This window comes from Vagococcus acidifermentans (genome assembly GCF_003987655.1).
Classification (GTDB): Bacteria; Bacillota; Bacilli; order Lactobacillales; family Vagococcaceae; genus Vagococcus_B; species Vagococcus_B acidifermentans.
The window spans coordinates 344,322-401,992 of the sequence record NZ_NGKC01000001.1 but is presented as its reverse complement, the minus strand read 5'-3'; the positions used below and the strand labels follow the sequence as shown (position 1 = coordinate 401,992).

Annotated in this window: 56 protein-coding genes and 2 pseudogenes (2 of these 58 cut by a window edge); 18 read left to right on the top strand and 40 right to left on the bottom strand. The window is 45.7% G+C overall.

Annotation, left to right across the window (positions count from 1 at the left end; all coding sequences use genetic code 11):
• Both CBF27_RS01980 and CBF27_RS01975 read left to right on the top strand, forming a co-directional pair.
• On the top strand, positions 1-258 hold the 3' end of the coding sequence (locus tag CBF27_RS01980) for a PTS sugar transporter subunit IIC (RefSeq protein ID WP_126811850.1). Its footprint begins 1,050 nt before the window's first position; only the last 258 of its 1,308 coding nucleotides appear in the window; its start codon lies beyond the left edge, outside the window; its stop codon occupies positions 256-258.
• Positions 259-271: 13 nt separating this feature from the next.
• Entirely contained in the window at positions 272-1,435 is a 1,164-nt protein-coding gene (locus CBF27_RS01975) for a trans-sulfuration enzyme family protein (RefSeq protein ID WP_126811848.1), read from the top strand.
• A gap of 161 nt (positions 1,436-1,596) precedes the next feature.
• Here CBF27_RS01975 and CBF27_RS01970 read toward each other — a convergent pair whose 3' ends face one another.
• The gene (locus tag CBF27_RS01970) at positions 1,597-2,034 is read right to left on the bottom strand and encodes an OsmC family protein (protein WP_126811846.1); all 438 of its coding nucleotides are present in this window, start codon (positions 2,032-2,034) and stop codon (positions 1,597-1,599) included.
• 171 nt (positions 2,035-2,205) lie between these two features.
• On the opposite strand from CBF27_RS01970, the gene CBF27_RS01965 reads away from it, so the two are divergent.
• Entirely contained in the window at positions 2,206-3,378 is a 1,173-nt protein-coding gene (locus tag CBF27_RS01965; protein ID WP_245985898.1) for an oxidoreductase, read from the top strand.
• A gap of 65 nt (positions 3,379-3,443) precedes the next feature.
• On the opposite strand, the gene CBF27_RS01960 is transcribed toward CBF27_RS01965, so the two are convergent.
• The 12 genes from CBF27_RS01960 to CBF27_RS01905 form a co-directional block, all read right to left on the bottom strand.
• Positions 3,444-4,892 carry a glycoside hydrolase family 1 protein gene (locus CBF27_RS01960; RefSeq protein WP_126811842.1) on the bottom strand — a complete coding sequence of 483 codons (1,449 nt, stop codon included), beginning with the start codon at positions 4,890-4,892 and terminating at the stop codon, positions 3,444-3,446.
• 16 nt (positions 4,893-4,908) lie between these two features.
• Entirely contained in the window at positions 4,909-6,783 is a 1,875-nt protein-coding gene (locus CBF27_RS01955) for a beta-glucoside-specific PTS transporter subunit IIABC (protein WP_126811840.1), read from the bottom strand.
• Between the two features lie 267 nt (positions 6,784-7,050).
• The gene (locus tag CBF27_RS01950; RefSeq protein ID WP_126811838.1) at positions 7,051-8,544 is read right to left on the bottom strand and encodes an AcpB/EbpR/MafR family transcriptional regulator; all 1,494 of its coding nucleotides are present in this window, start codon (positions 8,542-8,544) and stop codon (positions 7,051-7,053) included.
• Positions 8,545-8,664: 120 nt separating this feature from the next.
• A complete protein-coding gene (locus CBF27_RS01945; protein WP_126811836.1) occupies positions 8,665-9,390 on the bottom strand; it encodes a GntR family transcriptional regulator in 726 nt (241 codons plus the stop codon).
• A 98-nt stretch (positions 9,391-9,488) separates the two neighbouring features.
• Entirely contained in the window at positions 9,489-10,523 is a 1,035-nt protein-coding gene (locus CBF27_RS01940) for a PTS system mannose/fructose/sorbose family transporter subunit IID (RefSeq protein WP_126811834.1), read from the bottom strand.
• A complete protein-coding gene (locus CBF27_RS01935) occupies positions 10,513-11,322 on the bottom strand; it encodes a PTS mannose/fructose/sorbose/N-acetylgalactosamine transporter subunit IIC (RefSeq protein ID WP_126811832.1) in 810 nt (269 codons plus the stop codon). Before CBF27_RS01935 ends, CBF27_RS01940 begins: the two co-directional genes overlap by 11 nt.
• 12 nt (positions 11,323-11,334) lie before the next feature.
• Positions 11,335-11,811, bottom strand: coding sequence for a PTS N-acetylgalactosamine transporter subunit IIB (gene agaV / locus CBF27_RS01930; protein WP_126811830.1), 477 nt, complete (start codon positions 11,809-11,811; stop codon positions 11,335-11,337).
• On the bottom strand, positions 11,804-12,112 hold the full coding sequence (locus CBF27_RS01925) for a preprotein translocase subunit YajC (protein WP_126811828.1): 309 nt from the start codon (positions 12,110-12,112) through the stop codon (positions 11,804-11,806). The genes agaV and CBF27_RS01925 overlap by 8 nt, the downstream gene beginning before the upstream one ends.
• On the bottom strand, positions 12,102-12,533 hold the full coding sequence (locus CBF27_RS01920) for a PTS sugar transporter subunit IIA (RefSeq protein ID WP_126811826.1): 432 nt from the start codon (positions 12,531-12,533) through the stop codon (positions 12,102-12,104). Before CBF27_RS01920 ends, CBF27_RS01925 begins: the two co-directional genes overlap by 11 nt.
• Positions 12,534-12,764: 231 nt before the next feature.
• Positions 12,765-14,624 carry an ABC transporter ATP-binding protein gene (locus CBF27_RS01915; protein ID WP_126811824.1) on the bottom strand — a complete coding sequence of 620 codons (1,860 nt, stop codon included), beginning with the start codon at positions 14,622-14,624 and terminating at the stop codon, positions 12,765-12,767.
• Positions 14,617-16,353 (bottom strand): ABC transporter ATP-binding protein, encoded by a 1,737-nt coding sequence (locus CBF27_RS01910; RefSeq protein WP_126811822.1) that lies wholly within the window; start codon positions 16,351-16,353, stop codon positions 14,617-14,619. Before CBF27_RS01910 ends, CBF27_RS01915 begins: the two co-directional genes overlap by 8 nt.
• The gene (locus CBF27_RS01905) at positions 16,343-16,801 is read right to left on the bottom strand and encodes a MarR family winged helix-turn-helix transcriptional regulator (RefSeq protein WP_126811820.1); all 459 of its coding nucleotides are present in this window, start codon (positions 16,799-16,801) and stop codon (positions 16,343-16,345) included. The genes CBF27_RS01910 and CBF27_RS01905 overlap by 11 nt, the downstream gene beginning before the upstream one ends.
• Before the next feature lie 274 nt (positions 16,802-17,075).
• On the opposite strand from CBF27_RS01905, the gene CBF27_RS01900 reads away from it, so the two are divergent.
• From CBF27_RS01900 to CBF27_RS01875, 6 genes and pseudogenes are all read left to right on the top strand, one after another.
• Entirely contained in the window at positions 17,076-18,047 is a 972-nt protein-coding gene (locus tag CBF27_RS01900; protein WP_126811818.1) for a LacI family DNA-binding transcriptional regulator, read from the top strand.
• A 74-nt stretch (positions 18,048-18,121) separates the two neighbouring features.
• A complete protein-coding gene (rbsK, locus tag CBF27_RS01895) occupies positions 18,122-18,994 on the top strand; it encodes a ribokinase (protein WP_126811816.1) in 873 nt (290 codons plus the stop codon).
• Position 18,995: 1 nt separating this feature from the next.
• Entirely contained in the window at positions 18,996-19,385 is a 390-nt protein-coding gene (gene rbsD / locus CBF27_RS01890; RefSeq protein WP_126811814.1) for a D-ribose pyranase, read from the top strand.
• Between the two features lie 16 nt (positions 19,386-19,401).
• Positions 19,402-20,880, top strand: coding sequence for a sugar ABC transporter ATP-binding protein (locus tag CBF27_RS01885; RefSeq protein ID WP_126811812.1), 1,479 nt, complete (start codon positions 19,402-19,404; stop codon positions 20,878-20,880).
• A pseudogene (locus CBF27_RS01880) lies at positions 20,861-21,822 on the top strand (ABC transporter permease subunit). The gene CBF27_RS01885 and the pseudogene CBF27_RS01880 overlap by 20 nt, the downstream one beginning before the upstream one ends.
• 16 nt (positions 21,823-21,838) lie before the next feature.
• Positions 21,839-22,771, top strand: a complete 933-nt coding sequence (locus CBF27_RS01875) for a D-ribose ABC transporter substrate-binding protein (protein ID WP_126811810.1) — start codon at positions 21,839-21,841, stop codon at positions 22,769-22,771.
• Positions 22,772-22,834: 63 nt separating this feature from the next.
• On the opposite strand, the gene CBF27_RS01870 is transcribed toward CBF27_RS01875, so the two are convergent.
• Both CBF27_RS01870 and CBF27_RS01865 read right to left on the bottom strand, forming a co-directional pair.
• Complete coding sequence (locus CBF27_RS01870) at positions 22,835-24,592, bottom strand: carbon starvation CstA family protein (RefSeq protein WP_126811808.1); 1,758 nt, start codon at positions 24,590-24,592, stop codon at positions 22,835-22,837.
• 187 nt (positions 24,593-24,779) lie between these two features.
• Complete coding sequence (locus CBF27_RS01865) at positions 24,780-25,991, bottom strand: M20 metallopeptidase family protein (RefSeq protein WP_170174970.1); 1,212 nt, start codon at positions 25,989-25,991, stop codon at positions 24,780-24,782.
• A gap of 272 nt (positions 25,992-26,263) precedes the next feature.
• Between CBF27_RS01865 and CBF27_RS01860 the strand changes: the two genes are divergently transcribed.
• Positions 26,264-27,475 (top strand): MFS transporter, encoded by a 1,212-nt coding sequence (locus CBF27_RS01860; RefSeq protein ID WP_126811804.1) that lies wholly within the window; start codon positions 26,264-26,266, stop codon positions 27,473-27,475.
• Between the two features lie 53 nt (positions 27,476-27,528).
• Here CBF27_RS01860 and CBF27_RS01855 read toward each other — a convergent pair whose 3' ends face one another.
• Both CBF27_RS01855 and CBF27_RS01850 read right to left on the bottom strand, forming a co-directional pair.
• Positions 27,529-28,740 (bottom strand): glycosyltransferase family 4 protein, encoded by a 1,212-nt coding sequence (locus CBF27_RS01855; protein WP_126811802.1) that lies wholly within the window; start codon positions 28,738-28,740, stop codon positions 27,529-27,531.
• Between the two features lie 64 nt (positions 28,741-28,804).
• Positions 28,805-29,041, bottom strand: a complete 237-nt coding sequence (locus CBF27_RS01850) for a hypothetical protein (RefSeq protein ID WP_126811800.1) — start codon at positions 29,039-29,041, stop codon at positions 28,805-28,807.
• A 319-nt stretch (positions 29,042-29,360) separates the two neighbouring features.
• Here CBF27_RS01850 and CBF27_RS01845 point away from each other — a divergent pair, with 319 nt between their 5' ends.
• Positions 29,361-30,278, top strand: a complete 918-nt coding sequence (locus CBF27_RS01845) for an ABC transporter ATP-binding protein (RefSeq protein WP_126811798.1) — start codon at positions 29,361-29,363, stop codon at positions 30,276-30,278.
• Positions 30,278-31,357 (top strand): ABC transporter permease, encoded by a 1,080-nt coding sequence (locus tag CBF27_RS01840; protein ID WP_126811796.1) that lies wholly within the window; start codon positions 30,278-30,280, stop codon positions 31,355-31,357. The genes CBF27_RS01845 and CBF27_RS01840 overlap by 1 nt, the downstream gene beginning before the upstream one ends.
• 82 nt (positions 31,358-31,439) lie before the next feature.
• On the opposite strand, the gene CBF27_RS01835 is transcribed toward CBF27_RS01840, so the two are convergent.
• Positions 31,440-32,204, bottom strand: coding sequence for a hypothetical protein (locus CBF27_RS01835; protein ID WP_211334584.1), 765 nt, complete (start codon positions 32,202-32,204; stop codon positions 31,440-31,442).
• Positions 32,205-32,339: 135 nt separating this feature from the next.
• A complete protein-coding gene (locus CBF27_RS01830) occupies positions 32,340-33,320 on the bottom strand; it encodes a 1-aminocyclopropane-1-carboxylate deaminase/D-cysteine desulfhydrase (RefSeq protein ID WP_170174969.1) in 981 nt (326 codons plus the stop codon).
• Between the two features lie 536 nt (positions 33,321-33,856).
• Between CBF27_RS01830 and CBF27_RS01825 the strand changes: the two genes are divergently transcribed.
• Both CBF27_RS01825 and CBF27_RS01820 read left to right on the top strand, forming a co-directional pair.
• Complete coding sequence (locus tag CBF27_RS01825; RefSeq protein WP_126811789.1) at positions 33,857-34,186, top strand: DMT family transporter; 330 nt, start codon at positions 33,857-33,859, stop codon at positions 34,184-34,186.
• A 1-nt stretch (position 34,187) separates the two neighbouring features.
• The gene (locus CBF27_RS01820; RefSeq protein WP_126811787.1) at positions 34,188-34,502 is read left to right on the top strand and encodes a DMT family transporter; all 315 of its coding nucleotides are present in this window, start codon (positions 34,188-34,190) and stop codon (positions 34,500-34,502) included.
• Between the two features lie 102 nt (positions 34,503-34,604).
• Here CBF27_RS01820 and CBF27_RS01815 read toward each other — a convergent pair whose 3' ends face one another.
• From CBF27_RS01815 to CBF27_RS01765, 11 genes are all read right to left on the bottom strand, one after another.
• Positions 34,605-36,158: a ClC family H(+)/Cl(-) exchange transporter gene (locus CBF27_RS01815; RefSeq protein WP_126811785.1), complete on the bottom strand. Its 1,554-nt coding sequence runs from the start codon at positions 36,156-36,158 to the stop codon at positions 34,605-34,607.
• Between the two features lie 140 nt (positions 36,159-36,298).
• Positions 36,299-37,693 carry an oxaloacetate decarboxylase subunit alpha gene (locus CBF27_RS01810; RefSeq protein WP_126811783.1) on the bottom strand — a complete coding sequence of 465 codons (1,395 nt, stop codon included), beginning with the start codon at positions 37,691-37,693 and terminating at the stop codon, positions 36,299-36,301.
• Entirely contained in the window at positions 37,686-38,219 is a 534-nt protein-coding gene (gene citX, locus CBF27_RS01805) for a citrate lyase holo-[acyl-carrier protein] synthase (protein ID WP_126811952.1), read from the bottom strand. Before citX ends, CBF27_RS01810 begins: the two co-directional genes overlap by 8 nt.
• On the bottom strand, positions 38,212-39,744 hold the full coding sequence (citF, locus tag CBF27_RS01800; RefSeq protein ID WP_126811781.1) for a citrate lyase subunit alpha: 1,533 nt from the start codon (positions 39,742-39,744) through the stop codon (positions 38,212-38,214). Before citF ends, citX begins: the two co-directional genes overlap by 8 nt.
• A complete protein-coding gene (gene citE / locus CBF27_RS01795) occupies positions 39,735-40,634 on the bottom strand; it encodes a citrate (pro-3S)-lyase subunit beta (protein WP_126811779.1) in 900 nt (299 codons plus the stop codon). The genes citF and citE overlap by 10 nt, the downstream gene beginning before the upstream one ends.
• A complete protein-coding gene (gene citD / locus CBF27_RS01790) occupies positions 40,622-40,930 on the bottom strand; it encodes a citrate lyase acyl carrier protein (protein WP_126811777.1) in 309 nt (102 codons plus the stop codon). Before citD ends, citE begins: the two co-directional genes overlap by 13 nt.
• A 5-nt stretch (positions 40,931-40,935) precedes the next feature.
• On the bottom strand, positions 40,936-41,949 hold the full coding sequence (gene citC, locus CBF27_RS01785; RefSeq protein WP_126811775.1) for a [citrate (pro-3S)-lyase] ligase: 1,014 nt from the start codon (positions 41,947-41,949) through the stop codon (positions 40,936-40,938).
• 15 nt (positions 41,950-41,964) lie between these two features.
• The gene (locus CBF27_RS01780) at positions 41,965-42,102 is read right to left on the bottom strand and encodes an OadG-related small transporter subunit (RefSeq protein WP_126811773.1); all 138 of its coding nucleotides are present in this window, start codon (positions 42,100-42,102) and stop codon (positions 41,965-41,967) included.
• A 19-nt stretch (positions 42,103-42,121) separates the two neighbouring features.
• Entirely contained in the window at positions 42,122-43,237 is a 1,116-nt protein-coding gene (locus CBF27_RS01775; RefSeq protein ID WP_170174968.1) for a sodium ion-translocating decarboxylase subunit beta, read from the bottom strand.
• A gap of 27 nt (positions 43,238-43,264) precedes the next feature.
• Positions 43,265-43,657 carry an acetyl-CoA carboxylase biotin carboxyl carrier protein subunit gene (locus CBF27_RS01770; RefSeq protein WP_126811771.1) on the bottom strand — a complete coding sequence of 131 codons (393 nt, stop codon included), beginning with the start codon at positions 43,655-43,657 and terminating at the stop codon, positions 43,265-43,267.
• Complete coding sequence (locus CBF27_RS01765; protein WP_126811769.1) at positions 43,641-43,988, bottom strand: hypothetical protein; 348 nt, start codon at positions 43,986-43,988, stop codon at positions 43,641-43,643. The genes CBF27_RS01770 and CBF27_RS01765 overlap by 17 nt, the downstream gene beginning before the upstream one ends.
• A 417-nt stretch (positions 43,989-44,405) precedes the next feature.
• On the opposite strand from CBF27_RS01765, the gene CBF27_RS01760 reads away from it, so the two are divergent.
• From CBF27_RS01760 to citG, 3 genes are all read left to right on the top strand, one after another.
• A complete protein-coding gene (locus CBF27_RS01760) occupies positions 44,406-45,797 on the top strand; it encodes a CitMHS family transporter (protein ID WP_126811767.1) in 1,392 nt (463 codons plus the stop codon).
• A gap of 155 nt (positions 45,798-45,952) precedes the next feature.
• On the top strand, positions 45,953-46,648 hold the full coding sequence (locus tag CBF27_RS01755; protein WP_126811765.1) for a GntR family transcriptional regulator: 696 nt from the start codon (positions 45,953-45,955) through the stop codon (positions 46,646-46,648).
• On the top strand, positions 46,641-47,513 hold the full coding sequence (citG, locus tag CBF27_RS01750) for a triphosphoribosyl-dephospho-CoA synthase CitG (RefSeq protein ID WP_245985897.1): 873 nt from the start codon (positions 46,641-46,643) through the stop codon (positions 47,511-47,513). Before CBF27_RS01755 ends, citG begins: the two co-directional genes overlap by 8 nt.
• Here citG and CBF27_RS01745 read toward each other — a convergent pair.
• On the bottom strand, positions 47,494-48,204 hold the full coding sequence (locus CBF27_RS01745; RefSeq protein ID WP_126811763.1) for a response regulator transcription factor: 711 nt from the start codon (positions 48,202-48,204) through the stop codon (positions 47,494-47,496). The genes citG and CBF27_RS01745 overlap by 20 nt on opposite strands.
• 167 nt (positions 48,205-48,371) lie before the next feature.
• On the opposite strand from CBF27_RS01745, the gene CBF27_RS01740 reads away from it, so the two are divergent.
• A complete protein-coding gene (locus tag CBF27_RS01740; RefSeq protein WP_170174967.1) occupies positions 48,372-50,057 on the top strand; it encodes a sensor histidine kinase in 1,686 nt (561 codons plus the stop codon).
• Positions 50,058-50,133: 76 nt separating this feature from the next.
• On the opposite strand, the gene CBF27_RS14020 is transcribed toward CBF27_RS01740, so the two are convergent.
• The 9 genes and pseudogenes from CBF27_RS14020 to CBF27_RS01700 form a co-directional block, all read right to left on the bottom strand.
• Positions 50,134-50,382, bottom strand: a complete 249-nt coding sequence (locus CBF27_RS14020; protein WP_148112272.1) for a transposase domain-containing protein — start codon at positions 50,380-50,382, stop codon at positions 50,134-50,136.
• A gap of 30 nt (positions 50,383-50,412) precedes the next feature.
• Positions 50,413-50,552, bottom strand: a pseudogene (tnpB, locus tag CBF27_RS14560) (IS66 family insertion sequence element accessory protein TnpB); the annotation flags it as partial.
• A complete protein-coding gene (locus tag CBF27_RS01730) occupies positions 50,542-50,736 on the bottom strand; it encodes a hypothetical protein (RefSeq protein WP_126811759.1) in 195 nt (64 codons plus the stop codon). The pseudogene tnpB and the gene CBF27_RS01730, both read right to left, overlap by 11 nt.
• A gap of 81 nt (positions 50,737-50,817) precedes the next feature.
• Complete coding sequence (locus tag CBF27_RS01725; RefSeq protein WP_126811757.1) at positions 50,818-51,735, bottom strand: PfkB family carbohydrate kinase; 918 nt, start codon at positions 51,733-51,735, stop codon at positions 50,818-50,820.
• Positions 51,732-53,090, bottom strand: a complete 1,359-nt coding sequence (locus CBF27_RS01720; RefSeq protein ID WP_126811755.1) for a purine-cytosine permease family protein — start codon at positions 53,088-53,090, stop codon at positions 51,732-51,734. The genes CBF27_RS01725 and CBF27_RS01720 overlap by 4 nt, the downstream gene beginning before the upstream one ends.
• A gap of 6 nt (positions 53,091-53,096) precedes the next feature.
• Positions 53,097-54,089, bottom strand: a complete 993-nt coding sequence (locus CBF27_RS01715) for an ADP-ribosylglycohydrolase family protein (RefSeq protein WP_126811753.1) — start codon at positions 54,087-54,089, stop codon at positions 53,097-53,099.
• Positions 54,090-54,108: 19 nt separating this feature from the next.
• Complete coding sequence (locus tag CBF27_RS01710) at positions 54,109-54,801, bottom strand: GntR family transcriptional regulator (protein WP_126811750.1); 693 nt, start codon at positions 54,799-54,801, stop codon at positions 54,109-54,111.
• 156 nt (positions 54,802-54,957) lie between these two features.
• On the bottom strand, positions 54,958-56,361 hold the full coding sequence (gene lacG, locus CBF27_RS01705; protein ID WP_126811748.1) for a 6-phospho-beta-galactosidase: 1,404 nt from the start codon (positions 56,359-56,361) through the stop codon (positions 54,958-54,960).
• 14 nt (positions 56,362-56,375) lie between these two features.
• On the bottom strand, positions 56,376-57,671 hold the 3' portion of the coding sequence (locus CBF27_RS01700) for a lactose-specific PTS transporter subunit EIIC (RefSeq protein WP_126811746.1). The gene runs 363 nt beyond the window's last position; 1,296 of the gene's 1,659 nt are visible here — the last part of the coding sequence; its start codon lies beyond the right edge, outside the window — the gene reads right to left on this strand; it ends in the stop codon at positions 56,376-56,378.

Sequence of the window (57,671 nt, the reverse complement as noted above, 5' to 3'; positions counted from 1 at the left end):
ATCACACTCGCGCCGATTGCAGCTGTTCTGATTGCCTATTTATCAATGTCAATTGGCTTCATGCCTATGTTCACCGGTGTGCAGGCGCCGTGGGCCACACCTTTCTTGTTTTCCGGATTTCTTGTGTCTCATTGGCAAGGAGCAGTCACTCAGGTCATTGCGGTCATCATTTCAGTACTGATCTATTATCCGTTTGTAAAAGTACTGGACAGACAATACAAAAAAGAAGAACTCAGCGAATCAGTTGATAGTCTCTAGGAATGAGGAAATAATGAAAAAAAAAGAAGATATTTGCTGTGAAATAGTCAAAGATACATCAAAAAAATACGTGCCTATGTCGCCGGAGATTGTACAAACGTCTTCCTTTTATTACCCGACTTACGATGATTTTATCGCGGTCAGCGAAGATGAGAAGAACAACTATGTCTACACAAGGGGGACAAATCCCACCTCTGAAATATTAGAAAAAAAACTGGCTCAATTGGAAAACGGCGAAAAATGCAAGTTGTTTGCCTCCGGGATGGGGGCCATATCAGCGATATTCTTTACCCTGCTTCGCCACGGCGACCACGTACTGATGGCCAACACAGTGTACGGCGAGACAGTAGCACTGGCAAAGTATATGGAAAAGTTCGGCGTCACTTGCGACCGGGTAGACCTTGCTGCAACCGAGGATATCGCGTCACATATCAAAGACAATACCAGATTGATCTATTTTGAGAGCCCGTCATCGCAAAAATTTGAGCTGCTGGATTTAGCTGTAATCAGTGCCATCGCCAAAGCAAACCATATTTATACTGTGATCGACGGCACATGGGCATCGCCCATTTTCCAAAATCCGCTTAATCACGGAATTGATTTAGTTGTACATTCGTTGTCAAAATACATCGGCGGACATTCTGATTTAGTCGGCGGCGCTGTCATTGGGAGTAACGATTTGGTGGATGAGATTTTTGCCCACGGCCACCAATCGCTTGGCGCAGCTATCAGCCCGTTTAATTCCTGGCTTGCTTTGAGAGGGCTCAGAACATTGCCGGTCCGCATGAAGCATTTGGATGAGGCTGTCCGGACTGTGATTGACGGCATAAAAGACGATGACAGAATTGCCGCTATTTTCCACCCTTACTGCGGCAACTCTACACAGCAAGCCTTGTCACAAACCTATTTATCAGGATACGGATCGTTACTGGCTATTGACTTGGCGACAGAGGATTTCGACAAATTATTAAATTTCGTGAATGCTCTTGAGATTGTCTCCATCGGTGTCAGCTGGGGCGGCTTTGAAAGCCTTGCTCTGCCGGCTTTCAAAGGAAACAATTCGGAGAAGTTAGCTGAAAGGGGCCTCTCCCCTTCCCACATTCGACTCTACGTAGGGCTGGAACATCCCGAAAGCATCATTAGCGATATCAAGCAAGCCCTGGACAAAGCTTTTTAACTGGCTCCCGACCGATACGCAAACTAAAACACATGACTGTCACACCTCAAAACTGACAGTCATGTGTTTTTCAAATCTTTTAAAGCCGCGGTCTTCCATTCCAGAGACCCTTTTCGAATCATCTGCACCGGCACATTCAAAAGTGCTGCCTTATCTGCTCATTAATCAATCTGCACTTCCGTCTCAAAGCTTGGGCAGTTGACAAGCGTGTCCTTAACTGGGCAATGATGTTCAATAAAATCGATAAACGCACGGATTTCTTCTTCCGTATTATCCGCCTCGACCTGATAGACTGTACGGATATGCGAAAACCCGACTTTGATTCCCGGTTTGCCGCTCAGGCGGTCAGAATCGATTTCCCCGTGGACACTGACAGCCATGCGTTTCAATTTTATTTGTTTCGTTTGATAAAAAAATCGGCCGACCATCATTTTACACGCGCCAAGCGAGCAGAGCAGTGCCTCCAGCGGATTCATCGCCTCGTTCGTCCCGCCCTTACTGACTGGTTCGTCAATCAAAAATTCGAATTCACGCGCACGGCAAGATAACTTCAAGCCCCCAAGCGATTCAACGTGTGCGCTTAATACCTGCTTTGCCATCTCCATTCTCCCTCCCGTTTTATTGGTTGCTGCTCGTATCTTTACTTTACTATTGATTAATCTGGTTTTCAACAGCTTATCCCGCTATGATTTACAAATTTTTCGTTTATGTCTGAGAGTTCTACATTTTGAAATCGCTTTCTATAAAAGGTATAATGAGCTTATAACAGCATGGAAAGCGAGGTTTTAACAATGAACGACAGCTATCATCGTTTATTTGAGCCACTTGCGTTCAAGCATGGCCCTCAGTTGAAGAATCGATTTGCTATGTGTCCTATGGTCGTTTTTGCCGCTAATGAGGACGGGACACCTTCGCAAGAAGACTTAGATTATTTCCGCCGACGAAATCAGTTTGGCGATCTGTTATTGACCGGGGCAATCACGATTTCAGAACATATCAAAGGACACCCGCAGCAACTCTCTATCGCCTCCGATGCTGCTATTCCGGCGTTTGCTGAGCTGGCGGCTGTCATGAAAGCGCACGGCGGCAAAGCAGTAGCGCAAATTCAGCATCCCGGCCGGGAAGCCGCCCACGGCTACAAACAGACCGGCAAGGCGTATGCCCCCAGCAGCATCCGCTTCCCTTTTCTTCCTTATCAGGTCACAGAACTGAACGACGACGAGATTTGGGGTATTATCGAAGCATTCGGGCTTGCTGCCAGACGGCTGATGCAGGCCGGTTTTGACGGCGTGGAAATACACGGGGCAAACCACTACTTGATACAACAGTTTTTCTCAGCTTACTCGAATAAACGGGAAGACGACTGGGGCGGAACTCTTGCCAAACGCATGAATTTTGCCAAAGAAGTCACCAAAGCCGTGATCAAAGCTGCCCGGGCGGAAAACCCGCAGGCAATCATCGGATACCGCATCTCGCCTGAAGAAATTCACGGTGAAACAGTCGGGTATACGCTGGACGAGGCTTTGCTGCTGATTGACTGGCTGGCAAACATGAATTTGGATTTTCTTGACGTGTCATCCGCCGGCAGCGGCAACTTCAGCTCTAACGCCTATAAAGCTTTCCCCCGGATAAGCGCGCAGCAAGGGGCAATAAACACCATTATCCGCACGCTCCTCAACAACAGGCTGCCGCTGGTCATCTCAGGCACGATTCGTTCGGCTGAAGAAGCGCTGGATGCGCTGAACTACGGGGATATCGTCGCCATGGGGGTTGCCGCTTTATCCGATCCGGATTTCAAAGCAAAAATTGCCGCCGGAAAAGAACAGCAAATCAACATGAATGTTGCCGGACGGCTCGCTGATTTGCGGCTGCCTTCCGGATTAATCGCTGTATACAAACAAGGTGTTGCGCTCCCTCAAGTGGAAGGCTTGCTGACCGACTGAATGTCATTGCTGCAACTAAAAGAGACGCTTTATCCGCGGATAAAGCGTCTCTTTGCGTTGTTGGTTTATTTTTTTTCAGGCATGGTCAAATCTGAACCGTTAGACGCAATCACCTGCTGGTACCAGTAAAACGAATCTTTGCGGTAACGATCATAGGTACCGTTGCCTTCATCGTCTTTATCAACGTAAATGAACCCATATCTTTTAGACATTTCACCAGTCGAGGCACTGACCAAATCAATACAACCCCACGGCGTGTAGCCGATTAAATTCACACCGTCGGCAATCGCCTTGCCCATTTCGGTGATATGCTCTGCCAGATAGTTGATGCGGTAGTCATCATGCACCGTTTTATCCTCAGTCAGCACGTCCACGGCGCCTAGGCCATTTTCGACGACAAAGAGCGGCTTATGGAAACGCTGGTACAGCTCGTTCAAGCCGATGCGCAAGCCCGCGGCATCTGTCTGCCAGCCCCACTCGCTTGTTTCCAAGTAAGGATTTTTAATACCGCCGGTCAAATTACCGGCTACTTTTGCCGCTTCCGGGTCCACTACATCAATAGTGGTCGACATATAATAACTCAACCCGATATAATCCACCGGATACTCTTTCAGCAGTTGCTCATCCTCCGGCGCCATGGTCAGCGGCTGAACGCCGTATTTGTCAAAGAGACGCTGGGTGTACGGCGGATAAGCACCGCCGGCTTGCACCTCGCAGCAAAAACCGTTGACTTCCTGATTTTTTTCCATATTCGCCACTTGATTAGCCGGATGGCAATCAAACGCGTAGCCGGTGGCATAAATAGTCATCATGCCGATTTGCAGCTCCGGATTCAGCTCACGCGCCATTTTCACCACCAGACTTGATGCCACAAACTGATGATGCAGGCCCTGAAAGACCAGCTGCTTATTGCCAGCGCCCGTTTTAGGCACCATCCCGAGACTCAAAGCCGGAAAATGCAGGGCACCGTTGATTTCATTGAATGTCATCCAGTAAGTAACCTTGTCGCCAAAACGTTCAAGCAGCACCCGTGCATACCGCGTATAGTGATCAATTAGCTGTCTGTCTTGCCAGCCGCCAAACTCTTTTGCCAAGTACAGCGGCATTTCATAATGGGAAATCGTCACAACCGGTTCGATGTGATAGTGCAGACATGTGTCGATGACCTTCTCATAAAAGGCCAATCCGCGTTCGTTCGGCTCGGCCTCAGTCCCTTTTGGGAAGATACGCGTCCACGCAATCGAAAAGCGGTAGCACTTGAAGCCCATTTCGGCAAATAGGGCAATGTCCTCCTCATAGCGGTTGTAGTGGTCAATGCCAAAGTGGTTCGGGTAATAGTTGCGCGACTCATCAATCGTCCAGTCAAAGTCTGGCGAAAAAAGCTTTTTAAACCGGTCTTTCCCTCCCGGCATGGCGTCAGCAATCGATAAGCCCTTGCCGTCTGCCAAATAAGCCCCTTCGCACTGATTAGCCGCTGTAGCACCTCCCCACAAAAAGTTATCCGGAAATGTCATTGATATCGTCACCTTTCTATTTTTCCAATTGAAACAACCGCTCGCCTGCTGCGACTTCACCGGGTTCGGCAATAGCTACATGGGACAAATCTGCAGAGTTGGTAATGACCACAGGCGTCACAACCGGTTTGCCTTTGGATACAATCAGTTCCCTGTCAAATTCCACTAACAGCTGACCTCTTGTCACTGTGTCGCCTTGTTTGACATGTGTTTTAAACCCTTCGCCGTTTAATTCGACTGTGTCCATGCCGATGTGCATCAAAATTTCAGTCCCGTCAGACGTTTTTAAGCCGACCGCATGGCCAGTCGGGAACAGCAGCGCAATTTCTCCATCAGCCGGCGCAAGCAGTTTGCCGTCCGAAGGTACGATCGCCACACCTTGACCCATTGTCCCCGAAGCAAAAACAGGGTCCTCGATGGATGCCAACGGAACAATCTCACCGGACAGCGGACTTGTAATCACGTCCTCAGCAAAGTCGGTTGTATCACCGGCAGCAGTTTGTTCTTTTGCTTCCGCTTTATTCACACCGCCGAAGAAATATGTCATAATTGCCGCAAACAAGAAAGCAATACTGCAGGCGATAATCGAGCCAATCACTTTTGATAAATCACCGTCTGGTCCGATAAAGTTCGGGAACGTTAAAATACTTTGGCCGAAAGCGTAGGAAATAACACCGTTGAACGCGGTAATCGCACCGCCGATGGCTCCGCCGATACAGCCGAAGATAAATGGTTTTTTCAAAGGCAATGTGACCCCGTAAACAGTCGGTTCCGTAATGCCGAACAGGGCAGTCAACGCACCTGAGCCGGCCAGACCTTTCAATTTAGCATCTCTGGTTTTCAAAAACACGCCCAGTGCCGCACCTGACTGCGCCAGTACTCCTGCTAGCGACATCGGAATCATCGTATCCATACCAGTTGTCTGCAAGTTGTTGATAGCTATCGGCACCAGGCCCCAGTGCATTCCGAAAATCACGAGCACTTGCCAGAAACCGCCCAATACCGCACCGGCAACAACAGAGCTCATATTATAAATGGCTTTGTAGCCTGCACCCAGCCCTTGACCGACAACCAAACCTAAAGGACCTATCAAAATAAACGTTAACGGCACCATGACCAGTAATGTAATCAGTGCAACGCCAAATACCCGCAAGAAACTCGGTGTGATTTTCCGGGCAAATTTTTCGACATAACTTTGAATCCACACAGCTAAAATAATCGGGATAACAGTCGACGCGTATCCGCCAATATCAGCCGAATAGATAATCGGCAGACCAAAGAACGTCAAACTGCCGCCGGCTGCTGCCACTCCGGCTGCAAAGTTTTGAAAGTTCGGATACAGCATCGCTGTGGCCAGTGCCAGCGCTAAAAATTCATTGGTTTTGAATTTTCGGGCCGCCGTCACAGCCAGCGCCATCGGCATAAAATAAAAAATACCGTCCGCTGCCGCATACAGTAACTGATAGCCGCCTGATTCCACGTTGATCCAGCCGAAGAAGACCGCCAGATTCAACAAACCTTTCAGCACACCTGAACCAGCAATAATCCCAAGAAACGGTGTAAAGATAGATGAAATAATATCAATTGCTTTGCTGACTAGTCCTTTTTTCTCATCACTTGATTCAGACGCATCTGCTTCGCCGGAAAAATTCCCTAACGCCATTAATTCTTCATAGACATCGCTTACATGACTGCCGATGACAATTTGATACTGACCACCGCTTTGCACCACTTGAATAATTCCATCATGATTTTTCAGCGCCTCTGTATCAGCTTTAGCATCGTCCTTCAGTTGAAAGCGGAGACGAGTCGCACAATGCACCACGGATTTGACATTGCTTTGACCACCAACCAGTTTCAGTACATCTGCTGCAATCTCCTTGTGACTCATAATATGAGCTCCCTTCGTTTTTCAATATTACGGTTCAAGCATAACAGAAATACAACAACTGTTCGGCTCATTTTTAAGGAACAAATGATATTTTTTGAGCTGATAGACAGGCATAGACAAACTCATGAAGTATATTTTAATAACATTAATTGAACAACATCCGCGTATTCATTTCTGCGGGTGTCCGATTAAATAGCTTCTTATTCATCCCCCCGGAAACTTTGAAGCTTAACAAAAGCCAGCGGGGCGTTGCCGCCGCTGGCAATTTTACAAGCGCATATTATGATAATATTGCTCATTCACGACCCGCCCGATTTTGCTGACATCGTCTTGACTCAACACGTCAATCACACTGATATAACGGGTCGCAAGCGGCACTCTTGCCGGCAGCACGAAATTGATGACAATCAAATCGAATGCTGCACTAACGTTTGTCAACTCTTCAACCGTCTGCAAATTCAAAATTTCCACCGTGATTTTTTCACCGAATAAAAACTGCAAGTGTGCTTTCATATAAGTCATGTGCTCAACGTCGCTGTTGAAAAACAGCCCCACACGGCAAGGCGGCGTCAGCTGAATCAGATAATGATAAAAATCAGGCCAGTGGGTAACTAGCAAATAAAAAAATTCATAGAAATAAGCCTGGTTGCGCTCGGCGACTGCCGGCAAATAGTGGTTGAACAATTGCCGCGTTTGCTGCTGGACTGCTTCCTGCAAATGGCGGCTCAGCAATAAAAACGATTTGCGATTCGGGAAAAGGATATACGGCGTAATCGTCAGCTTGGCGGTCGTCGAAAGTACATTGTATATTTTCAATACCAGTTCGTTCATTTCCAGCACGGGGATGTCCAGCTGGCGGCTCAGCTCCGAGACAACACGGTAGACGCCGTCGTATAACTGCCGGTTTTGCGGATTTTCGGAAATCCGTTCCGAGTAGTCGCTGGCTGAAAAAGCATAGCCGCTGTTCAAATACTGTCTGAACAGACGCAAATATAATTCCGGTGTCAGCTTTAATTTGAAATAATGTTCAAATTTCTGTTTGCCGACAAAGGACGCCAGTTCATCCGCCAGTCTATGTTTCTGTATTTCCGTCAAATAATTCACCTGCAGCGGGACATGGTGCTGTTTTTCCCTAATCAATGAAACCAGCAAATACAAATTCAGCCGGTTGCGGCTGGCGTAATTTTGTTTATGTTCCGGCAGCCGCCTAATAAACAAATCAGCCAGCTCAGAGACCAGATTTTTTTCAATTTCGGCAAACGGATAGTCATCATCCGGATACCGTTCCTGAAAATAAAAATTAAAAAAAGCGCGGATATTGATTTCATCCCCCTCCAAGCGGACAGGTCTGCTTTTGATACGAATGTCATGGGGGTCAAAACAGCGGTTCGCGAAAGCAATTGCACGTTTTAACGTGGCTTGCGACACAAACAGCTCCGTCGCCAACTTATCGTAATTCTCATACTCATGAAAGAAAATCGCTTCAAGCAGCCGGAAAACCAAACTGTTTTCAAGAAACACACGATACACGTGTTTAATCGACAGCGTCGCAGGAATTTTTAAGAAACACTGCCTGCTGCGGTTGACTTCAATTTCGATAGGGGCCAGCGGATGCTGCAAAAAACCGAGATCGGTCTGCAGCTGAATTGCCGTTAAAAACAGTGTTTCCGACAACTCATCAATCGTAATGCCCGGATTTAAATAGATTTTTTCAACCAGCTCCAACCGGCGCCGGTCTTTTTCGCCTAGCAGTTCGCGCATGCTGTCCGCCTCCTATATGATGTCCTCTTTGTTATTGATAGTTTACTTCAAAGAAAGCGGAAAAGAAAGCAGAATGAAAAAGAGTACGAAGAAAAATTTCTTCGCACTCTTTCATAACGCTCAAAACCGTTTATGTAGAATTTTATAGCGGAACTGGTCGGCTCTAGCAATACTCAACGTGTACTCAATGATTTGATTGTCCATGTTATAGGTTTTGCGAATCAGTCCCAGCGAGGCGGATTCGGCAGGCACCCCCAAATGTGCCGCATCCTCTTCGCGGACCAGTGTGGCATAAAACTCCTCTTCAGCGTACTTGATGATTTCCCCATAAGTATCCAGAAAAATATCATACAATGGCCTGTCTTCCAGCATTTCCTGCGTCAAATCAGCAAACTTTGCAAAGGGCAGATAAGTCCGCTCCAGCATCATCGGCTCACCATCAGCCAGCCGCAGCCGTTTGATTTTCAGTATTTTTTCGCCTATTGGAATATCCAGATTTTCACTAAATACTTTATTGGCCTTGATTACTGACATATCAAGAATTCGTGTCTTTGGTACTTTGCCGAGCGACTTCATCTGCTCGGTAAAACTATATGTCCCGGATAAATTCAAAATACTGTCCGAGACACTGGAAACAAAATTTCCTTTGCCGTGCTTTTTGTAAATGTAGCCGAGATTTTCCAGCTCCTGCAATGCCAGCCGGACAGTCGTGCGGCTGACACCGTAAATCTTTGAAAGCTCTCTTTCAGAAGGCAGCACATCATGCGGCTTTAACACTGTTTCAATCTTTTCCTTTAAGACATCGACCAGCTGACTGTAGAGAGAACTTGTTTGTTTGCTGTCCATTACTATCACCTTCGTTAAAATACTATCCTATTAGGATAATATGCAAAATTAACGATTAAGTCAATGAAAACCTTTGCCAACAGCTGTCACAATGATGTCTACGGCCAAATAGACGGCCAGAAGCCCAAACCTGAACCTAATATGCCGATTATCATGATAAAGCCGATACACTTAAGCGGTGTCCAGCTGTATTTGGACATGAAGAAGAACAAGACCAGGGTGATGATCATCGGTAAGAGCTGCGGCATGATGCCGTCTAAAATCTCCTGAATATTAATAAACACATCTTTTTCTTCATTTTGATTGAATACTACTTCATATTCGCCGCTGGCCAGTTCAGAAACACTTGCCCCTTCCTGCAGTTCGTCAGTCAATTGGCCGTCCAAATCTTTTTTATACAAAAATTCATCGTATTTTGAAACAGCGTCCTCAGATGGAACGATCGTTGTGATTTGACGTGCTTCATTCGTTGTCCCATTCGGAATATTGATGTTCAGACGTGTCCCGCCGCCGGCATTGGTTGTGGCCACTAAAGCACCAACTACAAACACCCCGAGAATGCTGGCTGCTCTAGTAAATTCCTTCGCATTTTCTGTCAAAAGACTGATGGCATTGGTACCGAGTTTATACGACCAGCGCATCAGGAAGAAACGAATCGCAAATTGCGCAACGTTGAACACTAACAGGAAGATAAACGGTGCTGCCACACTGCCGCTGATTGCCATGTTGGCAGTAATCCCGGCTGTAATCGGCACAAGCGTAAACCAGAACAGCGCATCGCCGATACCGCCGAGCGGTCCCATTGCCGCTACTCTGACCGCACGAATCGTCGCAATGTCAGCTTTGTTTTGTTCCAACGAAAGAACAATCCCCATGACGAATGTCACCAGAAACGGGTGTGTGTTGAAAAATTCCATGTTGTGGCTCATCGATGCCGCCAAGTCGTCCTTGTCCTTGTGAATCTTTTTAAGACCGGGCAAAATACCATATAGCCAGCCGGCTGACTGCATCCGCTCGTAGTTGAAAGACGCCTGCAAAAACAATGACCGCCACACCATTTTATTTAGTGTTTTGTCATCCAGCTGTTCTGCCGGCTGTAAATCATGATAGTGCTCAGGAATACTATATGCCATCTTCTTCTCCTCCTATCGAATCACCTTGCTGAACATGAGCGGTCTTGAATTTGGTTTGAATTTGAAAATCCCAAAATGCCAGTGCAAAGCCAATAAACGCACAAATGAGAAGTGCCGGACTGCTTAAGCTTGGTGATGCCATCGCAATCACTGCAATGGAAAAGCCGGCAAACAGGAAACCCCATAGATCTCTTGACAGCATCACTTTCATCAAAATCGCAAAACCGACATATTTCATCATGGCACCAGCAGCACCCAGGCCGCTCATCAGCCAAGACGGGATAGCTGAAACAACTTGATTCCCGAAAGCCGCACCGCCGATGAAGAACAGGGTCACGATAACACCAAATATTGTGCCGAGTGCAGCCATGGAAAGGTAGTTGATGCGTTCAATACCTTTTGTATTGGCTTCATGGGCATAGTTGTCCGCAACAGTCATTACCGGCGACATCAGAGAGAAAAGCAATGTGACACCATACTGACCGAGCAGCGCAAACGGAATCGCTGTTGCAGCAGCTGCGGTCGGCTCAAGTTTCAAAGTGATCGCCAAAATAGCTGCCATGATGCCCCCGATAACAGCATTCGGAGGCTGGGCGCCGCCGATCGGCATATTGCCGATGGTCATCAGCTGATACGTACCGCCAACAACCAGTCCTGTCTGAAGATCCCCTAAAATAATACCAATCACAAACCCTGTGACAATCGGCTGATACAACGATTCGAGAAAGCTGAATTGATCGATCGCTACTATAAATGTCACGATAAATACTAATAATACCTGTATAACTGAATAGTCCATTTTTCATTCCTCCTATTTAAATAGTTTGGAGATATCTTCAACCGATGTTGATGGTACTCTTTGTATTTGCAAATCCACTCCTTTTTCCTGTAATTTTTTAAATGCTTCGATATCACGATCATCCACTGCCACGGTTGTTGCAACTTGCCGTTTTCCTTCGGCCATATGCATGTTTCCGATGTTCACCTTGGTAATCGGAACGCCTCCTTCAACCAGCGCCAGAACATCTTCCGGTGTTTCAACAATGATAAAAATCTTTTGTCTGTCAGCCGCTTTATGGATGATATCAATTGTTTTTTGCAGCGAGAAATAGCGTGTCGCCACTCCCGCAGGTGCAGCCATGTCCATTAGTCCTTGTCTCACCTTATCTTCTGAAACCTTGTCATTTGCCACAAGAATCAAATTTGCCCCCAGCGTTCCGCTCCACTGCGTTGCTACTTGTCCGTGTATCAAACGGTTGTCAATTCTAGTCAATAAAATATTAGGCATGTGTGTTCTTCCTTTCATCTATGATTTCTGAAATTGCATAACGCGAGACTTCAATAATCGTTCCTGATTTCACGCGGATATCAGCAATATCGCCTTTCAGCTTCACCACTGTGCCGTATAGCCCATTTGCAAACATGACGTTGCTTCCCGGCGACAGTTTTTGGTGGATTTGCTTAAAATGCGCCTTTTTGGCGGCTACGAGTTTGTGGTTCTTGATATAGTAAATGCCCGCCACAACTACTACCATGACGACGATGACCAGTGATGTCACCAGGACATTTAGCCAAATACTAGATGCCATCGTCATCACCCTGCTCTTCGCGAACGGTGATTTCACCGAGTGTGATGCCGGCTTGTCCGGTTTCAATCAGCACACCCGCACATTCGCTGGCTGTTTTCCCTTGAAGTTTTTGACCAACAAATTCCAGCAGCATCGGCAGATTGGTGCCAGTGACAACTTCCAGCCACGGCCGCTCGTTCTTAAGCATCATTGCAATATTAAACGGTGTGCCTCCCAATAAATCCGCAAACAAGACAACGCTTCCATTACTCTTATACAAAGACGCAGCTGCTTCTTTCACGTTCCGCTCGTAATCTTCCAAAGAATCCGTCTCATGAAACGGCACGGCAACGACATCTTGCTGCTCTCCGGCAATCATTTCCAGTGCTTTCTTCATTCCTATCGGAAAGTCATTGTGACCTGTCACGATACATCCGACCATTCAAATATCCCCCTTTTTACCCGTCTGGTAGTAACCACTTAAAGTATACACTCTGATTTTCCCAGCGTCAACTACGTTTGTTAAAAAATGATCGTTTTTTAATATGCTGCGCGCATGCGTGTGACAGCTGATATAATAGACAGCTTTCCTTGCAGATAAGGGACTGCAAACAAAAACAGTGATAAACACAATTGTGTTTATCACTGTTTTAAAATATACCGCTGTTTCAAGTTATTCCAGTTCAAACGCACCCGTATACAACTGGTAATACTTGCCTTTTTGGGCTACCAGTTCATCGTGTGAGCCGCGCTCAATGATCTCACCATCTGCCAGTACCATGATGACATCTGAATTTTGTACAGTCGACAGACGGTGGGCAATAACAAAGGTTGTCCGGTTGCTCATCAAAGAGTCCATGCCGTCTTGAACAATTCTTTCTGTCCGCGTATCAATGCTTGACGTTGCCTCGTCAAGTATCATGACCGGCGGATTTGCCACTTCCGCGCGGGCAATTGACAACAGCTGCCGCTGACCTTGTGATAAATTAGATTCCGAACCGCCCAGAACTGTATGATAGCCTTGCGGCAGTCGACGGATAAATCCGTCGGCATTGACGCGCTCAGCTGCCTTGATACATTCTTCATCAGTCGCATCCAATCGCCCGTACCGGATATTTTCCAGCACCGTACCTGTAAACAAGTTCACATCTTGAAGAACAATCCCGACAGCTTTGCGCAAATCATTCTTTTTGATGTGATTGATGTCGATGCCGTCGTAGGTAATGTGGCCTTTCTGAATATCATAAAACCGGTTGATTAAATTGATAATCGTCGTTTTACCAGCCCCGGTCGCGCCGACTAACGCTACTTTCTGTCCGGGATGCGCGTACAAGTTGATGTCCTTCAGAATCAGTTCATCTGCTGTGTAGCCAAAGTCCACGCGGTCAAACACGATATCCCCATGGCACGGTGTATAGACATCGGTTTTTGTATCATACCAGACAAAAGGCGTCTGGACTTTTGCCGCCGCTGCCGCCGGCACATCGCTGGTCTGGCGCAAGACCACGCTGCCAGAATCCTGCTCGGGTTTTTTATTCAACACTTCGAAGATTCTTTCTGCTCCGGCCAGCGCCAGAATAATCGCATTTGCCTGTTGGGAAACTTGGGAAATCGGCTGATTGAAGTTTTTGCTCAACTGCAAAAACGTGGCGACAACTCCCAGCGTCAGTCCGCCGAAGTCCCGTGAAATCAATACACCGCCAATAATCGCCAAAACAATGTACTGCAAGTTGCCGATATTGAAGTTGATCGGCATCAGCGTCATGGAAATTTCATTTGCTGCAGAGGTGTTTTTCCTTAACTCTTCATTCAATGCGCCGAACCGTTCTTTGGAACGCTCCTCATAATTAAACACCTGAACGACTTTCTGCCCGCTGATCATTTCCTCAACATAACCGTTCAGTTCCCCCAGTGCCGCCTGCTGTTGTTTGAAAAAGACACTGCTTTTTTGCGCCCGCGTTCCCGCGACAAAAATCATCAGTCCCACAAACACCAGCACGACCAGAGTCAACCACCGATTCGTGACAATCATGGCGGTAAAAATCGTGACAATCATAATGACAGAGGCGATAATCTGCGGGATACCTTGAGAAATCATCTGCCGCAGCGCATCCACATCATTGGTAAAATGACTCATGATGTCGCCGTGGCTGGTCGTATCAAAATAACTGACCGGCAATGTCTCCATGTGCCTGAATAAATCATCCCTGATGTTTTTCAATGTTCCTTGCGTAATCGTGACCATCATTCTATTAAGAATATAAATGGCAATCACTCCGCTAATATAAATGCCCGCCAAAAATGAAATGGCGCGTAAAAGAGGCATAAAGTCAGGCCTGCTTTGCGAAAGCATCGGCGTGATGTAATCGTCTATCAGCCGCTGCAGAAACAAGGATGTGCTGACATTCGCAATCGCCACAACCACCGTACAAGCAATGACGGTCAAAAACCGCCACTTGTACCTGAAAATGTAGGACATCAGCCGGTTGACTGTGTATTTCAAGTGACGCGGTTTTGCTCTTCGTTTAATCATTGTCGGCCAATCCTCCTTTAACCTGAGAGGCATAAACTTCCTGATAAATCTGATTGGAAGCCAGCAACTCATCATGCGTGCCGATTTGGTCAATTTTGCCGTTATCCATCACAATGATAAAGTCCGCTTGCTCCACCGATACAATCCGCTGGGCAATCAGCACCGTTGTGACATCCGGCATCTCATGGGACAAATTCTCTCTGATTTGTGCTTCGGTTTTTGTATCGACTGCGCTGGTAGAATCATCCAGTATCAGAATCTTCGGCTGTTTCAACAAGGCTCTGGCGATACACAAGCGTTGTTTCTGACCGCCGGACAAATTTCTGCCTCCTTGTTCCACATACGCATCATACCCGTCAGCAAAATCTTGGATAAATTCATCTGCATGTGCCAGCTGGCACGCATGGACCATTTCCTCATCGGTCGCTGTTTCATTCCCCCATCGCAAGTTGTCTTTGATGGTACCTGAAAACAATGTGTTTTTCTGCAAAACAATGGCCACCGCATCTCTCAGCACTTCCAGATCATACGCCTGGACATTTTGACCAGCAACTTTCACTTGACCTTGCGTAGCATCATAAAGCCGCGGAATCAGCTGGACCAAGGTGCTCTTGGAACTGCCTGTTCCCCCGATAATACCGACAAAAGAGCCGGACGGGATAGTCACGTTGATGTCTTCCAAACTGAATTCTTCGCTGTCTTCCGTATATTTGAAACAGACATCGTCAAAGATGATTTCCCCGTTGTCAACCGTGGTCAACGGAGCCGTCTGATTGGCGATAGTCGGTTCTTCAGCTAAAACTTCCGTGACCCGCTGCATGGACGCGTCCGAAATCGTCAGCATGACAAATATCATGGACAACATATTCAAGTTCATCAAAATTTGCATGGTGTAAGACACACAGCTGATTAATTCCCCAGTAGTCATCTGACCGCCCATGATTTGAACAGTCGCAAACCACATCAGCAGAATCATGGACAAATAAACAGAAAAATTCAATAATGGCGCATTAAAAGCCACTGTTCGTTCTGCTTTGGAAAATTTTTCATACATCTGACTTGAGACGTCTGTCATTTTTTTATTCTCAAATTTTTCTCTGACAAAAGCTTTCACGACACGAATGCCTTCCAGATTTTCTTGGACGATGACATTCAGTTTGTCATACACTTTGAATGCCTGCTTAAATTTGGGATGCGCAATACGCGTGATTTTCGTCAATCCGTACCCAAGAATCGGCACCATGATAAGATAAATCAGCGAAATACGCCAATTGATCCGCAGCGTCATGAGCAGAGCAAAAACAATCATCATCGGCGCTCTGAAACCGACTCGGACGGACATTTGAAAGGCCTGCTGGATATTGGTGATATCAGTGGTCAGCCGCGTGATGAGGCTGCCTGTGGAGAATTTGTCGATATTTTCAAAGGAAAATTCCTGAACCTTATGAAAAACATCCTGCCGCAAATTTTTGGCAAACCCGGCTGAAGACTGCGCTGCAAACCGCCCGGACATCACACCGAAAACCATTGATAAAGCCACCATAAAAATAAGCAGTGTGCCAATCCGCCACAATGCCGTCATATCTTGGCCGTTAATCCCTTCATCAATCAACCGCCCCATGTTAAATGGAATGAGGACATCCATTACCACTTCCAGCATCACAAAAAACGGGGCCAGCAATGTTTGCCGTTTGTAATCCCTAATACTTTTTAATAACTTACGATACATGACCATCCTCCCTTGAAGTCAAATTCATCTCTAATTGATCCATAATACGAAAAAAAAGCGCGAGATCCTCTTCTGTCAGACCCTGCCTCATTCGTGCTTCTAAAGAGCAGATCATAGCTGAGGTTTGCTGATGCATCAGCAAACCTTTGTCTGTTAATTTTAATTCCTTTTTGCGGCCGTCCGACGCATTGATTTTTCTCTCAATCAACCCATGGTTTTCAAGACTTTTCAGTGTTTGCGTCACTGTTGGTCCCTGGATGTCGAGCTGCTTTTCCAAGTCATACTGAAAAATTTTGTTGTCATCGTCAGCTTCTTTCAATATCCGGATAACCATTCCCTGTAACCCGGAAAGGACTGCATCTGTTTCAGGAATTTTTACCGCAGCCATCTCTTGCCGCAATTTATTTGACAACTTGCGCACCCGTCCGCCAATCGTTTGTTGCATCATCCAGCCGCCTCCTCCAGAAAAATAATTAGCATACTATGTATTTTCTCAAAAAGTGTTTGGTTTTGCAACAATACGGATTGTTAATTTTTTGGCATAATCGGCTGAAAATATTGAAACATGCGGTTTCAAGCACCTGCAGCTGCTTTTATTCAGTCGAAGCGATAAGCTGTGTGCCCAAAAAAGAAGAAAAAAAACTACATATATAAATTTTTTTACACGACAGATAGTGATATAATGAAAGACATTATGAGTGATTGTGTTTGAGGTGAAACAGATGGCTACAATTAAGGACGTTGCAAAGCATGCCGGTGTATCGGTTGCAAGTGTGTCGCGCTATATGAATAAAAACGGATACGTTAAAAAAGAAACTGGCGAAAAAATTGAGCAGGCAATCAGGGATTTGAACTATGTGCCAAATGAAGTCGCGCGGTCTTTATTCCAGAAAAAATCAAAGCTGGTCGGCGTATTGTTGCCGGATATTACTAACCCATACTTCCCATTGTTGGCTAAAGGAATCGAAGAAGAATTAAACCGGCAAGGATTTATGATGCTTTTAGCCAATACATCTGACAGTGAAGAAAATTTACAAAATTATTTAACAACATTTATTCAAAACAATGTTAGTGGAGTGATTACCACGCTGCCTGTCAGTCATGTGCCAAAAAATATTAAAATGATTGGTGTTGACCGAGCTTACGAAGGTGATTTCATTAAAATATTAGCTGATGATTATCAAGGAGGCAAACTGATAGGTCAAGAAATTTTACAAACCACTTATCGGAACGTATTGATTGTCACCAGCAATTTGCTGATGCCAAGTGTCAATTTGCGCTATCAAGGTTTGGTTGATGTGTTGGATAAGCACGCTATCACGCATACAACCCTTCAAAGCCAGTCGTTTAATGTCGATCGAACAGATGAAACTGTTGCGTCAATTTTTAAAAACTATTCGGCATACGATACCATAGTGGCTTCAAATGATTATCTTGCACTTAAAATAATGCAATACGCGCACGAACACGGCATGAACATTCCAGATGATATTCAAGTTGTGGGCTATGACGGGATTCCTTATGCAGAAATGTTTTACCCTTCTTTGGCTACCGTAAAACAACCCATTTATCAAATTGGTCAAGAAGCTGCCAAGAGGATGAGCAAGCTCTTAAATAACAATAAAGACGAATTGCCAAAAACAACAATTCTGCCAGTTACATTTCAAAAAGGAAAAAGTTTGAGATATTTTTAGTTGAAAAAATGGTGAGATGGTGTTAGTATATAAATATGAGTAACCGGTTACACATTTTTAGAGGAGCTGACATCATGAAAAAAGTAGCAGTTATCGGAAGCATATCAACTGATTTTGTCGTCAGTACGGATGTGATTCCTATGCAAGGTCAAACCGTTGTCGGAAAAGACTTCAAAACATTTTTCGGCGGCAAAGGCGCCAACCAAGCAATCGCTGTAAGCCGTTCAGGGATTGAAACATTTATGGTCGGCGCTGTTGGCGATGATATTTTTGGCACCGCTTTACTAGAGAATCTCCAAATCAATCAAATCAATATTGATATGGTGGCAATCAAAAAAAATACCAGCAGTGGTTCAGCGTTCATCCAAGTGAAAGATGGCGACAATCGTATCACAGTCATTGAAGGAGCCAATGGCAAAGTGACCGTTAAGGATGTCCAAATGATTCATCCAAAATTATTGGAAATGGACATGGTTGTTCTGCAAAATGAAATGGCGGTCGAAGTCATTGAACATGTGCTTGCTTTTTGCGCACAAAACAACATAACAGTCTTATACAATCCGGCGCCAGTCAAGAGCATCCCTTCAGAAATTTTGGCAGATGTTGATTTTTTGACACCGAATGAACATGAATTCAAGATGCTGTTTGATAATCAAACAATTGCAGATGTTTTACCGAAGTTTCCTAATAAATTGATTGTCACGCTGGGTGACAAAGGCGCAGTTTATCACAATGGTCAAGAACAAGTGCTGATTCCTGCTGAAAAAATCACTGAAGTTGTTGATACGACAGGTGCTGGAGATACGTTCAATGGGTATTTAGTCAGAGGTATCCTGAGTAAGCAACCGTTAGATGACGTTATCCGTTTTGCAAACAAAGCTGCGGCAATGGCCATCCAAAAACCCGGGGCACAGCAGGGCATTCCTTATTGGAACGAGGTGAAATAACATGAAAAAAAACGGAGTACTTAACACACCAATCAGCCAGCTACTTTCGGAGTTAAGACATACAGATCAAATAGTCATTGGCGATTGCGGCTTACCTGTGCCATCTGGTGTAAAAGAAATCGATATCTCACTAACATTAGGAAAACCTGGATTTATTGAAGTGCTTGACATCATCATTGAACACATGGAAATTGAAGAGGCTATTCTGGCAGAGGAAATAGTTGATAGAAATCCTGCCACACACACTGAAGTTGTGAAAAGATTGAACAATATACAGTACGCTCCACACGAAGAACTAAAAAAAGTAAGCGCAAATGCAAAAGCAATTATTAGAAGCGGAGAAAATACGCCTTACGCAAATGTTATTCTCCAAGCCGGTGTCATTTTTTAATGAAGGAAGTGTTTTGATGAAAATCAGAATGGAAGCAATTAATAAATCATTTGGCAGCAACAAGGTGCTTGAATCAGTCGACTTTGACCTGCACAGCGGTGAAATCCATGCACTCATGGGTGAAAATGGTGCTGGCAAATCAACGTTAATGAATATTTTAACTGGCTTTCACAAAAAAGACTCAGGAAAAATTTTTATTGATGATACGGAAACAGAATTTAAAAATCCCAAAGACGCAGAAGATAACGGGATAACGTTTATCCACCAAGAAATGAATACGCTGACAAATATGACCGTATTGGAAAATCTGTTTTTAAACAAAGAAATTAAGTCTCGTTTCGGCTTGTTGGACACCAAACAAATGAATACATTGGCCGCTAAAATTTTTGAAGAACTGAAAATAACAATACCGACCGACACGCTTGTTGAAGAGTTGTCAGTGGGAGAACAGCAGATTCTTGAAATAGCCAAAGCACTGATGACAGAGGGAAAAGTCCTGATTATGGATGAACCGACTGCTGCTCTATCAGAAACTGAAATTGACAATTTATTTAAAATTATCAGAGGGCTAAAAGAAAAAGGCGTCTCCATTGTCTATATTTCGCATCGAATGGAAGAAATTTTCACACTTTGCGACAGAGTCACTGTCATGAGAGACGGCTTTTCAGTTAGCACGTATCATGTCAAAGACGCGAACATCAACACAATTGTTAAAGACATGGTGGGACGGGATATAGAAGATTTTTACCCTGAAAAAAAGAGTACTATCGGAGACATAAAATTCAAAGTGGAAAATTTGACAGCTGAAAAGTTTTCCAATGTCAGTTTTCACGTCAGAGCAGGTGAAATCGTCGGTTTTTCAGGACTGATGGGTTCCGGCAGAACTGAGATTATGCGTGCAATTTTTGGAATCGACCCTGTTATTTCAGGAAATATCTACTTAGAAGATAAGAAAATAACGATTAAATCACCCAACCAAGCGATTAAGAAAGGCATCGGTTTTTTAACAGAAAACCGTAAAGAAGAAGGACTCATTCTTGATTTCAGCGTAAGCGATAATATTCTTTTACCTGCAGTAGATGAGTTTTCTAAAAAAGGGATTTTGGACAACAAACTGATTGACGACTTCACGTCCATGCTCATCGAACGCTTAACTGTCAAAACAGCAAGTGCTGAAGAGAAGGTAAGCAGTTTGTCAGGTGGCAATCAGCAAAAAGTTGTTTTGGCAAAATGGATCGGTATCGGTCCGCAAGTGTTAATACTAGATGAACCGACGCGTGGTGTCGACGTGGGAGCTAAACGGGAAATCTATCTATTAATGAATGAACTGGCGGAACGCGGTGTTGCCATTGTGATGGTTTCAAGTGATTTACCAGAAGTTATCAGTGTCAGCGACAGAATTTTAGTGGTTCATGAAGGGAAAATAAATGGTGAAGTCATGAAAGAAAATGCCACTCAAGAATTGATTATGCATTATGCTACAGGAGGAAACTAAAATGACAGGTAAAATGAAAAAAATATCGATTGGGGCGTTAGGACCTCTTTTAGCGCTAGTCATATTGGTCGTAGTTGTTTCAGTCATGAATCCTAGCTTCGTGACTCCAAACAATTTGCTGAATTTGCTAAGACAGGTGTCAATTAACGCCTTAATCGCTTTTGGCATGAGCTTTGTTATTTTGACAGGCGGCATCGATCTTTCGGTTGGTTCGACTTTGGCTCTTTCCGGCGCACTAACGGCTGGTTTAATAGCAAATGGTATATCACCAATGATTGCCATGCTTTTTGGGATGATTCTCGGTGCTTTTTTGGGTATGATAAATGGTTTGTTGATAGCGAAAGGAGGAATGGCCCCGTTCATTGCGACGCTCGCAACGATGACAATTTACCGCGGTGCAACACTTGTTTACACGGATGGAAATCCGATCACAGGTATCGGTGACAGTTTCTTGTTTCAATTCATAGGCAGAGGATACTTGTTTGGTATACCATTTCCTATCATTGTAATGCTCGTGGCGTTTGCGGTACTTTATACATTGCTGCATAAAACAGCGTTCGGTAAAAAAACATATGCTATCGGCGGCAACATCCATGCTGCTAGAATAGCTGGTGTAAAAAGTGACAAAATCCAAATAATTATTTACACCATTTCAGGATTTATGGCATCCATTGCTGGCATCATATTGACATCACGACTGAACTCAGCCCAGCCGACTGCCGGCCAGTCATATGAAATGGATGCAATTGCTGCGGTTGTCTTAGGCGGTACCAGTTTGTCTGGGGGAAAGGGCGACTGTTTGGCACTCTCATTGGCGCATTAATTATCGGAACCATCAACAATGGTTTAAATTTGCTGGGAGTATCAAGTTTTTATCAACAAATCGTTAAAGGATTTGTCATTATTGTAGCCGTGCTGCTTGATAGAAAAAAAAATAAATAAAAAGAGGGATATGACAATGAAAAAAGTTATTTTTGCACTTGCTGCTATTGGATTATTATTAACTGGCTGTGGCGGAGCAACTCTTGATAAAAGTGATGACAGTGATACAAAAGGTGCCGTTGCCGAGAAGAAACCAGAAGAGCTTGTGGTCGGCGTCAGTATTTCAACACTGAATAATCCATTTTTCGTTTCTGTCAGAGACGGGATTAACGAACTTGCTGAGGAAAACAAGACAAAGACCATCATTTCTGACGCACAGAATGATTCTTCTAAACAAAGTAACGACATTGATGATTTGATACAACAACAAGTCGATATCCTGTTAATAAATCCTGTTGATTCTTCTGCCATTCAGCCAGCTGTAGAAGCTGCCAATCAGGCGAATATTCCCGTGATAGCATTGGACAGAAGTTCTGATGGCGGGGATGTTATGTCGCTTGTCGCTTCTGACAACGTTAAAGGCGGAGAAATGGCAGCCCAGTTCCTTATTGAGACTCTCGGAGAAAACGCCAAAATTGTTCAGCTTGAAGGTATTCCTGGGGCTTCTGCCACACGAGAACGAGGAGAGGGGTTTGAAAAAGGGGCTAAAGACAAGTTAGAAATCGTTGATTCCCAATCTGCAGATTTTGACCGTGCAAAGGGATTGACTGTCATGGAAAATATTTTACAGGCGAATCCGGATATCGATGCTGTCTTTGCACAAAATGATGAAATGGCGTTGGGAGCTATCGAAGCGTTAAAAGCTGCGAATAAAACAGATGTCATTGTCATTGGATTCGACGGAAATGATGATGCCATCAAATCTGTTGAAAATGGTGATTTGACAGCAACTGTCGCCCAACAGCCGACGGAAATGGGCAAATTAGCATTACAAGCAGCTTACGATTATTTTTCAGGTAAAACTGTTGATGAAAAAATCGACTCACCCCTTGAGCTTGTTAAAAAATAAGTAGTTTTGACAACTGTTTTTCAACTATAAATATTGTTAACGCGAATCACTCTATTTTCGGCATTAATTCTCATCATACGCCGGCACCGGCTGCTCGCCTTTTTGTGATACCGGCTGAATCAGTGTGCGTATGCAGCGCACGGCTACCATCAAACCGAGAGCTAGCAGACAGAAGGCGAAAATCAGCTGTAAGCCATCCGACATCAGAATAAACTGTCCGGCTGCCGCCGTTTTCGGTACAGACAACAAAATATCGCTAGCGGCCAGCAGCTTGACCAATAATTTGTATATCGACATACCTAAGGCAGTGAAAGTCACAGTCAACATAACTGCCATTGGAATATAAAACATGACACCAGATTTTTTCGATGTTTTCAAGTAAACTGCGATGGCAATCATGACCATTGCCGCCAACAGCTGATTCGCTGACCCAAAGAGCGGCCAGACACTGTTGTAACCTCCTTGCGCCAAAGCGAAGCCCACCGCCAGCGTCAGCACCGTGGCTATGTATTTATTCGCCAATAGCCCGGCAATACCTGATGGCTCGGTCTCGCCGTCGCTGACCAATTCCTGTAATGACATACGGCCGATTCTTGCAACTGAGTCAAGGGACGTCAGTGCCAACGCAGACACACACATCGTCATAAAGCTTTGTGCCACCATAACTGGTACGCCAAATGATGTTAAAAAACCAGCGACTGAACTGGAGAAAATCTGGAACGGTGTCCCTTCCGGAAGCTGTCCGTTACTGGCAGCAGCACCCGCAACAACCAGGGCTGCAACAGCCAGTACGCATTCGCACATCATGGCACCGAAACTGACTGGTCGCATATGTTTTTCATTCTTAATCTGTTTGGAAGATGTTCCTGAAGACACCAAGCTGTGAAAACCTGAGACTGCCCCGCAGGCAACTGTGATAAACAAAATCGGGAACAGATAGTTCAAATTGCCGGCGGCATCCTGCACTATGAAACCGTTGAACATATTCAGATTCATGTCAGGTCTTTCCACCATCAAGCCCAAGACAGCTGCAATAATCATGCCCAGCAGCATATAAGTGCTCAAAAAATCACGAGGCGTCATCAAAAGCCACATCGGCATCACTGAAGCCAGGAACAGGTAGCCGAATACAACCAGCAGCCAGACTTGTTTCGACGCAAAGATTGGAAACGCCATTCCCAACGCCAACGTGCCCAGCAACAGGACGACACCGACCGCATGCGCGGCTTTGCCGGATAAATTCAGCCGTTTAATTAGAATACCGAAAATAATTGCTGTTAAAATAAAAATCATCGATATGGATGCAGCTGAAGCATTCGCCGTGTTGACTGCCTCTGAGACTCCAGTTGTTTTGCCGTTAAAAGTATTGGCTACAATATCACCGAAAGCGGCAATAACCAGCAATGAAAATAACCACGAAAACAGAAGAAACAACTTTTTGCCTGTTTTCCCGATATATTTTTCAATAATCAGTCCGATGGATTTCCCTTCATTTTTTACTGAAGCATACATGGCACCAAAGTCATGGACTGCTCCAAAGAAAATGCCGCCGAAGACAATCCAAAGAAAAGCCGGCAGCCAACCGAACATGGCTGCAATAATCGGACCCGTAACAGGCCCGGCACCAGTGATTGACGAAAACTGATGGCTAAACACCATGAATGCCGGTTCCGGCATATAGTCTTCGCCGTCTTTATACCGGTAAGCAGGCGTCATAGCCTGGGGATCAATCCCCCATTTTTTCTCCAACCACTTCGAATACCCAAAATAAGCAACTACAAAACAAGCAATTGCAATCAAAAGCAATGTAACTCCATTCATCTTAACACACCCCGCTAAAATCCTTTTTTACTATGTTTATATATCATACCCTATTTTTCCGAAAAGTAAATAGAATTTGCTGAATTTTCTGAAAAATCTTTCAATTGTTGGGTCTTTTAATTAATAAAAAGACAACTTTCATGGATTGTTTCATGAAAGTTGTCTTGAACAAGCAAGCTCTGACTGTTTACTGATTGGCGGCCAGCCAGCTTAATGCAACTCCGGCATAGGCCGCAGCACCGTATGGCAGGGCATCTTCGTCCAGTATCAATTTTGGATGGTGCACGCCGTATGTCTGGCCTTTTCTGGCATCGCTGGCGGCAAGTATCATGACACATGCCGGAATTTCCTGGGAAATAACAGCAAAGTCTTCTGAACCCATCGCCGGAACATCGCTGTCGAAAACAGGCAGGGCTTTATCTGCGCCGACATAGGCCGGAAGCACTTTTTGAATATGCTCTGACAATTCTTTGCTGCTCTCAAAAAACGGCGCGCCTGCCGGAAACTCTACGGTACCCTCGCATCTGAATGCTTTGGCAATGTGGGTCACGATCTCAGTCATTCGTTCCTTAATGAACTGGCGATGCTTCTCGTCATAAGTTCGGATCGTGCCGCCCATGACCATCTCGCCTGGTATCACGTTGGATGTCACACCTCCGCTAATTTCTCCAACAGTGACAGCCACAACCGCATTCGGCGGCAATTCGCGGCTTTGAATCGCACTCAAACCGCTGTGAATCGCTGTCATTGGAACGATTGGATCGACCGCCAAATAAGGCATTGAGCCGTGACCGCCTGTCCCAATGACAGTGATTTTAAACCAGTCGACCGATGCCATACTCGGTCCGGCGCCAGTAACAGTCAGCGCCCCCGGGTCAAACGGCATTCCCGGCATCACGTGAATCATAACGCCTGCATCAGGACGCGGATTTTCGAGTATACCGGCTGCCACCATGTCTTTGGCGCCTTCCATCGTTTCCTCACCGGGTTGGAACATCAGCTTGACAACTCCCGGAATCTCCTGCTCATATTTTTTTAATATTTTGGCTGCCGCAAGCAGCATCGTTGTGTGCATATCATGGCCACATGCATGCATTCGTCCGTCAATTTTAGATTTATACGGCAACTCATTATCTTCCAAAATCGGCAAAGCGTCCATGTCCGCCCGCAGCAATATGGTTTTGCCTGTCCCCTGGCCTACGGTTACCGTCAAGCCGGCTTGTCCGACCCGCTTGACATCAGCATAGCCCATCTCTTTCAGACGTTCTGCCACGTATGCCTGAGTCTGTTTTAAATCCATGCCGAGTTCAGGATGTTCGTGAAGATGGCGCCGATTTTTAATCATCTCGTCTTTTAATGCTAGCGCTTCTTCCAAAATTTTGTCTTGCAATAGTTCCATGTAATCCCTCCTAAATAAATGTTCTGCCATTGTAAAAAATATCATCCGCAAACCGTTAAAAAACAGTAGGTCCTATTTTATAATAGCTAACCGCTTTTTTCATGTCAATACTTATTAAAGCGTTTCCAACTATTTATTTCCAGTATTTTTTTTATAATCTGCCTTAATCGTAAAAAATCCGCTGATTATTTTTTATTTTTTTAAAACGGTTCCATAATGCTGTTATTTTTTGATATAATCTAACCACTTTAATATAAAAAGGGGATGATTCCATGAAAACAAAACCAACGTCTCAAAATGTTCTGATGCTGCTCGCCATTTTTATCGGATACACCTGTATCTATCTCGACAAAACTGCTATTTCACTGTCTATGGTCAATATTGCCGAAACGCTTAATATGTCGGCCGGCGACAAAGGACTTATTTTAAGTTTCTTCTTTCTTGGGTATACGATTTTCCAGATTCCGTTCAGTTATTTATCCAATAAAATCGGCTCACGCAAAATGTTGTTTCTTTCCATCATCATGGTCGGTCTGTTTATGGTCTTCTTCGGTTTTGGTGCATCAGTCCTCTATTTGATTATAATCCGCCTGCTGACTGGTTCCTTTGCCCACTCAGGCTATCCCTCTGCCGTATCGACCTTTATTTCACAAGAGATTCCATTAGAAAAACGAGGCTCTGTCCAGTCAACAATGATTGCATCTTCCGGTTTTGCCGGCATCATCGGCCCGCCGATCATCGCCCTTTTTATCAATCTGACAAACTGGCAAACAACCTACTTTATTTTGGGAGCATTCGTCATTGCTGTGGGGGTGTTTATGATGGTTGCTATCCCTAAAACAGCCGGCATGCCCATAGTTGCAGAAGGAAAAAAAGGGCTGGCTTTTGGCGACGTCTTAAAAGACCGCAATGTTTGGATCATGATTTTATCCGCGTTCTTCATTAATGCTTCCCTGTACGGGTTAAATAGCTGGCTGCCTTCGTATCTCAACGAAACATTCCACCTCAGCATGACCATGCTCTCTCTGGTCAGCGTCTTAATAGGTTTTTTCACGATGGCTGCTGCTATGGCCGGTGGTATTATCATTAACAGATTCTTTTTAAACAAAGAAAAAGCCGTCATTTTCACTGTCACATTATTGGGTGCAGTCTTTGTCTTCCTTGTGTCTACCACTCAGTCGCTCGTCATGAGCATTATTTTCCTGTCAGGCTGTATCATCTGCGCCAGTGTCGGTTTTTCAGCGTTGATGAGTTTGCCGGTCAAACTTTTTACTCCGATGGAAGTTTCTTCTAAATATGCAACCATCAACGCAATCGGTGTATCAGGCGGTTTTTTTGCCCCGACGATTATGGGAAAGATGGTGGAAGCTTCCGGCGGGAGTTACACCTCTGCCTTCATGTTCATCTCAATCACGCTGTTAGTATCGGGAGTCTGTGTGCTCGTTGTCAACAGGCAAGCTAAACCAGCCGATTCGATGGCCTAAAATACAGGAGCGGGGTGCTAACTGACGCCCCGCTCCTGTATTAGCGTGTGATATTATACCAATTCTTTAATGAAACGGCTAAGTGTATCTGCAAGACCCGGCCACGTAAAACGTGCTAACTGTTGACTCACAGCAGCAGGCAGCGTTTCACCTGACCGAACCCTGCCAATTTGCACGTTTATTTTTTCCTGCAGGCGGCAGTGGAACCCGGCAAGGTCACCAGCAACCGGTGTGTCTTGGTCCTGCAAACGTGGAAGTGTCACATATTCGATAGCTCCGCTGTTGTTGACAGTCTCGCCCAGATGTCGTTCCAACGCGTGGAAGCGGCTGCTGACCACATACAACCCGCATGCCAGCGCTTCAATGACGATTAATGGCAAACCTTCATAAAAAGATGGCAAGACAAAGATGTCGCTTTTTCGGAAATGCTCGGCCAGCTCAGTTTGAGAGACCGCATCAAGAAGGCGCAGTTGCGGATTTTTTTGCTGGTGCTGCCGCAAAACCGCCGCTGTTTTTTTGTCCGCATTGCCGATAACTGTCAAACGAATAGCTTTATCATGAGCGGCAAGGCGGTCAAATACAGTCAGCAAATCGAAAACACCTTTAGAGGCGCTGAGCTTTCCCGCGTAAATAATATCAACGACCTCTTTGTCCAGCCGCCTCTCCGAATAAAAAATCGCCGGATCATACCCACCGCCTAAGACCGACAGCTTCGCCGGCGGCAGTTTAAACACTTCCTGGATGTCTCCTATCTGATGTTCACTCAACGCAAACACATGCGCCACCTGAGGCAGATGCTGAACATATTGCAGCAGATACGGATGCTGTCTGGCCTGCCGCAAGTCTGTCGCATGACAGAACGCGATAACCGGGATGGACGCAAACTTTTCCGCTGCCAAAGAGGTCAAAAACCACAGATGGTGGGACAAAATCACATCGGGTTTGAAAACAGCCGCTGCTTCAGCCAACTTTGCCAGAAAAGCCTGCTGCCAGCCTGCTATCATTTCCGGTGTCATCATACTGTAGCGGGTGCTCTTGTATGGCATCTCATCACTCATGCCCGGCAATGGAAACGGACAATACTTATTAGGAAAAGACACGATAAACTGCCGGTCTGCCTGCAGCACATCGTATCGGAAATTCGGAATGCTGCCGAACAAAGCCGCTTGTTCATAATCATCGGCCATATGTTTTATCATATTGGTATAGTAAATGCCGCTGCCTGTTTGCGCCGGCAACTGCGCCAGTAAATGCAAAACTTTCATTGAACAACTTCCTTCCTGCACGCCTGCTGCATCACGTTTACCTGACTCCAACTACCTGTAGCCATTAATTAGACGGATGTTCTTCGTAGAGAATGGAAATGACAAACCCGGGCACATCCGCCGGCCGGCTTTTTTTGATATGAATAACATTGACATCAAGTACGTCGCCCTTGCCGAAAACCCGTCGAATCAACTCATTCGTCGCTTTTTCCAAATCGCTTGCGATACCTTCCGGAGTAGCTGCATTCGGGTTGATCGCGGAGTCTGTCACAATCGAGCTGGTAATGTATCGTTTTCCCATCGTCATCGGTCCCCTTTCTTGTTTACAGAAAACGCAACAGCTCTTGAACAAGTGTCCACCTTCATCCGATTGTTCTTCTTTTTTTATTATATCACGGTTTATTGGCAAAGATGTACCGGCATCTCACGCAGCGCTTCAGCCACCAGCTAGCTTTTGCAGCAGTCCGGTTGCGCCAGATGCAATAAAGCACGCAGCACCCGTTTAGCAACAAATCACAGAAATCAGACTTTTGCCCAAAAAGATTAAGGCGAAAGTCTGATTTCTTTTTTGAGGGTATCTTTTATAGTGGAAATAGAACGTACGATATGGAGGAGATATGATGGAAAAGGAAATTGTACTGTCAGTCAAACGTCTTTCCAAAAAAATCGGCAAAAAGACGATTGTTCAAAATATTAACTTTGATATCACCAAAGGGGAAGTATTCGGTTTAATCGGACCAAACGGTGCCGGGAAAACAACAATCATCCGGGCCATTGTCAGTCTGATTCACCGGTCATCAGGCACTGTCATGATTAACGGCAAAAGTGTCGCCGATGATTTTAAAACCACAATAGCAGACGTCGGCGGCATCATTGAGAATCCGGAATTTTACATGTATTTGTCCGGAATGGAAAATCTGAAGCAGTTTGCCCGCATGAGCCGGAAACCAGTGTCACCAGAACGCATCAACGAGGTCGTCGCCCAAGTCAAACTGACAAATGCCATCAACAACAAAGTGAAAACATATTCTCTCGGTATGCGGCAACGGCTGGGCTTGGCACAGGCTTTGATTCATCAACCGTCGCTTTTGGTGCTTGACGAGCCGACGAACGGACTTGACCCTCAAGGGATGGCCGAGTTCAGAGAAATCATCCGGAGTATTTCTTCTCAAGGAACGGCCGTACTCATTTCCAGTCATTTGCTGGCGGAGATTCAGCAAATCACAGACCGGTTTGCCATCATTGAAAAAGGCAGACTGACGCACATCGAAGACATGCAGCAGGTCAATGGCGGCAGCACACCAACCTATCTGTTCAAAGTAGCAGATGTCGCCCTTGCAGAAGGAGTGCTGCGCCAACTGAATTATCCGTTTTCATTGGACGACGCGGCTTATATCCAGGTCAATACTGCAGAAGACCAGATTCCCGCTATTATTCAAGAGTTCGTGGCACATGATGTGGCGATTTTTGAAGTCAGTGCCAAAAAAGTGTCGCTTGAAGAACGTTTCTTCCAGCTGACTGAAGGAGGTAACGTATAATGGGTATGTTGATGAAAAATGAACTAATCAAATTATTCGGCCGCAAATCCAGCTGGGGAATGTGGATTGTGCTGATTATTTCCATGTTCGGCATGGCTTTTGCTATTATGAAGAGCAACACGCATTCACGACAATATTACAATGATTATGACTACAAGGGCGGCATGACCGCTTATCAAGACGAAAACGGGAACATCCTGTCAGAAAATGATTTCTGGTATTTGACAGAAGACTATGACCAATACACGGAAACATCCCTGTCCCTTGACGAAACAGTGACCTTCCTGGAAAACAGACTGGCTCAATTAAACAACGACAAAAAAGCGGACAAAGAGCTGGTGAAGGCAACCAAAAACCAGCTGGCTTTTTACCAAGTGTATCAGGAAAAAGGAGCACAACCGGCGGACAGCCGTGAAGGAACGAACAGTGCACAGTTTTTTAGCATCTTCGGCTCATTATATGTTTTGCCGACCCTATTTTCGGTGATTGTCGCCAGTATCATTATCGCATCAGAATTTTCAGGCGGCACCATCAAACTGCTGCTTGTCCGGCCTTTTAGCCGCATACAGATTTTAATGTCCAAGTATATCGTGACCTTTGTTTATAGTGTCATCACCTCTGTCATCATGGCAGTGTCTGCATTCGCTTTTTCCTATTTACTGCCGATTCAGAAACTGACATTACCTGTGTCGGAACAAACCGGTGCCAAAACAGCTATTGAACTGGCAGCCCAGCTGTTTGCAAGCAATCTGCTGCTGATGGTGTTGTATATCACGATTGCCTTCTTTTTCTCAGCAGTCATCCGCTCACAAGCTTTGGCTGTCGGCGTCGGTATGGGGATTCTCTTCTCAGGCAGTTTTCTGGGACAAATCCTGCCAAACATTATTGCCAAATACGACTGGCTGAAATGGATTATTTTCAACATGCTCGGTTTGAACAATCAAGTGATGGATGCAAACTATTTAGCTGCCGGCAATCTGTCGATTCAGCAGACAGCCATCGGCATTGTCGCCTATATAGTCATTATCCTGATTGCCACGCTGGTATTGTTTAAGAAAAGAGATGTGGCATTGACATAAAAAAAGCCCTGCCGGAAACCATTTGTTTCCAGCAGGGCTTTTCATTTTGCCGATAAACAGGCCGCAATGGGAGGTGCTGACTTCAATTGATTACCTCGAAATGCCTATTTTCATCATTTCTCACATAAAGCATCCTGTTTTCTTCTTGACTTTCCTGCGATACAAAATTTGAATCCACCTGCTCAATCTGAGCAACCTGTTCCAATTCTGCCACAAATGCGTCAAAGTTTGTGTGAAGGGTATCCAAATACTTGCTGTCAACGTCATGATTTTGCAAAGTCACCGAAATGGTCTGGGCGGGCTGATTCACGGTGAGCAAGACCGTTGTTTCTCCGAAATAAGGTCTTGTTTCTTCAAACAAGACAGATTCCATCAGACTTTTTTTCTCTTCGGAAGTATCCTCGCTGAACAAGCCTTCCCAATTCAACTGCTCCAGACTAAGCCCTTCTTTGGGATAAGAAACAACCGCCTGGACGGTATTGTTGGCGTCTTGGGTTTTCAACAATTGCTGAATCGACTCATTTGCTGACCGCAGCTTGATTGCCAGTATCTGACGTTCATTATCAGAATAAAACCACAAAAAAGCAAGGCACAAAATAACAATAGTCATCAAAAAATTGATAAGCATCAAATACATAATATGCCTGCCATTGATAACCCGTGCCGTATACAAATCGACTTTCTTCCGAAATATTTCCGACCCTGCAGATGTTCTTTTCAGATGATGGACGCGCATTTGTACAGACAGACGGTAAAAAATCAGCACAATAATAAGTGCGATGGCATAGACAATGGCCCACTTTACATACGACAAATCCCCTCTCACCCCAGTCACTAAGCAATTCACTCAAACTATAGCACACCTTGCCAAGCACCAATTGTTTATTATTTCCATTTTACTTAAAAAATAATTGAGGTAAGCAGATAACCCCCGAGGGATGCGCATCCTCCGGGGTTACAATCAAATCATATATATCGTCAACTAAACTTCCAATCCCATATCAACCGCAAATAAGGCGCCCGCACCGCCAGTATGCAGGAACAAAATATGGTCGTCACTAGTGAACTGACCCTCTCGAATCATGTCCAGCATCTTGCTGAATGTTTTGCCGGTATAGACCGGGTCAAGAAGAATCCCTTCCAATCCGGCAAGCTCTTTTATCGCCTCAACGGTATGCTCGTCGGACACACCATATCCCTTCCCGACATTGGAAATATAACGTTGTTTAAACTCAGCCGGGTAATCATTTGTTCCTAACAACGGTAACGTATCCGTGATTAATTGTGCAACAATTTCAGGGAAAGGCGCATCAGACACTTCAATTCCCGTCACCAGTGTGTCCGGTGAATGCAATCCCGCACCGATGACTAACCCGGCATAAGTCCCGCCGGAGCCGACTGTGCTGAAAATATGATTGAACGTGACACCCATTTCCTTGCCCTGTGCGAAAATTTCTTCTGCGGCTTCGACATAACCAAGCACACCGAGAGAATTAGACCCTCCCATCGGGATAATATACGGGCGCTTGTCCTGTTTTGTTAAATCCGCTGCCAGTGCGGTCATTTCCGCCATAATCTCTTCTTGATCGCGGCTGTTGCTGAAATGAATCGTACCGCCAAACAACTCGTCAAGAATCAAGTTGCCCTTAAACTCCTTCACCCCTGAATTTGATAAAACGCCAATCCCTGCCATGCCCAACTTGCTTGCACATGCCAGCGTCAACATGACATGATTCGATTGAGCCGCACCAGTCGTTATGACCGTGTCACAGCCTTTCGCGCGTGCATCGCCCAGCAAATATTCCAACTTGCGCACCTTATTGCCTCCCAAACTCACACCAATCATGTCATCACGCTTGATATAAATATTGGTGTTATATGCTTGGCTCAAGTTGTCCAGCTTATACAACGGTGTCGGCTTTATGCCCAATGAGACAGGTTTTATGGTAACTTCTTTTTTCAATGTCAAACCACCTCTTCTTTTTTTATGGTCCTATTACTTTTAATTATAGCTTAGAATAGTCAGGACAAAAAGGGATATCCGAGATTGTAGATGCGAGTATTGAACGTATGATGCCGTAAAAACTTGAATTTCAAAATAATTAAAGTGTTAATAAGTCAGAAAATTCGGCACGACATTAAAAACAAAGAGATAACCAACTTATTTTTTCATATATTTAAGAAAAATATGTCTAACTATTTTATTTATACAAATCAACCGTTTCTAATATCCAGTTAGCAGTCCAACCTCTCTTTCAGTAACAAAAGCAGGCATACTCTCATTACAAAAGTGAGGCCCTTTCCTACCACTAGACGTACAATAACAAAAAAAATAATTTGTTTTTTGAACAAAACCATTGAACTATCGGTAATTATTTGCTAGAATTGCTAGTTGTAAGAAAAAAACGGATTCGCCGCCGGGCGTTTATGCTGTAAGATAACTTCTAGGCCTTTGCAAGTTATCTTATGGCATTTTTATGTTCACAGGAGATGAGACAAATGGCATTTTTAAGACTTTTACTTGCAGGTGCGATGGAAATCTGCTGGGCGTTCACCCTAGGAAAGAGTGAAGGCTTTTCACATCTAGGATGGTCCATTGCAACATTGGTGATTCTAGTCATCAGTTTATATGTACTAGAAACAGTGGTTGAAGAATTTGGTGTCGGTATGACATACGCTGTTTTTACCGGTATTGGCACAGGGGGAACAGCACTGCTTGGTATCTTCGTCTTTAACGAAACAAGCAATCCAATGAAGCTGATTAGTCTGGCTGTGCTGCTGACAGGAATTGTCGGCCTGAAACTGACTACACCAAAAGGAGGCAATTAATATGAGTTGGGTAATGCTTGGCATAGCAGGTTTAATGGAACTTGTCTTCGTGCTTTTTCTGGAAAAATCCCATAAACAAGGAAAAAAAATGTGGCTGTTCGTGTCAGTCGGGGCAATGATTGTCTCGATATATATTTTAGGACGTGTCACTGAATTTATTCCGTTAGGTGTCGCCTACGCTGTCTGGACAGGTCTTGGGTCATTGTTGAGTGTCGGGTACGGCATTTTATTTTTGGGCGAATCCAAGCGCCCGCTGCGCTTGTTTTTCGTGCTGCTGATTGTCATCGGCGTGATCGGAATCAAGACATTTGGATAGTTTTCAAACGCGGCATTTGCAAACTGGATTAAAAAATATCGTTAACTTAAAACCTCCCTTTGTGCTATGACAAAGGGCGGTTTTTTTTAGAAAACTAGTATCTCACCCGCCATGCCCGCTCCCCATCTGCTCCAACAGCGTCAGCTTGACTTTCTGGGCGATGCCCTCATCGGTTAAAATAACCAGCACATCGCCGCCGTGGATGACGGTATCACCATGGGGCAGTAATTCATTCTCGCCGCGGCGAATCGACGTCAAGAGCATTTCCTTAGGCCAGGCAATATCCCGGACCATCTGTTCATCAAAGAGACTGCTTGGGGCTACCGGCAATTCAACCACTGTCTTTTTCCCGGCTATGTTGCCGTAATCCGGCTGCACGATGCGTTCCAGCAATGATTCATAAATCGGTTTGCCGCCTAAACTGTCCACAATGACATAACTGACCAAAACAACGACACCAATCGACATCAAGTGTGACAAATTTCCCACCATTTCAGTGACAAGGACAATTGCAGTTAATGGTGCTTTGCCGATAGCCGCAAAATAGCCGGCCATGGCAAAAATCAGAAAGTTTTTGATAAAAACCGGCTCCAGGCCAACTGTCTGCGTGAGCAATACACCGTACAACGTGCCTAAAATAGCGCCCAATGATAAAATCGGCAAAAAAATACCGCCCGGCAAATTAGCGCCGTAAGATACCATCGAAAAGACAAAGCGCAGCAAAAACAGCAGCAGCAGTACCCGCACACTGAGCGGCGTTTCTGCAAGGTAAAAAATGATTTGGTGGCCGCCTCCTAAAAAATGCGGCAGGCACAAACCTATCGGGATGACACAGAGAAACGGCACCACACCATAATATTCGGGAGACAAAAAAGGAATCTTCCCGTAAAGTTTTGGCAAAAACAGCAATACTTGCTGGTAAAAACGCCCTGTAACGCCCAACAGAATCCCCAATACCGGGAGTGTCCAATAATAGCTCAGCGGCAAATGTTGTATCTCGCCGATGTCAAGTACCGGCTGCAGGCCGAAAAAATTTAACGACACAAAGTTGGCAGCAAGGGCGGCGGAAAAGGCGGTCAGCCAGATAAGCGGTGAAAAGGAATGGTGCACCTCTTCAAGCACAAATAAAAGCCCCGCAATCGGCGCATTGAATGCTGCCGATAACCCGGCACTCGCACCGCTTGACACCAAAATTTTTTCTTCCGATGTCGTTTGGTGCATTTTTTCGCTGATGCCTTGCCCGACTAGTGCCCCCAGTTGAATAGACGGTCCTTCTCGCCCGAGAAACAAGCCGGAACCGATTGCTAAGACACCGCCGACAAATTTTTTCCACAGTACTGAAAACCAGTTGATGGTCAGCTGTCCGCGCAATTGTCCTTCAACTTGCGGGATACCGCTGCCTTTAATATGCGGCTCCCCGGCAATCAGCTTGCCAATAAAAAAGGCCGCCAATAGTGACACCAGCGTCCACGGAATCAGCCAAACAGGCTGTTCGCGAAATAAAAGATAATACGATACAATCAGTTGACTTAATTTTTCAATGAATAACCGAAAAAAACTGACGACTACTCCTGCGCAAACACCAACAATTAACCCCTTGGCAATAAACACGATTTTCGTGTTGTCCAGTTTCTTCAGTTCGTGTTCCTGATTCATTTAATCCCTCCACGTCCTTTGTTCTTACTATACTGCCAAAGAAGGAAATTTTCAATCATGCTTGCAGAAAGTCAGTCTCAAAAAGACCGCTGAAAGCTGTTTCCATCAAAAACAGGAGGCCTGAAACGACCTCCTGTTGTTTAACTGATAGCTATTGTGACACGGACTTCCTGAACCGGCACATCATAAAACGGGTCTTCGCGCCGTCCGAGGAAATCTTTGCCTTGTTGCGGAAACATGGCGTACAGTAAAACATCCTCGTCTGTTTTGGCATAATCGCTGATTTCCTCAGCCAGTGCTGACAACTCCGGTTTCAACAAATCTGCCGGCCGGCATGTAATCGGCTCTTCTTCGCCGATAATCAGCTGTTTGATGTCTTCCGAAATCGGCGCTGGCGGTTTGCCGTACTGCCCCCGGACATAGTCCTTGATTTCTTTGGAAACCAATTGATATTTGGCACCGGAAATCACATTCATTAACGCTTGTGTACCGACCATTTGGGACAGAGGGGTCACTAAAGGCGGAAACCCTAAATCTGCCCGGACTGCCGGAACCTCAGCCAATACTTCCTCGTATTTATCCTGCAACCCTTGTTCTGTTAGCTGGCTCAGCAAGTTGGACAACATACCGCCGGGAACTTGATACCGCAGCGTCTTCGGTTCGATGTCTTTGACTTTCGGATTCAAAATCCCCTCTTGACGGAACCGGTCGCGGACCGGATTGAAATGGTCGGCAATTTCAGTCAGCTTGGTTTGGGACAGTCCGGTTGAAAAGCCCAATTCTTCGAGTGCCATCGCTACTGATTCCGTTGCCGGCTGGCTCGTTCCGCCGGCAAAAGACGAGATGGCTGTATCGATAATATCGGCTCCGGCTTCCGCCACTTTCAAATAGGTCATTTCTGAAATACCGCTGGTGGCGTGGGTGTGTACTTCCAGCGGCAAATCCACCGCATCCTTCAACCGGCTGACCAGTTCAAATCCTGTTTGCGGTGTCAATACGCCTGCCATGTCTTTGATGCAGATGGAATCTGCACCGGTATTGGCCAGCTCCTTTGCCAGCCGGACAAAATAGTCGACCGTATGGACGGTACTGGTAGTATAAGAAATTGCCGCTTGACAGTGGCCGTCTGCTTCTTTTGTTGCCTGAATCGCTGTCTGCAAGTTGCGGACGTCATTCAAGGCATCAAAAATACGAATAATATCAATCCCATTTTTTACTGCTTTTTCAACAAATGCCCGGACCACGTCATCTGCATAATGACGATATCCCAGCAGATTCTGCCCGCGGAGCAGCATTTGCAGTTTTGTCTTTTTAACTTCTTGACGAATTTGCCGCAGGCGCTCCCACGGGTCTTCATTCAAGTACCGGACGCAGGAATCAAACGTTGCCCCTCCCCATACTTCCAAGGCATGAAAACCGGCTTCGTCCATCGTTTTAATAATCGGCAGCATGTCTGAAGTAGGCATGCGTGTTGCGATTAAACTTTGCTGACCATCTCTTAAAACCGTTTCTGTCAAACGAATGTGTTTACCCACTGTGTTGCTCCCTTCCTACTATAATCTCTGTAATTTTGTCTTGCAGCTCAGCGACTGAATGGCGCCGCGAGCGGCTGCACTCTTTGGCATCCCTGCTGCAAATCAAGCACCGGCGGGCGGGAAAGCCGATGTCGACCCGGCTCATCTGCTTGATTTCCCCGTCAAACCACCAAACGTCCAAGTCCATCAAACGTCCCAAGGGGTGCGTTTCTTCAATTGCCACCATCTGTTTTTTCAACATTTCAGGCGGCAGCTGCAACACCAGATAATACTCCGGGCCTGTCCGCTCGTGACGCGAAAATTGACAAATAATATTATGTTCAGCCAACTGGTCTTCCACGGCATCAATAACTGTCAAAAAGCTGTCTGTAAGTTTCTGCGAATTTTTTACCGGTCCCGGAATGTTCATTGTCGCGGACAGCAAACTAACGTGCACAGTCTCCTGCAACAGCTGCCGCTGGATAGCTGCCCGCTGTTCACGGGCAGCCAGCATGTCATCCAGCGTCACTGCATTTTTATCAGACATTGTACACGACATCGATTAAACTGCCGTCGCGGTATTCAATCAATGCCACAACGTGCTCGCCGTAGGCAATCGGCTCCGGCGTACCGACGATTTGATAGGCTTTATCCTTTAATTCGGCAATGGTGTATTGCGGGACGTCTATATGTTTGAAATGTTCCAGCAAATCAGTACGTTTGGGATTAATGGCAATTCCTATTTCTGTCACGACCACATCTACACTGTCGCCTGGTGTCACAACGGTGTTCACCCGGTCGACAAAGGTTGGGATTCTGCCGCGAATCAGCGGGGCAATAACCAGACTCATCTTGCACGCCATACTAGTGTCCGAGTGACCGCCGGAAGCCCCGCGAAGCACACCGTCCGAGCCGGTGATGACATTGACATTAAAATCCGTATCGACTTCCAAAGCTGACAAAACGGCTGTATCCAGCTGATTCACAACCGCGCCTTTGCTGAGAGGCGACGCATACATGTTGGCATCAATTTCGCAGTGTGCGTCATTTTCGCCCAAAGACACAGCCGAGGGGTGGTCGAAATCCTGCACGTCTATGATTTTTTCAGTCAGTCCCTCTTTCAGCAAATCAACCATGGCATTGGTGATCCCGCCCAGCACAAAACCGGCTTTGATACCGTCTGCCAGCATCTTTTCCTTGATAAACCGGGTAACAGCCAATGATGATCCGCCCGTGCCTGTTTGAAAAGAAAAGCCTTCTTTATAATAAGGCGAGGCAGTGATAACTTTCGCGGCGTTTTCGGCAATCAATAGTTCTTTCGGATTTTTTGTAAAGCGGGTCGCACCTTTGGCAATTCCTGCCGGGTCACCGATGGACTCGACTTCTACCACAAAGTCCACATCAGTTTGCGAGATGCTGGCAGGAGCATTTGGATACGGTACCAATGTATCGGTGATGATGACCACTTGATCGGCATACTTGGCGTCAATCATTGCATAGCCCAGCGACCCGCACGTTGCTTTTCCTTTTGTGCCGTTGGCGTTGCCGTAAGCATCTGAACTGGGGGCACCTAGAAATGCAACATCTATGTGAATATCCCCTGCCGCGATGGCACGTGCCCTGCCGCCATGGGAACGGATGATGACGGGCTTGTCCATGATGCGGGATGAGATAGCAGCCCCTACTTTGTCGCGCAAACCAGAAGAGGTGATTTGTGTGACGACACCATTTTTTATATGCTCTATCAATGGCTCGTGGACGTTGGCAATCGAGCTTGGCGCAATCGAAATATCTTTAATACCCATTGCCGCAATTTCTGCCAGGACCATATTCATCACGAAATCGCCTTCACGGAAATGATGATGGAACGAAATCGTCATGCCGTCTGTCAAGCCTGTCCGCTCAATTGCCTCTCTGATGTCGGCCAGTAATTTGGTTTCGCCGGGCTTGACCGGTTTGATGGTCCGGCTTGCTTCTTTATATGTTGTGATATGTGCAAGTTCTCCTTCATAAATACCATGCTGTTCGGCATATGGCTGAGGGATTTCCCTGCCTGCTTTGTTTAATACCATGACTTCACATCCTCCTCAGTCAGCAGTTTTGCGTCCAGTGCAAGGGCCACCACGCGTTCCGCCCGTTCCACAATCGGCTTGTCAATCATTTTCCCTTTCAAAGAAATGACACCGGAGCCTTTTTCTTCTGCCTCACGGATTGCCCAGATCACTTCTTTGGCGTTTTGAATTTCTTTTTCCGTCGGGGCATAAATGGCATTCACAACCGGAATTTGCCGCGGGTTGATGACCGATTTGCCGTCAAAGCCTAATTGTTTGATCAGTCTGACTTCCTGTTGAAACCCTTCAACGTTGTTGACATCCGAATAAACCGTATCAATGGCTGCAATTCCAGCCGCTCTGGCTGCATGAAGAATCATGCTGCGGGCAAAAAACAGTTCCTGTCCATCCGGGTAGCGACGTGTTTTCATGTTGGTAACGTAGTCTTCCGCACCTAGAGCAATTCCGATTAGACGCGCGGAGCTTTTGGCGATGTCAGGAGCATTCAGCACTCCTTGCGCCGATTCGATGGCCGCCATCATTTTAGTCTGCCCGACAGGAATGTTGTTTTTTTCTTCCACTTCTGTGATAACAGCCTCCACGTCAACGATGTCCTGAGCCGTTTCCGTTTTTGGTAAGCGGATAACATTTACACCAGCCAAAACCATCGCCTCGACATCCTGCACGCCGCCTGTGTCCAACCCGTTGATTCGTACAACGGTTTCAACACTGCTGTAATCAAATGTTTTTAATGCTGCATAAACCAGCACGCGGGCAGAATCTTTTTCCTTTAATGAGACAGCATCTTCCAAGTCAAACATAATCGAATCTGCTCCGTACAGCGGGACATCTCTTAACATGGCAGCATTAGAACCAGGGACAAACATCATCGTTTTTCTTAATCGTTCCACAAGTCCAGCTCCTTCCAGTGATAGCTTTCCGTTTCTGCGGCACGATGCAGAGCCGTTATCATACGCGCCTTGATTGTGCAGTCCAGCGCGCCTTTGTCAACAGCTGTCACTGCGACTCCGTGCACGCCCGTCTTTTCAAGTATTTCGGTGATGACTTTGCGAATTTGCTGCCCAAACTGTTTTTCCACACTGCTTTCCAGCTCAATCGTATTTTCCTCCGTTTCGACCGGCTGGACAGTAATCATGATATCGCTGGATTCCACCGTTCCAGCAACGGCATGCTTGATGATTTTCATTTTTCTCACCTCATTAATTCCTCATGTTTCATTAAGTACCGGTAGCTTGTCTCCGGTAAGAAATCTTTTAACACGGCCTCGTCGCCGTCAGTCATCGCCCGGCGCACAGCGGTTGCACTGATAATCTGTTTGCCGACAGCCAGACGGGGAATGACTGTCAATGTCAGGTCGTCTCGGAATACGTGCGCCATCGCTTGATTGTATACCTCTGTCACTTTCGAATTCGGCTCTTCGCCGACAAAGCGCTGGCTGATGCCCAGTACCGGAGCGATTCTCTCTTTAAACAAACGCGCATCCAATGACGCTTGGGTGCGAGCGATTGACAATGGCGCCCGATCTTTTAAAAAATATGCCGGAAAGGTCGCTGATGACACGAGATAGTCCTCAGTCCGCAACACGGTGACATTTTTTAGATGGGCTACACCCAGCCTGACCATTGCGAGACGATCTGACGTTGAAAACTCTGATTTTTCTTCTGATAATACGAACACATAAACTTGCGGACTCTGTCTGGCAGCTGTTTCCACTAAATACTGGTGCCCTTTTGTAAAGGGATTGGCGTTCATGACGATAGCGCTGGCATCGCCTTGTTTTTTATGGGCTTTCAAATAGCCAAGGTAGTCATTAAAATCCGGCTTGCCCTGCTCCATAAACAGCACTTCTTCATCGGCGATAATTTCCCGGAAACCCAACGAGCGGAAAATCGCTTTGTTCGACAGTTTCGTGTACAAAAAACAATGAGTCTCGTCTTTTTCATACAACCGTTCCAGCAACTGTGTCATGAGCTGCGCCAACAGATTTTCCGCCCGGTAATCTTCACGGACTGCGACACATTTGATAATCTTTCCTGACAAAGAACCTGCGGCAATCAATACTGTGTCGTCATAAATACCAATCGTGTCGTCCAGGTCCGCTTCCGGCTGCAATCCCGAACTGCGCAGCAGCGCCTGCCACTGCGCATAGGCCTGTTTGTCCTCTTTCAACCACAAACGTTTAACAGCATATAAATAATTAGCCACAGCTTCTCTCCCCCTTTACTTTTTCTTTACAGGAAAAAGTTTCGTCAAAATCTTTGATGACAAGTAAATGATAAACAGCACTGCGAACACGCCGCCCCAGCCAAAAACCAGCAGTTCAAAAGCTGTCCGCAAATCTTCCATGTTAACCGACATTCTCTTCCTCCTTTCCGGGTTAGCCTAAGAAGGCCAGCAATAAACCGCCGGCAATAACTGATGCGATTTGTCCGGAAACATTCGCACCAGCGGCATGCATCAATACAAAATTCTGCGGATCTTCTTCGATAGCCATTTTTTGAATGACCCGGCTTGACATCGGAAATGCGGAAATACCGGCCGCGCCAATCATTGGATTGATTTTTTCACGACGGAACAGATTCAGTACTTTGGCAAACAATACACCGCCGACCGAATCCATAATGAACGCAACTAAGCCAAGCCCGATGACCATCAGCGTGTCAACTTTCAGAAACTCTTCATAGTTCATGCTCACTGAAATCGATAGTCCCAGCAATATACTAATGATATTGACCAGTTCGTTTTGAGCTGTCACCGATAACCGGTCCAACACCCCACACTCCCTGAGCAAGTTGCCGAACATCAAGAAACCGACCAGCGGCAGTGACACCGGTGCAATCAAACCGGCAACGATGGAAATGACGATCGGAAACAAAATTTTCGTCGTCTGGGAAACCTCGCCCGCCCGGTAAGTCATACGAATCCGACGTTCTGCTTTAGTGGTCACTGCTTTAATGGCTATCGGCTGAATAATCGGTACAAGCGACATGTAGGAATAGGCCGCTACCATGATGGCTCCCATATATTTGGAATTGAGTGTATTGGCAACGAAAATCGACGTCGGGCCGTCAGCCGCGCCAATGATGCCGATAGATGCGGCATCATTCATCTCGAATCCCAAAAGCACTGCCATTATCACTGTAAAGAAGATACCGAACTGAGCGGCCGCGCCAAACATCAGCATGAACGGATTTTGTAATAACGGACCAAAGTCAATCATGGCACCGATACCGATAAACAGTAATAATGGAAATAACTCCGTTGAAATCCCAAAATCAAACAATACTTGAAACGGTCCGGGCTCTTCACCGGCCATCAATACACCTGAGTTAGGAAAATTCACTAATATCGTTCCTAACCCCATGGGTACTAAGAGTGTCGGCTCATACTGTTTTTTTATCCCCAGATACATCAGCAGGCCGCCAATCAGCATCATGACGATGCGTCCCGGTTCCTGTCCCATTCCTAAGACTCCCTCAATAAGTGTCTCCACGAATCCACTTCCTTTTCTTAATCTAAATTAGCTGATTGTCACTAGTGCATCGCCGGGATTGACTGCTTGTCCGCTGGTCACATGAATGTGCGAAACCGTGCCGGCGTGCGGCGCAACAATTTCATTTTCCATTTTCATTGCTTCTAAAATCAGCAGCGGCTGGTTTTCCGTGACCGTATCACCGGCATTCACCAGCAGTTTTAAAACAGTGCCCGGCATCGGTGCCGTCATGGCATCACCACCAGCTGGTGCGGGTGCCGGTGCAGGAGCTGGCGTCGGTTCTGCAGCAGGTGCTTCCTTGACCGCAGCTGCCGCTGGTGACACTGCCGGCGGGGCATAAGATTGCGGTGTGCCGCCGATTTCCTCCATTTCTACCAAATATTTTTTCCCATCAATTGTAATATTAAACTTGCGTAACATGTTCTTTCTCCTTACTTGTTTTGTTTTTAGCGATTTTGGTGACTGTCAATTGACAGTCGTCAGCATACTCGGCGGCTAAACCGGCAGCGATGACGGCGATTTCTCTTGCCTCCGGGTTAAATTGTCTGATTTGCTTGACGGCAAATCGGCTCTGCGGGTAATGTTCAGCTGCAAGACAACTGGCTATCACACTGACTAGGCCGACCTCCTCCGCATCTGCTTCAATGTATAAAGGCAGGTCCTCCCATTCTTCATCAGCCGGCTGAGCACCTGCGGCAGCTGCAATTTCTTTTTTCGGCCCCCTCTTGAATACGTTTCGTAGGATGCCCATGCACTTCACTCCTCCCCTTAGTTTTTTCACATACTCATTATAGGAAACCCCTCCCAAATAAATAGCGTAAAACGGCAAAATAATTGTTCTTTTAGTGTTCACATTTCTTCCCCACTCTGACAAAACAGACTAAAACATTGTCAAATCAACGTTTCCACCACTTGAATCCGGCGTTAAGATTTTATTAATACTTTATTAAGCATTGACTAAGATTTGGCCGCGGGAAGTGTTTTTTTCGTGTTTTTTACGTAAAATCGCCTTTATTCTTTGTTCGCTTTTTATTATCCTATGCATGTGAACAGAATCTGGGTTGTTATAAAAAAAGGGGACGTCGCTAATTATCGCAAAACGTCTTTTTTATCAGCACAGTTTGTGATCGCTTACAATTTGGTGCACAAATAAGAAAGGATGAAGATTATGTTGCTTACCGTGTTATCTTATGGAATGATTATCGTATTTATGTATGTGATTATGAGAAAAAAATTATCGCCATTCACCGCGTTAGTTATCATTCCGCTTATCTTCACATTGCTGGCGATGGCGTTTGGAGTCGCCAGTCCGCCGCCGGTTGACGGGGTTGTCCCTGATGTGAATATCGGCAACTTTATTATGGATGGCGTTGCAACAACGTCAACAACTGGAATTATGTTGCTTTTTGCGATTCTGTACTTTTCGATCATGTTAGATGCCGGGTTGTTTGATCCCATTACCAAAAAAATGATTTATTTCGCTAAAGGCGACCCGATGAAAGTGCTGATGGCAACTGCCGTCGTTGCAGCCGCGGTTTCCCTTAACGGCGATGGAACAACCACAACACTGATTTGCTGTTCAGCCTTTATACCTATTTATAAAAAATTAAAAATGAACATGATGAACTTGGGCGTACTGATTATTCTGCAAAACACCATTATGAACTTGCTGCCGTGGGGCGGACCGACTGCACGTGCCATGGCCGTTCTCGAAGTGGACGCCGACATCCTTTCTTATTTGGCACCGGGCATGGTTATTTCCGTCCTCTACGTGATTTTCTTCGTGGCTTACCGGATGGGGAAAAAAGAGCGTGTCCGCTTGGGTGTGACAACTTTCTCTGAAGCGGAATTAGCAGAAATGACGACCATCACCGACCCTGACTTGCTAAAAATCCGCCGTCCGAAAAATTTTATTTTCAACGGCATCCTGACAATTGTTTTAGTCGGCTGGCTGGTACTCAGCTCATTTGTCGAACAGCTTGGTCTGCCGTCATGGATTGAAATGCCGCCTCTTTTGTTGTTCCTTGTCGGCACATGTATCGCGTTGATGGTCAACTATCCGAAATTGAAAGACCAAAGCAAACGTATCGGCGCAAATGGCGGCGATGCCGTACAGGTCGTCATCCTAGTCTTTTCCGCCGGCGTCTTCATGGGGCTGTTCCAAGGCTCCGGCATGGCCAACGCATTGGCTACAAGTTTTATTGATATCATCCCGAAACAGCTGGCCGGTGCCTGGGGACTCGTTATCGCATTAATTTCCGCGCCTGGAACATTCTTTATTTCAAATGACGGTTTTTACTTTGGCGTACTCCCTGTGCTTGCGGAGGCCGGACGATCTTACGGCTTTGATAATATGTCCATGGCTTTAGCATCATTAATGGGACAAGCCTTCCACCTGTTGAGCCCGCTGGTAGCATTCATCTATCTGCTCCTGCGCCTGACAGGTCTGGATATGGGGCAATGGCAAAAAGAATCCGCCAAATACGCCCTGGGAATTTTCATTATCTTTGTTGTCTCGCTTGTAGCATTTGGCTACATGCCGATATTCATTCCACAATAGATACATACCCACAACAAACAAAAGCCGAGGTCTGTCGTTCCCTCGACTTTTGTTTTTAAATTACACGTAAATTATTAAAATTTCACTAGAAATTTCTCTGTTTGACATAAAAAAGAACCAAAACGGTGTATGATTTATAAGGAGGATAAAAAAACATGAATCCCACCATTGAAAAAGTGAAAGACAATCTCGAATTGTCACGCAACAAGCCGCTTAAGACAAGTATTTACGAAGCGTTCAAAAAAACAATTATTTTAGGAGATATCCCCGCCGGCGAACGAATCAATGAAAAAGAATTTTCAGAACAATTAAATATCAGCCGCACGCCGATCCGGTTTGCCCTCCAAGAATTGGTCAAAGAACGGCTGGCGGAGCATAGGCCCCGGATCGGTATCGTTGTGAAGGGCATCAGCACCAAAGATGCGTATGAAATTTATGACATCCGCAAATCACTGGACACCTTGGCCACCATCGAAGCCATGAAACGGATGACAACAGCTGATTTTGCCGAGCTGAAAGCCCTGCTGGAACAAGGGGATGCCTACAACCAATCCGACCAAGTCGATGAACTTCTGCAAAACTTCTCAGATTTCAACTCATTCCTGTATGAAAAAAGCCAAATGCTCCGTTTGAAAGAAATTGTCACGGAATTGCAGGCCTACCTGATTTATTTTCGCGACATTGCGATTCGTTCCGCTGACCGGCGGAGCATCGCGTTAGCGGAACACTGGCTGATTTATAACGGCATGAAAACAAACGACATAGACCGCATCACGTTAATCACTCATGAGCATTTAGACCGCTCCTTGCAGTTCATTTTAAAGGAAATGGAGCGGCGGCGCATTGAGTGATACTAGTCAAATGCTCGCTTTATATGGCGAAAAAGCGTTGTTTTATGAAGTCTCTCTCGCGCCTAAACCCGGATTAGTCGACCCTTTCTCTAACGGTGCGCACAGCGACATGGACTTTCGGACGTTTAGGCGCAGCATCGAAAGTCTGGCGCCTTTTTTTAAACGGTATGCAGAAGCCGGCCGGCAGCACACCGGCTCGCCTGAGACCCTCTTTCATAAAGTTCGCGAAATTGGCAAACAGGCGGAAGCTGACATGCTGGCTGCCACTCAAAATATCAATACCCACAAAGGAGCTAATTTTTCCTTTGCGCTGCTAATCAGCAGCACCGGCTACTATTTGCAGTCGCATACACTGCCGCTTCAGGCACAGGATTCCGCGCGCATTCTCCGGTTTGCATCTGAAATGGCCGCGCAAGCACTGGCAAAAGACTTGCAGCTCATAAAAAAGAAACAGACCTTGACTCACGGGGAAAAATTGTATGCGGAAAAAGGCATAAACGGGATACGCGGCGAAGCCATTAACGGCTACCCTGCGCTTTCCCAGCTGCTCTTGCCTTTTTTGCGCCGGCCTTCCTCAGATTCGGCAGAAATCAGGTTATTGCGGGGATTGATTTTATTGATGGGACACATCGAAGACAGCAACCTCATTCACCGCGGCGGCATCGCCGCCTGGAAACACATAAAAAAAGAGAGCCAGCTTCTCCACGCTGAGTCTCTTCCGAAAAATCAATTCGTGACGTATTTAAATCAGTTGGACCAGAAAATGATTCGTTTGAATTTAAGTCCCGGCGGTGCCGCAGATTTGCTTTCTTTAGGCATATACTTCGCTTTTTTGGAAGAGCTGCTTAGTCTCCCGTCGGAATAAATGTGTAGCCGATGCCCCAAACCGTTCTTAAATATTTGGCGTGTTTGGGATCATCTTCGATTTTATTGCGCAGCTGACTAATGAATACCATAATAGTATTGGGATCGACATCGCCGCTATTCCAAACATTGCTGTAAATCTGCTCTTTTGAAAAAACCTGGTCGGGATTCTCGATAAAAAACTGCATCAGCTGAGTTTGTTTCGATGACAGCGGGATCAGTTCATCATTCTTGAACAACTGGTAACGGCTGCGGTCAAAGCGAAAGTCGCCGGCAATCATTTCTTTCTGGTTTGCCGGATCCTGCTGGGTCTGTATGACTTTAGACCGCTTTAATGTGGCCAGCACTTGTGCTCTTAATACATCCGGACTGAACGGTTTCGTCAAATACAAGTCCGCTCCGGTTTCCAGTCCGGCAATAATATCTTCTTCCTCTTTTTTAGCACTTAAAAAAATAATGGGTGTCGTCGGGCTTTTTTCACGTATCATTTGCGCCAAGTAATACCCGTCGTTTTCATGTTCCAAACTGACATCCAGTAAAAACAGGTCAAACTTCACCCTTGTCATGATATCCATTGTCGATGTGATTGAATCACTTTGATAAATCAAAATGCCAGTTGCCTGCAACGCTTTCCAGATTAGCCGTCGAATAGCCGTCTCGTCATCAATAACCAAAATCTTTTCATTACGCACTGCTTTTGTCCCCCTATATTCATTTCGAAGGTGAGGTGTCCCTTATGAATAAAAAACCTTCTGTTAAACTTTTTTACTTATGTTTTATTATTGTGTTGATCTTAACTATAACAGGCATTTTTTTTACCACTACTAGTTATCGTAACACATATGATTACGCTTTAGAAATGGGAATTGCCCAAATTGACAAAATTAACAACTATGTTATTAACATTCTCACACTAGAAATTGAATCCCAAAGTAATGAATTAAGAATTTATGGCGACTCACTAAATAAAAAAACAGAATGGCATTCGAAACTTGAGTTCAATTCTGAATTGAATGAACTGTTCCATAACAATATTTCACTCGTTGATGAAATTTACCTGCTGGATGATCAAGGCAACTTCCTCGATGGCATCAAAGAAAACAAAGGCAGCCTGCAGCCTGTAAAATACATCCCTGCCGCCTACTTGCAAGATGTGTCTCTAAAAAAAGCACTCGCAGGAGATGTCGGCTCAAACGGCAACGAATATTTCGATCAGCACACAACATACATCAATCTTTACTACCCTATCAAGCGGGAAGGGAAAACAGCGGGACTGTTGCTGGCACCGATTAACATGACCCGGTTCTTTGATGAAACGATTTATTTAAACAAGGAAAACATCAGCGGTTATTCATTAGTAAAAAACGAAGACATGTGCGTCGTCCTCCATCCGTCAGACAAACAAATCGGGCTGTCGATTGTTGACGGCCGGAAAAAAGAATTTTCTGATTTGGACTACAGCGATTTGGAAAAGCTGGAAAAACAGCAACGGGAAAACGAACACGGCACTGCTGTCTATTATTCCTACTGGTGGCCGTCGGACAAGCTGGAAAAAGCATTGAAACTGGCCGCCTTTCAATGGGTGACCGTCGGCGAAGCTCACTGGGTAGTTGCCACAAATATTGATTTCGGAGAAGAAACCAATCTGCAGCTGCAAGACAGTTTGACCATCGGCGGTATTTTAGCCATTTTATCCGCCATTACCCTGCTGCTTTTTTTCTATTTCCGGAACTACATCCGGCGAAATCAGGCCTATGAAGAAAACAAACGGCTGCTTGAACTGCAGGAAGTGCTCAAAGAAAAGTATCATTTGGAAAAATCAATGCTGCAAGACACAAAATTAAAAACAATCGGCCTGCTGACCACTTCCATCGTTCACGACATGAACAATTTCCTGACGCCGATTCTCGGGAACACTGCCCTGCTGCTGGAAGAACATCAAGATGACCCGGCATTGGTGGAAGATTTAAACGAAATTTACAACGCCGCCAAACAAGGTCAGGAACTCTCGAAAAATGTCCTGCGTTTTTCTAAAAAAGACGCTGACAATAGCCAGCTGCTGGCAGTCAATGCAGTGGTGGAAGAAGCTTTTCAAACCATCCAGCCGCTGTTCCCGAAATCAAACCGGCTAAAATTACTGCTGCGGCCGACCGGTATGTCATTTTTTGAAAAGGAAGACTTGCAAGGTGTCTTGTACAATTTGATTACCAACTCTTTCCAAGCTGATAAAAGTCAAAAACCCATCATCATTGAAACAAATCGCGTCACTAATGAGCAAATCAGCCAGATGACTGACTCGGATCCTGACAGCGGCGCGGCAGGTTACGCAGTCATATCGGTCAGAGACTTCGGACCGGGTATTCCGGAAGAAATCCGTGAAAAAATCTTCACGCCTTTCTTTACCACCCATACGGCCGACGGCGGAACCGGCTTGGGGTTGTTTATCATTTCATCCCTGATCAAAAAGAACAACTGGCTTATAAAAGTTGACACTTCCAGCCGTGGAACGACCTTTTCGATCGGTATCCCGTTAAAAAACGAGTAAAAGTCCTTTCGTAAGCGCCTGATAAAACAGTGCCTACACACCAAATAGCCTGACCTTTATACTAGAGTCAGGCTATTTACTGTTTATCAAAAGTATATGTTGCCCGGCAAAGTTGTTGAACTTCCTCTGCCCAAGGTAAGCATTGATCCAATGCGTCAGCGGTCAGCACCTCGAGATTGGGGAGGCGCTCAAACAGGAATGTCAAATACTTTCCCGGATCAAGCTGGTTGGCTTTGGCCGTCCGAATGATGCCCAGGAAGATACCCGTTGTGCGGGCTCCTTCTAAACTAGTCGACTGCAGCCAGCCGTCACCATCCCAGTACAATAGTTTGAACCGGTCGCTTCGTCTGCCGCAAAACAGAAAGATCGCTCATCATAGACGTCCATCTGATAGTCTTGTTGGACGATACCAGCCAGACCATCGATTCCCTTGCGTAAATCACAAAAGCCAGTCACGATATAGACCTGTTTGACAGCTGTCAAATCAAGAAGCATCGGTATTCAGCTCCTTTAACACCGTTTGAAGAATGTATTGATTGATGCCGTTATAGATCAATACCTCGCTGCCATCTTTGTGTCTTAACCGCACCGCAAGTCTCGCTGGACGCGGTGTTTTTTTGTCAGCACTTTTGACTTCTTCGATGAGTTGAATAGGGATTATTTCATTTGGTTTATGCAAATATGCCACCTCCATAGTTATTTGTTAGCTCAAGTATACTTGAGGGTGGCAGCAGATGATAGATACTGTTTTATCAGGCGTTTACTTCACTTCTGCAACTAACTTGTCTGCCTCAATGCCTTCAAAATTTCCTGTGGCGGTGGCGACCACTGCAGCAGATACTTTATTGGCCAGCAGACAGGACTCTGCCGTTGACAACCCGAGCGACTGCCCTGCTATGAAAGCACCTGTGTGGGAATCGCCAGCACCGATTGTGTCAACCACCGCTACTTTTTCACTTGGCGTGTTGACTATCTCAGCGCCTGAGTAATACGCACAGCCGTCTGCTCCCAAAGTGACGATGACGGTCGTTTTTGTCCGCTCAAACAGAGCTGTCACCCCTTCTGTCACGTCGGAAACGTTCGTCAACGTGAAGAGTTCTTCTTTATTGCAATGAACTACAGGCTGCAGCGCGAATAAGCGGGACAGCGTTTCTTCATCCAAATACGCGGCTCTCGGACCCGGGTCGAAGACTATCTTGGTCTGAGCGGCATCCTGTATGTGTTCCAGCTCCGACACAATCACTTCGCCTGACGTCCCTTCCAGTTCATAACCGGACACGTAAATCAAACGATAGTCATCTAAGCGGAAAGACTTAAACCAGTCGCTTATCCAATGGACTTCTACGCCCGGCAGCGACAAAAAGGTGCGCTCCCCGCCGGCTTCGACAAATGAAATGTTCCAGCCGTTATCAATGCGCAAGTCACGCACCAGCGGAGGAATCTGCTTTTGTTTAAACTCTTTTAAAATAACATCTGCATACTGCCCGGTACCGATTGGGCAAAGGAAATCAACTTCCTGATCAAACTGGGCAACGACACGCTGGACATTGTACCCGCAGCCGCCCACAACTGTGTCCACCAACTTGCCGTAAATATCTTCGCCCGTTTGAGGCAGTCTTTCCACCTCAATCACTGTGTCAATCACAGCCGCGCCTATTATTAAAATACGTGGTTTCATTTGTTCTCCCTCCGAGATAACCCGTTTAGCACAACCATCAGCACACCGCTTACCAGCATTGCAATCAACACGCCTAAACTGTTGTCACGAAATACCCCTTTGGCAAAAGGCCCGTCGAAAAAGCCTGTGTTGGTGAACAAAAAGCCGACCAGCACACCGACAAACCATGAGGCCACAGCAGGCATGCGGACTTTATTGGGACCGTCTATTGTCATCAGGTCCGTATCATATCCCTGATGTTTGCGGTTGAGCACATAATCAATCAAGAAAACAGCCGACCATGAGGCCAGCAGAATACCCAACAGTCCTAAAAACAATTGAAATGTATCTAAAAACGAAGTGGAAAAGAACAGTACGTACAGCGGCAAGCCAACCATCAGCACACCGTGGAAAATCAACGAATTTTTTTCGCTGACGTTTATATTCAGTGCATCCAAATTCATTTTAGCTGACTGCAAACTGACGATACACTGAGGGATTATCCCTCCCACGGCCGTTATCAAATAAATAGTTGAAATCCAGGACGGCAGAGCGTCTTGGATGACTGTCATCGGGTTGGCTGAACTGGATAAATCCGGTGACACCGTCCCCACGAGAATGCCGGCAAATAAAATAAGAAACAGCGGGATAAACGCACCAAACGTCGTACTTAGGAATACTTTTGACGATTGGATGTCTTTGCGCTGGTAAGCCCCGTAGTCGGCACCCGCGATTGCCCAATTGATTCCCGTTCCTGCTGCAATAATCGACACTGCCGGTAAAAAGCCGTACGTCCAGCTGCCTTGAGGAATAGCCAGCACACCCTGCCAATCCACATCACGTACCAGTAAAATCAAGATTAGCAAGGTCAGCCCGCCGAACACATACGTCAGCCATGTTTGAACCTTTTCCAGCTTGTCAGGTTTGATTGTCCCCGAAAGCAGCACAAGCGATGTGAAAATAGCCAGCGAGATAATCGTGATGATGCTGCCTTCCTGACCGATGATATTTTTGAAAACAGCACTGATGATCAGCGTCCCTGTCACAACGTTGACACACAGCCAGCCCACCAGATTCAGCCAGGCCACAAAGTTCGGAATAATATTCCCTTTAATTCCGAAGGCCGCTCTGGACAAAATAAACGTCGTGACACCCGTCCGGTGACCAATCATGCCGATAACGCCCACAATTGCAAAAGATAACGCCGCCACACAAGCTGCAACAAGCGATTGAACCAAATTCAACCCGAACGATGTAATCATTGCACCCATCACAATGCCTAAAATTCCGATGTTGTTGGCAAACCAAATAAAAAATAAGCCTTTTGTCGTGCCTGTCCGTTCGCTATCCGGCACATAAATCCCTGTTTCAGCCATTTCCTTTTACTTCCTTTCCAGGTAATGATTGATTTTAGCGCCATACATTTGCAAATCATGCGCATTGCATGCATCAATCTGTTCAATCAACTCTGCAGGAATTGCGTTGCAGCCGGTCCGCGCTCCGCAGACAGCGGTCGCCATAGCACCAATCGTGTCTGTGTCGCCCCCGAGATTCGCACACAAAACCGCACACTGTTTTACCTCTCTACTATAATATGCAATCGTCAAAGCAGCAGGTACGGACTCTGACAACAAAACACCGCTGCCAATCACATCATACACCGCTTGAAGGAAAGCTTCCTCATCATCTTCGTATTTTTTAGCCAATTGCAAGCCCGCCTTCAATCTGGCTTTGATACTGGCACTGTATGTCGGCGCGCCTAACGCCAAGCCCATGTCATGCGCCTGAAACGCATACTGCATCATCTCGTCCCAGCTGAAATCCTCCTTCGCCGCACAAACTGCACCGGCTACCGTTGCTGCGCCGGCGAGTGCAATATCAGACGAATGTGTCACAATCGTAATTTCACGCACGTAATCAACCAATTCAGCTAATTTTGACGTAGGAAACAACAGTCCAATCGGTGAAATCCGCATGGCTGCACCGTTGGTTTCTGCTTTGTCAGTAATTTGCTGCACATCTTGTTGATTTTTTATCCCGTACAATGCCGCCTTCGATGTGGGCCCGAAAATTTCTTCCTCAAACGCATGATGCTGTTCGCCCCACTCGATCAATCGCCTGGCAATCACTGTGCGATTTGGCGAAAAATCTGTTTCAAACAATGCATCCAGTATCACCAGCGCTTGTGAGGTGTCGTCAGTAAACTGTCCTTTTTGAAAGTTCTTCGCTACAATGTTGCTTTCCGGCCCATCCAAAAATTTGGTAATGTAACCGAAAAACTGCTGCACCTTCTGTCTTGGCCATAACTCCGACGGCATGCCCATAGCATCGCCGATGGCCTGACCATACAATGTTCCTAAAATTTTATCCTTCATTTTCTGTTCCTTTCCGCTCTTACACACTCACCAAAAAATTGAAATCGGTGATCGGGTTGTAAACAATGGACACTTCCTCGACGACATTATCATGTGCATCAAACACTGTTCCCTCAATTTTGACCAATGCTGTGGTGTCTTGAAGATCAAAGTAAGTGCTGTGACAGCTGTCCGAAATAACCGCTTTTGCTTTCAGATGGGAATATTGGGGAAAAACACCGTAGTCTCTTCTAAATACGTCGTAAAGCGACTCTTTCTCAAAGTCATAATTTTCCAGACCGGGAAACAAAGATAGCCCGATGATGGATTGGTCAAGCGTGAGCCAGACAATGCCTGCATCATCTTTCATGCCGCGTAAACGCTTTAGTTTCATCATTTGCTTGCCGTCATCTTCATAAATTTCCTGTGCCACGATTTTATTGACTATTTCTTTTCCCATTCTGCTGATGTAATCTGAAAATCCGCTGAAATTGAAAATCTCCACTTGAACTTTCTGAATGTTCACAAAACTGCCTTTGCCCTTTTCCTTCCGGATAATTCCTTGTTTCTCCAAGTAACGCAAAGCTCGTTGAATGGTTGTCCGTGACACCTGAAACTCCTTGACCAACTCATTTTCGCTGGGCAATTTATCTCCCGGTATCATTTTTTCAATGACAATTCGCTGTTTGATATCATCGCCGATTTTTTTAAACACCGCTTCCTTTTCTTCCATGTAATCACCTGCCAACTTGAGTACTCATGTTGATCGTAACCCATAAAGCGAATGATGTCAACGCTTTCTCCACCGCGCACACTAGGTGTAAACAACAATAAAGCCTCAGAAAGTATCTTTCCGAGGCTCTCAAACCAGCTTATTATATGTACGACTTTACATCAGTTCCCTGCTTTCGCTGACTGATTTATACCAGTAGGCACTTTGTTTCGGATAACGCGCTTGCGTCTCAAAATCAACATAAAACAAGCCGTACCGCTTATTGTAGCCATTCGTCCATGAAAAGACATCCATCAGCGACCACATGAAATAACCCTGTACGTTCACACCTGCTTCAATCGCATCAAGGATAGCCTGCAAGTGAACACGGACATAATCAATCCGGCCGGAATCCGCAACTTCACCATTCACCAGCACATCTTTTGCCCCCATTCCATTTTCGGTGACGAACAGCTTCCGGTAATTCGGGTAATGCTTTTTGATGTACAACAGCATGTCTTTCAGTCCTTTTGGATAAATCGGCCAGTCCCAGTCAGTGGTCGGCACACTGGGATTATTCACACGCTGACCGACGCCTTTTAACCCGAAGATGCTGCTGCCTTTGTCACCCGTTGCGTTATGATGAATCAGCGATTCGCCCGCGTACGATTGGATAAAGTGACTGGCATAGTAATTGATGCCGATAAAATCCAATTGTTCAGCCGCCGCCTGCATCACAGCAAAGTCAGCCGGCGTGGTTATCAATGAACCGTTGTTTTGCAGCAAAATATCAGAAATAATCTGCATCGTCTGCGGCGAATAACGGCCATTACAAGTGGCATCCAATAAAAACAAATTGGCAAGAGTATTTTCTGTTAACGCAGCTTGCCTGTTTTCCAGCGAATCGGAAATCGGATACTTGGATTCCAAAATATGCACGATCCCTATTTCGCCAGCATATTTTTTCTCTTTATACAAGTTCACAATCCTCGCATGACTGACCATCATGTGATGCATTGCCTGTATTGCTTTCGGCAAATCGTATTGAATGTTTGGCGGAAAATGTCCGATAATATACTGACCTGCTACAACTGACCACGGTTCATTGATGGTAATCCAATACGTCACCTTATCCCCGTACTCTGCAAAACAAAATGCGGCAAAGTCAACAAACGCATCCCGCATCTCCTGACTCAGCCAATCGCCTTTTTCATAAAGCGGCAACGGCGTATCAAAATGATGCAGTGTCACATAGGGTTCGACTTGCCGGCTCAGACATTCATCAATCAGCCGATGATAAAATGCCACGCCCTCCGGATTCGGCGTGCCTGTGCCGTCAGGAAAAATCCGGCTCCACGCGATGGAAATCCGGATGCCGTTCATGCCAAACTCATGCGCCAACGCCAAATCCGTTTTGTATTGGTGATAAAAATCACTGGCGGTGCTCGGGTCAAACACACCTTGCTCGCGCAAATAATCTTCCCAATAGGTTTTTCCTTTTCCACCTTCGGTTACAGCTCCTTCAGCTTGAAAAGCCGCAGTAGCTGCCCCAAATACAAATGTTTCAGGGAACTTTTTCATCCTTATCAGCTCCATTATTTTATATTGTCAAACACAAATGCCAGCGCCTGTTCCGGATTCCGCGCCAAAGACACATATTCTGCCCCTGTCGTGGACACTGCTTTTGTCTGATACTGCTTCGCATCCTGCAGCAAATCACTCAGCATCGAAGCCATCTGCGGCGCCAATACGATTAAATCAAATTCGTGAATGACGTCTTTATGCTGACCGTAAGCCATCGCCGTCGAATCCAAGTTGATGCCTTTTTCTTTAGCTCCTTTTTTGATGGCATTGGCCAACATTGAACTGGTCGCCCCGTTAGCACACAAGACCAGCACATTGACCAGCTCTGAATTGTCACCGAGTACTTCTGCAATATTCGCTTCGGTCAAGGTCTCTACCAGTGTCTCGCCAGCAGCGGCGTCTGTTTCTGTTTCTTTTGCCAGCAGTTCATTGTCATACGCTTTAAAAAATGGAAAATAGATAATAAAATCAACTACTAAAATCACCAGCATCAGTACAATGGAGAGCACGGCAAACCCGGTCCCCATAACCAGCCCAAGCGGTCCCGGCGTTGTCCACGGCAGGTTGTAAATAAAACCGTTCATGCCTAATACATCGACAAAAAATTTAAAGAGCCAGACATTGGCAATCGGTGCCAAGATAAACGGAATAAAGAAGAGCGGATTCAAAACCAGCGGCGCACCGAACAAAATCGGCTCATTGACTCCGAATAATACCGGCACCGAAGATGCCCGCCCTATCGTTTTCAACTGTTTGGATTTAGCCAAAAAAGCAAACATCAGTGTGATCACTAACGTCGCGCCTGTACCGCCGAGCGTGGCAACAAAGTACTGGACCCCTTGGGACAAAATCTTGTCGGCATGACTGCCGGCCTGATATGCTGTCAAATTCGCCGATACATTGGCCAGAGCGATAGCTGAAATAGCCGGTTCCACAATAGACGGACCGTGAATTCCGACAAACCAGAAAAATGCCATCGCGCCAAAAATCAGTGCCAGCCCTAAATAGCCGTCAGCAGCGGTAAAAATCGGCTGAAACAGTTCGATGATTTTCTCGGAAAAACCAACATTGACTACATTTCTGAAACCTAAATCAAACAGCCAGAAAAACACAGTCGACAGAGTAATCGGAATCAAATCTTTGAATGTTTGGGAAATGTTGCCCGGTACTTCTTCCGGCATTTTAACTGTGATATTATTTTTAACACAAAAGTTGTAAATATTCGGAACGATGAAGCCGACGAGAAATGCAGTCAGCAGTCCTTTGGTGCCCATATACCCAGAGGCAAAACCGCCTTCAACCGCATC

Bases quoted from the DNA above. Each gene is read 5' to 3' on its own strand.
- CBF27_RS01975 (WP_126811848.1), top strand. From the start codon at position 272: ATGAAAAAAAAAGAAGATATTTGCTGTGAAATAGTCAAAGATACATCA.
- CBF27_RS01970 (WP_126811846.1), bottom strand. From the start codon at position 2,034: ATGGCAAAGCAGGTATTAAGCGCACACGTTGAATCGCTTGGGGGCTTG.
- CBF27_RS01965 (WP_245985898.1), top strand. From the start codon at position 2,206: ATGGAAAGCGAGGTTTTAACAATGAACGACAGCTATCATCGTTTATTT.
- CBF27_RS01960 (WP_126811842.1), bottom strand. From the start codon at position 4,892: ATGACATTTCCGGATAACTTTTTGTGGGGAGGTGCTACAGCGGCTAAT.
- CBF27_RS01955 (WP_126811840.1), bottom strand. From the start codon at position 6,783: ATGAGTCACAAGGAGATTGCAGCAGATGTACTGAAACTGGTTGGTGGT.
- CBF27_RS01950 (WP_126811838.1), bottom strand. From the start codon at position 8,544: ATGCGCGAACTGCTAGGCGAAAAAGACCGGCGCCGGTTGGAGCTGGTT.
- CBF27_RS01945 (WP_126811836.1), bottom strand. From the start codon at position 9,390: ATGGACAGCAAACAAACAAGTTCTCTCTACAGTCAGCTGGTCGATGTC.
- CBF27_RS01940 (WP_126811834.1), bottom strand. From the start codon at position 10,523: ATGGCATATAGTATTCCTGAGCACTATCATGATTTACAGCCGGCAGAA.
- CBF27_RS01935 (WP_126811832.1), bottom strand. From the start codon at position 11,322: ATGGACTATTCAGTTATACAGGTATTATTAGTATTTATCGTGACATTT.
- agaV (WP_126811830.1), bottom strand. From the start codon at position 11,811: ATGCCTAATATTTTATTGACTAGAATTGACAACCGTTTGATACACGGA.
- CBF27_RS01925 (WP_126811828.1), bottom strand. From the start codon at position 12,112: ATGGCATCTAGTATTTGGCTAAATGTCCTGGTGACATCACTGGTCATC.
- CBF27_RS01920 (WP_126811826.1), bottom strand. From the start codon at position 12,533: ATGGTCGGATGTATCGTGACAGGTCACAATGACTTTCCGATAGGAATG.
- CBF27_RS01915 (WP_126811824.1), bottom strand. From the start codon at position 14,624: ATGATTAAACGAAGAGCAAAACCGCGTCACTTGAAATACACAGTCAAC.
- CBF27_RS01910 (WP_126811822.1), bottom strand. From the start codon at position 16,353: ATGTATCGTAAGTTATTAAAAAGTATTAGGGATTACAAACGGCAAACA.
- CBF27_RS01905 (WP_126811820.1), bottom strand. From the start codon at position 16,801: ATGATGCAACAAACGATTGGCGGACGGGTGCGCAAGTTGTCAAATAAA.
- CBF27_RS01900 (WP_126811818.1), top strand. From the start codon at position 17,076: ATGGCTACAATTAAGGACGTTGCAAAGCATGCCGGTGTATCGGTTGCA.
- rbsK (WP_126811816.1), top strand. From the start codon at position 18,122: ATGAAAAAAGTAGCAGTTATCGGAAGCATATCAACTGATTTTGTCGTC.
- rbsD (WP_126811814.1), top strand. From the start codon at position 18,996: ATGAAAAAAAACGGAGTACTTAACACACCAATCAGCCAGCTACTTTCG.
- CBF27_RS01885 (WP_126811812.1), top strand. From the start codon at position 19,402: ATGAAAATCAGAATGGAAGCAATTAATAAATCATTTGGCAGCAACAAG.
- CBF27_RS01875 (WP_126811810.1), top strand. From the start codon at position 21,839: ATGAAAAAAGTTATTTTTGCACTTGCTGCTATTGGATTATTATTAACT.
- CBF27_RS01870 (WP_126811808.1), bottom strand. From the start codon at position 24,592: ATGAATGGAGTTACATTGCTTTTGATTGCAATTGCTTGTTTTGTAGTT.
- CBF27_RS01865 (WP_170174970.1), bottom strand. From the start codon at position 25,991: ATGGAACTATTGCAAGACAAAATTTTGGAAGAAGCGCTAGCATTAAAA.
- CBF27_RS01860 (WP_126811804.1), top strand. From the start codon at position 26,264: ATGAAAACAAAACCAACGTCTCAAAATGTTCTGATGCTGCTCGCCATT.
- CBF27_RS01855 (WP_126811802.1), bottom strand. From the start codon at position 28,740: ATGAAAGTTTTGCATTTACTGGCGCAGTTGCCGGCGCAAACAGGCAGC.
- CBF27_RS01850 (WP_126811800.1), bottom strand. From the start codon at position 29,041: ATGGGAAAACGATACATTACCAGCTCGATTGTGACAGACTCCGCGATC.
- CBF27_RS01845 (WP_126811798.1), top strand. From the start codon at position 29,361: ATGGAAAAGGAAATTGTACTGTCAGTCAAACGTCTTTCCAAAAAAATC.
- CBF27_RS01840 (WP_126811796.1), top strand. From the start codon at position 30,278: ATGGGTATGTTGATGAAAAATGAACTAATCAAATTATTCGGCCGCAAA.
- CBF27_RS01825 (WP_126811789.1), top strand. From the start codon at position 33,857: ATGGCATTTTTAAGACTTTTACTTGCAGGTGCGATGGAAATCTGCTGG.
- CBF27_RS01820 (WP_126811787.1), top strand. From the start codon at position 34,188: ATGAGTTGGGTAATGCTTGGCATAGCAGGTTTAATGGAACTTGTCTTC.
- CBF27_RS01815 (WP_126811785.1), bottom strand. From the start codon at position 36,158: ATGAATCAGGAACACGAACTGAAGAAACTGGACAACACGAAAATCGTG.
- citX (WP_126811952.1), bottom strand. From the start codon at position 38,219: ATGTCTGATAAAAATGCAGTGACGCTGGATGACATGCTGGCTGCCCGT.
- citF (WP_126811781.1), bottom strand. From the start codon at position 39,744: ATGGTATTAAACAAAGCAGGCAGGGAAATCCCTCAGCCATATGCCGAA.
- citD (WP_126811777.1), bottom strand. From the start codon at position 40,930: ATGAAAATCATCAAGCATGCCGTTGCTGGAACGGTGGAATCCAGCGAT.
- CBF27_RS01780 (WP_126811773.1), bottom strand. From the start codon at position 42,102: ATGTCGGTTAACATGGAAGATTTGCGGACAGCTTTTGAACTGCTGGTT.
- CBF27_RS01770 (WP_126811771.1), bottom strand. From the start codon at position 43,657: ATGTTACGCAAGTTTAATATTACAATTGATGGGAAAAAATATTTGGTA.
- CBF27_RS01765 (WP_126811769.1), bottom strand. From the start codon at position 43,988: ATGGGCATCCTACGAAACGTATTCAAGAGGGGGCCGAAAAAAGAAATT.
- CBF27_RS01760 (WP_126811767.1), top strand. From the start codon at position 44,406: ATGTTGCTTACCGTGTTATCTTATGGAATGATTATCGTATTTATGTAT.
- CBF27_RS01755 (WP_126811765.1), top strand. From the start codon at position 45,953: ATGAATCCCACCATTGAAAAAGTGAAAGACAATCTCGAATTGTCACGC.
- CBF27_RS01740 (WP_170174967.1), top strand. From the start codon at position 48,372: ATGGGAATTGCCCAAATTGACAAAATTAACAACTATGTTATTAACATT.
- CBF27_RS01725 (WP_126811757.1), bottom strand. From the start codon at position 51,735: ATGAAACCACGTATTTTAATAATAGGCGCGGCTGTGATTGACACAGTG.
- CBF27_RS01720 (WP_126811755.1), bottom strand. From the start codon at position 53,090: ATGGCTGAAACAGGGATTTATGTGCCGGATAGCGAACGGACAGGCACG.
- CBF27_RS01715 (WP_126811753.1), bottom strand. From the start codon at position 54,089: ATGAAGGATAAAATTTTAGGAACATTGTATGGTCAGGCCATCGGCGAT.
- CBF27_RS01710 (WP_126811750.1), bottom strand. From the start codon at position 54,801: ATGGAAGAAAAGGAAGCGGTGTTTAAAAAAATCGGCGATGATATCAAA.
- lacG (WP_126811748.1), bottom strand. From the start codon at position 56,361: ATGAAAAAGTTCCCTGAAACATTTGTATTTGGGGCAGCTACTGCGGCT.